Source organism: Neobacillus sp. BF23-41, assembly GCF_041106275.1.
The window spans coordinates 1-57671 of sequence record NZ_JBGBPR010000013.1; the positions used below are offsets into that span (position 1 = coordinate 1).

Below are 57671 nucleotides of genomic sequence, written 5' to 3' on the forward strand. Positions count from 1 at the left end.
TTGCATGTATTAGGCACGCCGCCAGCGTTCGTCCTGAGCCAGGATCAAACTCTCCAAGAAAGTTGATTAGCTCATTTGTTACGTTGGCTTAGTTTCTTAATTGAAACTAAAATTTTTGTTTGTTTGCACGATTTTGTTTGTTTAGTTTTCAAAGAACAAATCTATTATTCTTGTTTGTCATCCAATCAAGTGATTAGCGACTTTTATTATTCTAGCATATCACTTTTTTAATGTCAACTTCATTCGAAATAATTTCTTACATCTCTTAAACTAGTTATTCCGTAGCAGCGACAATGAATATTGTACTACCCCATCACTAATTCGTCAACCATTTCTTTTCGATTTTTTATAAAAAGGCTGTGTTAGACTTGGCTGTTGATTTCCGCTTCAGGCGCTTCGCTTTCCGCGGGCGGTCCGGGGAGCCTCCTCGGCCCCGTCCTCCCGCAGGAGTCTTCGCGCCTTCCGCTCCAATCAACATGTGCCAAAATCAACAATGATCTTTAACATAGCCTATAAATTATATAGCACTTTGTAATGGGAAAATCAGAAAAGATTATTAAATAGGTTTAGATAAGAATTAATAGGAAAAAATACTTTTAGTATTCCGTTCTTATCATAAAGGAGATGACTATAAATTGAGTATAAAAAAAGACGATGAAAGTGGATTGGTTACTCCTGTGGAACAAGAGCAAAATCAATCGGTTTTGGATGAGAAATTGCCTGAATTTGATGTGATTGGAACTGCACTTAACGATGTTTAATTCGAAAACCCTTTGCAAAAAGAGAAATCCTCTTTTAATGCAAAGGGTTTTTTCACCATTTAATCGCCCTTAATATGACGGCTTCCCCGACGAAAGAGATAATTTGATTATCTTTTATGATAATTTTAAATTTCTCTTTTACTTTCGGGGATGCACTCAGAATGAATTGAGTTAATTTATCCTTTTCATCTTCAGGTAAGTTCATGCGATTACACCATGGTTCGTAATGAAAGGTTTTTTCAAAGCGGTGCCATTCAAAAATTTCAAAACCGGAAATTTCAAGCATCCGGAGCCATTCACTCTTCTTCCAGGCCCGGAAATGACTGTAATCCCGCCATTTTTCGATGGTATTATAAAATAGATCATAGTCCTCTTCTTCTGGAACGACATTATCATCAAGTAAAAACTGACCTGATGGCTTGAGAACGCGGTGGACTTCATCCACAAACTTATTTACATTTGGAAAATGATGTGGAGCAATCCGGCAAGTTACAATATCAAATACTCCCTCAGAAAAGGGAAGAACTTCTGCATCCCCTATTATAAACTCGACATTTTGATGTCCATTACCTATGATATATTTTTGAGCTGCGGCTAACATTTCTGGTGTCAAATCTACTGCCGTTACTTTTTTTACACCAGATGCAAAAGCATTGGCAGTATGACCACCGCCTGTGGCAACATCCAATAATTCTTCTTCACCGGTCGTCATCGCCATTTCTAAAAGCTTTTGTAAGTCATTGCCATCTTTGTGGATAGCACTACTAACATAGGAATCTGCACTTTTTCCAAACTGTTGTTGTACATCCTTTTTGATATCCATGTCATTTCTCCCCTCCGTGACTTCTATTTAATAACAATAAAGCAGTTACTTCATAAAGAAAATGACAGGTATTTTATGTTTTACAATAAGAAGAACTAATTGAATTTATCAATCCATTTCAAGAATTACCGGGCAGTGGTCACTCCCCATCACATTGCAATGAATATCCACATTCTTGAGGCGTTCCCGCAATCTTTCGGAAACAATAAAGTAATCAATCCGCCAGCCAATATTTTTTTCCCTGACTTTCGCCATGTAGGACCACCAGGTATAAGCACCTTCCTGCTCCGGATTAAAATGACGGTAGCTGTCAACAAAGCCTTCAGCAAGTAGAGAGGTCATTTTCCCCCGTTCTTCTTCCGTAAACCCGGAATTCCCATTATTGGATTTTGGATTTCGCAGGTCAATTTCCTGATGGGCGACATTCAAATCCCCGCATAAGACGACGGGTTTCAGTTCATCTAATTCTTTCAAGTGCTGAAGAATACGATCCTCCCAGTCCAAACGGTAGTTGATTCTCGCTAAATCTCTTTGTGAATTAGGGGTATAGACATTAACTAAGAAAAAATCGTCAAACTCTAATGTAAGAATTCTTCCTTCCCCTTCAGTCTCATCAGCTCCTACCCCATATCGAACAGAAAGCGGTTTGTTCTTAGTAAACACTGCTGTACCGGAGTAGCCTTTCTTAATTGCATAATTCCAATATTGGTGATACCCAGCCAATTCAAGACTAATTTGCCCTTCTTGCAGCTTTGTTTCCTGCACACAAAAAATGTCTGCATCCACTTCATTAAAATAATCCAAAAAACCTTTTTTAACGCATGCCCTAAGGCCATTGACATTCCAAGATACTAGTTTCATGTGAACGATTCCTTCTCCCTTGCTAACTGGTTATTTATTAGTGTTTGATAGGAGACATTTTATCAGTTAAGGAGGATTTGGGAAAGAAATTTGAAAAACCCCTCATAAGATGGATTATTAGTCCGACTTATGCGAGGTCACTTCACTCAGTTGCCTTTTTTATATGGTATAAAATACTTTTCAGGTAATTTGCCGGAAAACAGCTTGGAAACAGAGACTATTTTTATTTTTCGTTTATTAAATTCGTCCATCGACTGAAAGACACCAATCGAACATACTTTTCCGGTTATACCTACATGCCCAATAGCAATACCTGTACCTTTTATTTCAGTAACCTTCGCTAGTCTAATCATTTGTTTTCGAACATGCGCTGAGGAGGATATGTCGTCTAGAAATACATCTCTTTTAAGGATGGGTACACCAAGCTCTTTGGCTATTTCGGGAAATTTCGTATTTGGACTAGTGGCACTATCGATAATAAATAATCTTCTTTCCTTAGCAACCTCAACAATTGCACGAACTATTTCTTTATTTTCAACCGCAAGTGAGCCCATATGGTTATTGATGCCTACAGCATATGGAACATCTTTTATCGCATCCTCTACAATTTGTCTTACTTCGGCTGGTGAAAGGTCATTCGTAATTGGCCTTGGCCCAAGCCAAGATCTTTTTCCTCTTTTCGGTTCCATGGATAAATGAATCATTACTTCGATGCCATATTTATGGGCCCATTCCGCATGTTCTGTCGAGTTTTCCGTAAACGGCATGACTGCAGCAGTAATCGGAATTTCTCCTTCAAGGAAGTCACGCACTCCACCTGTTCCACCGCCGAAATCATCAATGATAATCGCAGCCTTTAGTTCTTTGGGTTCATTTTTTTCGGCCGATGTCGATTGTTGAAATGAAAATACCATGAATGGAATAAGCATATAAATAAACTTTTTCATAAATGACCCCCAACTTTGATCTTAGAGGTTAATTTGCCCTAAGTGATTATAAATTAGACAAAAAAAAGAGAGCTGCAAGAGCCCTCCTGAGTTATCTATTCTTGATCATATACCTTTACTTCTACCATTTTATCACCATTGCGCATGGATTTTGCAGTTTCAAGCCCAGAAGTCACTTGTCCAAACACGGTATGAACACCGTTTAGATGCGGCTGTGATTCGTGAACGATAAAGAATTGGCTTCCTCCAGTGTTTTTGCCTGCATGTGCCATGGATAATGCACCAGGTACATGTTTGTGAGGATTCCCTTCTGTTTCACATTTAATTGTGTAACCAGGTCCACCAGTTCCACGTCCTTCAGGACAGCCTCCTTGACTTACAAATCCAGGAATAACTCGGTGGAATGTTAATCCATTGTAAAACCCTTTGTTTACTAATGATTCAAAATTCTCAACTGTCCCTGGTGCTGCTTCCGGATATAAATCAAATTCAATTTTTTCTCCGTTTTCCATCAAAAAATGACCTTTTTTCGCCATTGAAAACACTCCTTTATGTAAAAATCATTTTTATCATACACTTTTCAAAAAAGAAATGAAAGTTTGAAACACCAAATTTCTTCCTTTCAGTAATATTTCTCCTATGGTTGTGGTAATATAATAGTACCCCTTCCGAACATTCGCTTGTTGCGGGACACTTAACCACTGTACGGACGGAAGGGGCAAGGTGTAACAATCTGTTACATCACGAAAGCCGAGACGAAAGTCTCGGCTTTTTGTATGTTAGCCTTTTCGTATAGCCATCCAAGTGTAGAAAGAATAAATAATCGTTAAAAATAACAGGTAACCAAAGAACGTGTAGAGATGTGACCAGTTCTCAGTGTGATCAAACCAGCCGAACACTTCCGTTAATTTTTCAAGAATGGGCATCAAAAGACTAATAAAGACGATCAGGCCTAGTTTTCCCCATTTATTCACTTGGTCCATAACCCGAAGAAAGGCGAAAACCAACACCGGGAGCACAACGAGTGTAAATACAATATTAATGGAGAAAATAGTTGGCATCGGCCTCAAGGGGAACCGATATATGTGTTTCCCAACGAAAAAAAGATCTAAATACGTAGCGAGCAAGGAAGCCAAAAATACGGCTGCAAGAGATGGGTTAGTCCAAAATCGATATGGCTTTTTTGGCGATGGCAGCGAGCTCGAGTCGTTCAAGTGTTTTACAGTATTCATTTTTAATCTCCCCGTCAATTTTTTCATTGTCATCCATTAAATAATCCACAACACGTTCATCTTCAAACCAGTCCCCTTCTTCAGCCTCCGTTTGACTTACATTCTTCCAAGCGTATTCAAGGGCTGGACTATAAATTTTCCTTGCTCGCGGCCGGAGCTGACAGGCCTTTAAGCGGGTTTGATAGGCAAAGCCAGGTATTCCCTCGTTGATGCTATTAAAAATATGCGGCCAGTAATCCTTTCTGGAGCCTGAATGAGGATGGGTTTTAGCCCATTCCAAGACTAGTTTTAAACGCTCCTTTTTTTTAAAAAGGACATCATATAATCTTTTTCCAAGTAAAATTCGTTCATTCAATGACTCAAACTGATGAAGTGTTTGCCCAGCAAGGTTTCTTTTTCCATAGGGAAAGAGGATATGGTTAAAAGAAAGCAAGTCCTGGAGAATAAATTCAAATTTATTTAACACTCCTTTTTGAAAAAGTGGATTCTGAACCACTCTTTTTTCCAAATAACTCTGTTCATTTATGATCAACGCAATGGCAAGAATATAGGTTTCTTGATGAAGCCAAAAGTGATTCCAAATCGTTTCCATAAAGGTAGAAATATTTAGATAAGAACTTAAATGAAATAACGGTTTATGTTGCTTTAAGCTTTCCCTATACAACAAAAATTGCGGATAGACGTCTTGGAAAATGAGCCAATTCCCACGCTCTAAAAAAGCAAAAAAAGTTTCTCTTTCTTTTTTCGAGAGTAAACGGGTGAGAAATTCTCCTTTCAGGTCGGTCATATTCCAGCCCCCGTTCCGGGAGACCATATGCCCGAGAAAGGCCCAATGGATTTCAGGGAAGTGAAGGTAAAAGTCAAGGTATGCCTTCGTTCTAGTGACATTATTTAAGTTATGCTCCATTGTCTCAGTCTTTATTTGTTCTAAAAGGCTCGCTTCCCCACTCGTTATTTTTGGCGGCAAACTTGATTGTTTTCCCTTCATTTTTAATTCTTCCCTTATATATTCAAGTGGTGACTTCTCGCGATTTCTCTTAAAAAATATGGCACATTACCTCCTTTGCGTATTCTCCTTCCACCTATGGAATATGTATGAATGAGAATAATTTTCTGGGAGAGGAATGAGTACTTACTTATGAGCAATACAAAAAAAGGCATCGATTGGATTATTAAGAAGCTTCGGAAAGACCAATCTCCCGATGGATCTTGGAATTACCCCTTTGAAACAGGACAGTCAACAGATGCCTATATGATCATTTTATTGCGGACATTGGAATTAAATGATGAAGAATTAATTCAAGGCTTGGTTTCGAGGATCTTTAGTAAACAGGGTGAAAATGGAGTATGGAAGCTTTATTATGATGAAGACGAAGGGAACCTCAGCGCGACCGTGGAAGCTTATTACGCCTTGTTATATTCGGGGTATGTTAAGAAGGATGACAAACGATTGCGGGCTGCGAAAAGATTTATTTTCTCCAAAGGCGGCTTAGAGGAAGTTAGTATCTTTACAAAAGTGATGCTTTCTTTAACCGGTCAATATATATGGCCAGATTTTTCTCCTCTTCGGGTTGAATTCTTACTCTTGCCACACTACTTTCCGATTAATTTCTATTCCTTTTCTGTCTTTGGCAGAGCCAATCTTACTCCGATTATTCTTCTCGCCGACAAAAAGTTTTTTATTAAGACAAAGAAAAGCCCTAATCTTTCAGAACTACATCTACACCGTAATCAGGAAAAACCTTGGTTTCGATCTGCTGAATATCGTTCATTGATGTCATTTATCGAGGAGGGAGTTAAAAGATTAATGGGTCTACCCGAGCAGCTCCATCATCTAGCGATAGAACGGGCCAAAAAATATATGTTGGACCACCTTGAACCAGATGGCACCTTTTACAGTTACTACAGTAGTACCTTTTTAATGATTTTTGCCCTACTCTCCCTAGGATATAAGAAAACGGATCCGGTGATATCAAAGGCCGTGAAAGGTTTGATTGCAATGAAATGCGATATCAACGGGAGCCCCCATATGCAGTACACGACAGCGAATGTCTGGAATACTTCATTGATTGGTTATGCCCTCCAGTCAGCTGGTGTTTTAGCAGACGATCCAATGGTCACGAAGGCCAATCGTTACCTGTTAGACCATCAGCATCATAAATTCGGGGATTGGGTAATTCATAATCCAAAGACAATGCCCGGCGGCTGGGGGTTTTCCGATGTAAATACGATGAATCCGGATGTCGATGATACAACTGCCTCGCTCCGAGCTATTTCAAGAAATGTTCTGCATGAAAGACATGCTTGGGACCGAGGTCTGGATTGGCTTTTATCCATGCAAAATGACGATGGAGGCTGGGCAGCGTTTGAAAAGAACATCGATACAAAATTATTCGAATTCCTCCCACTTGAAAAGGGCGAATTTTTACTAACAGATCCTTCTTGTGCAGACATCACAGGGCGAACCTTAGAATTTTTGGGGAATTACACGAATTTATCAAGAGACCACAATGCGATCAATAAAGGGGTCAACTGGCTTTTGAAAAATCAACTGAAGGATGGTTCTTGGTATGGAAGATGGGGGATTTGTTATTTATACGGAACTTGGGGAGCAATAACTGGTTTATTAGCCGCAGGGGTCCCTACTAGTCATACAGCAATCCAAAAGGCAGTGATTTGGATACAAGGGATTCAAAATGAGGATGGCGGCTGGGGAGAGTCATGCCATAGTGATAGCGAAAAAGCATATGTGCCATTACGAGCAAGTACCTTAACGCACACAGCTTGGGCACTCGATACCCTGCTAACCACTTCAGAAAAACCAACCACACAGATTCGAAAGGGGATTTCCTATTTATTAACGTCACTTGAAAAACAAGATTGGACCACTAATTATCCAAAAGGTCAAGGGATGGCCGGTGGTTTTTACATTCACTATCATAGCTATCGCTACATTTTCCCTCTCATGGCTATGTCACATTATCATAAAAAATTCGAGTCGTAAAAAGAACAAAACATCGACGGCATTAGTTTAATTTCCGTCGATGTTTTATTGTGTTAGGAACGGGACAAGCCCTTTATAGATATCAACAATTTCCTCCATTTTCATTCGAACCAGACCACTTGAAGAAGGAGCAACGAAATCAACCACTCCAGGTACAAATCCGTTGGGCTGCTTCCCCCACTGAATCACTTTTAAACCACTGTATTGCTGGTAAACTCCCTTTCCAACAAAGCAAACTACCTGCGGCATTAACTGTTCGACCTTTTTCTTTAAGATTTCTCTTCCGTCCACGTACTCCTCTTTCGTAATTTCATCCGCTGCCTTTGTCGGCCTTTGAACGATATTTGTAAACCCATATCCTAAATCTAAAAGTTTCGCATCTTCAGTTGCTTCATATTTCCTCGGCGTTATCCCCGCTTCATACAAGATCCTCCAAAAACGATTGTTGGGATTAGCATAATGATGCCCCAGTTCACTTGAGCGAATGCTTGGATTAAAGCCAACAAATAAAACCTTTAAATTTCCCTTGAGATGATCACTGATGGGTTTCATAATAAATCTCCTTATTTACCTATACTTCTTAGATTTACCAATTGTTCCAACATTATGTAATATTTACTTTATTTAGTTCCGCTCAATGGAAATAGTGGTAATCAGACTTGCTAGTAGTCCAACAATCGCTACGATAATCAGCGAATAAAAAAGTTTCACATCCTGAAGGAGAAAGAGGCCGGTAATAATGATAACGGCATCCATCGCAAACATAATGACGCCAACATTCACTTTTGACCATTTGGCAATGATCAGTGCTAGCAGGTCCATACCCCCTGGACTAATATGATTTCTTAGCATTACCCCAACCCCACTCCCAATAATCACTGCTCCTACAATAACACTACTAAGGATGGGTAGATGAAATATTCCATTTAAAGGCATGAATAATTCAATCATAAGACCGGTACAAAGCGCTCCTATTACACCATTGATAAAATAAATGGGGTCAGATTTAAAGGCGAACATATAAACGGGGATATTAAGAAAGATAAACGTGATTCCGGTTTTAAAACCCCAAATATATTTTAACAACAGGCTAATACCTAAAAATCCTCCATTAATTAAATGCAAAGGAAGGATAAACCCGTTAACGCCAATCCCAATCATGGTGCTTCCAAATCCGATTATAGCCAATTTTTTCAGCATGTGATCATCCCTTGTCCAAGTTCTTTACTACCACTAATATGAAAGATAGTGGTACTTCATTCAAAGGGATTCTCTTTTAACCTCAAAAACCGAAAATACGGAGACGCAAAAGACTCCGTTTTTTAAGCAATCGCTGTTCGATTTGGTTTGGATTTTCGGGCTTGTTTTACTAAGGAAACTAATATCGTTAAAATGGGTAAAATCCATAAAAATAGCGCAAATGGCAGATAATCCATGATCGGTATACCAACGATCGTGCTGCACATGATGGCGAGAACACTCCACGGGACCATCCCCGGAAACAGCATCGTCGAATCCCCCATCACTCTAGCTAGCTCTTCTTTTCCATAGTTACTAGACCAATGAGGAAGGAAGGATCTCCCTGTTAGAATAATGGGCAGGGTTTGATTTGCTGCTATTAAAGTGATCAAAAATGTCGCCAAAAGAGTTTTAAGCGTGTCACCAGTCAGAGATCGAGATGATTGTAACCATTTATCTAAATAAGGCTGAATGACATTCATTTCTTCTAAAAGGCCATTATATGCCCCTGCCAAGGCTAAAAATAGGAGCAATTCATACATATGAAGGAATCCTCCCCCAAGCCCATCAATGCCACCCCACAAAGAAAAAAAGAGTTTTGTATATGAAATTCCACCGAATAATGCAATCACCGAAGCTAATAGAATACTAGTTAAGAAAGCATAAATGATACTAAACTGTAAAAGGACAAATACGATTAAGATGATTGGCGGGATTAATTTAATCAATGAAATTTCATGCAAACTTAGTGGTTGGGAATTTGAAGCAGTTGTTTCAGAGATCAGATAGTCAGCCATTCCATAAAAGCAAAAGCATAAAATAATAGCCAAAAGCGTGGTAACAAGCATCGCATTCCATTGTCTTTTCACCGGCAATTCAACCGTATGTGACAAAAGTTGATGTGCACTTGAAAACGGCGAGGTCCGATCGCCTACAAACGCTCCTGAAACCAATGCGCCAGCTACCATTTCAACAGGAAGGTGAAGAACGATTGCCGTCCCAATAATAGGTATACCAATCGCACTCAATGTCCCAACAGTCGTTCCAAGTAGCATCGAAAATACCATTGTGCAAAGAAACGATAAGACAAAAAAATGATTTGGTATGATAAAATGCAAGGCGATTTTCACCATTTGCTGAATGGTACCTGATAAGTACCAAGATGGCAGCAAGAAACTAACCAAGAAAAGAATTAAGATGACAATTCTCGTTTTATTCACACCCAAAATACTAATATGTAGTATTTGTTTTATCGATATATCTTTTTTCTTTGCTAACCAAACAAGAATGAGGTAGCCTGGAAAAAAACCTGCCACAAGTGGGTGATGAAAGATAACTGACCAAACCACCCCTGTCAAAGTAACGATTAGAAGGAGCAACACTTGCTTTAAAGAAAAATTAATATCCATACGAACCCACCCTTTAATTAAGAAACATCTCTTATTATAAGGAAAAATGCCCCTTCCGAAAAGCAATAGCTTGCCACCAAAATAAAAAGAAGCCGCAAATAGACGGCTCCATTGTTACGCAAAGGTATTATAAACACTTTCACACTCTTCTGCAGTCGGTTGATAAAAACAATGCAGTTTAAACCTAGCTACAAAAGGTTGATTATACCAAGTTTGCGGGCAATCTCCCGGTGGCTTAAAATACCAAAGGCTGAATTTTGCCGGCCAATACCTTTCACCGTTAATGACTTTTTGTGCCAAACGTCTTTCTGAAGTCCTAGCTCGTTGATAAAAATATCCTTTTGTCGTCGCTTCAAATGCATGTGGTTGATAAACCATTTGTGGTATTGTTCGAATACCTTTAAAATCAGAACAGTTTGCACGAAGTCTGTTTATTCCTACGTTTCCAACAAGGAGCATTCCTTGAGTGCCTTCCCCTTCAGCTTCGGCTCTAAGTAATCGCGCCAAAAGATTAATATCCGATGAACTTGCCTTCACAACTGCCATCACGTCACCCCCAATTTTGTTGCTTTATATCATATTCCTAAAAGTGGGTTGGTGATTTAGATTATACGAATAACAAGAATTAGCGGAAACCGCAGGGTTGTTTTATTACTTGGTCAAACAACCTGACAATCATTCCGCCAACTTGTACTTTATCTCGCCAACCCGCTTAATGAAGGTACTTTTTACGTGAACCGAGCCTTTTTCGGTAGACAAACTTTCTAAAATCATCCTCCTTTAGATTTCCATCATAGATTAAAAAAAGTAACGATTGATATTCTGAATATCGCTCCATGACGAAAAGGGCAAACTCCTTCCGTTCGCCCTTTTGTTTCAATTTAAACTCTTCCTGGTTAATAATATCTTCAATCTTCTTTTGGTAATATGCTTTCGTATCTTCCCACTTTTCCTTGCGATTCTCCAACACATCTCTGGCATATTCAGGTAATTTCTCAATCACAAGATCAATATAGCCTTCAGACCACATAATCATTTTATCCTTTTCAGGGAGTTCAAAGACCATATTCATCAACTCAAGATCATCCACTGTATCGTTTGCTGCATATTTCCCGACCCGATTCATCTTGCTATTCACCTCTTGATCGTAGGGTTAAACTTCTTCTAATGTATTTTCAATATCATAGCTCTTCTTCTTGTTCTCTAGCCAGGTTGTGTACTCAGAATCGATTTTCTGATCCACTAAAGTTTCTTTAATTTCTTCCTTACTGTCATTATAATTTGCTTCTTTTGCCTTCTTTTTAGCCTCCACTTTAATAATATGATACCCATATTCAGTCTTTACTGGCTTACTTACTTGGTCCACTGCCAGTCCAAAAGCCACATCTTCAAATTCAGTGACCATTGTCCCTTTGGCAAAATATCCAAGGTCACCGCCTGAATCCTTCGTGCTATCATCAGTGGAATAATTTTTGGCTAACTCCGCAAAATCCCCGCCATCGTTGAGCTTTTGTTTGACCTCATTAGCCTTTTTTTCATCGGCAACCAGAATATGACTTGCTTTAATTTGCTCTGCTTCGGCAAACGAATCCTTATTTTCATCAAAAAAGGTTTTCATTTCCTCTTCGGTAATTTCTATTTGAGGCTCCAGTAATTGTTTGATGGTCAAATAATTTTTTAGATCTTGTTTAAGAAAAGCCAAAGTAGTATTGTTGCTTTCAAGCGCCTGTTTAAATGCTTCCTCGCCGCCATAAGAGGCTTTCAGTTTTTCAACCTCTTTATTCAGGATACTGTTAGTAATATTTACTTTTTGTTTTTTAGCCTCAGCAGAAACAATTTTATCGCCAATTATTTTATCAACTGTAGCAGCACCATACTGTTCGACCATTTCACTATAAAGATCGTCTTTGCTAATTGCTTCACCATTAAACTTTGCGACCGTCTCATCCTTCTTTAGGGCGAAACTTAGCGAGATACCCATCGTAATTAATATCACTAGTATGATCAGAACGGTCTTTTTATTTTGCATTAATAAGGACATTTTTCTAGCTACTCCCTCCCCTTATTCCGACAGTTTTACAATTATCGTCATTTGTTTTCCGTCGCGGTAAACACCAAATTTTATTTCAGCGCCTTTGCTAACTTTTGTATATAAATATTTTCTTAAATCTGAAGAACTGGTAATCTCCGTTCCATTCATAGATACAATAATATCCTTTACTTGAAGCCCAGCTTTTGCAGCTGCTGAATTAGGCTCAATGTTTGTCAGCATAACACCTTTTGTTGTGTTATTCGGCATGTTTTGCCAGTACATTTGTGGCACTTGATCAAGATCTGCAAGTCCTACCCCAAGATATGGACGGTCAATTTTACCGCTTTTAATTAATTGATTCACAATTGGAATGAGGTCATTACTAGGAATCGCAAAGCCTAATCCTTCGACACCACTCTCAGAAATTTTCAAACTATTGATCCCAATCACTTGCCCTTGTGGGTTAATTAACGCACCACCACTGTTCCCTGGATTGATCGCTGCATCTGTTTGAATGACATTGGTGTCCCAATTTCCTGCTGATGTTGTGATAGCAATGCTTCTGTTCGTTGCACTGACTATACCTTGCGTGACTGTCCTTGAGAGATCGAGTCCGAGCGGGTTTCCAATCGCATAAACCTGGTCGCCAGGGCGGAGTGTGGATGAATTACCAAAATCAGCAGTTGCCGTCACGTATTTAGCGTCAATTTTCAAGACCGCAAGATCCGTTAAGGCATCTGTGCCAACAACTTCTGCGGTCGCCTTTTCACCGTCAAACAAAGATACTTCAAGTTTCGAGGCCCCTTCTACTACGTGGTTATTGGTGACAATAAACGCCGTGTCATTATTTTTTTGAAAAATAACTCCCGAGCCAGATCCGCTTTCCACACTTTGTGATGAGTTAGGGTTTCCATATAAATTATTCTCTTGTTGTTGATAATTAACGATCCCTACTATGGCTTTTGATACATTTTCAACCGTATCCGCAATCGAATTAGAAGATGCGGCTGTTGGCTGAGCCACCACTGCTTTGACAGATGTTCCTTGTTGTGAACTTATTGCCCCTTGATTCTCCACCTTCGGAAAATGATTTTTTATGTAGTCTGTATGTGGCAGAATCGCTAATGTCAATACAGACCCAATTACCCCAGCGGCAAGTGTGGAGGCAAATCCTCCTACATTCCGTTTTTTCTTATACTTTTGATCCACTTGGCTAGTCGTACGCGTTTGATCCATTTCTAGAGGTAACGTCGCTTCTGTGGTAGGCTCGAATTCGGTTGGTTCTTCTTGTTCCCCATGATTGACAAAATCCTTCGTCTCCACTGTTACAGTCGCATCGACAGCATGCGAATTTTCTTCGGTATGGCTGAAATTGATTGTATCCGCTGCTTGTTCCTCAGCTTTATTTTCAGTCATCTCAGATGAATTAGGTTGATTTTTTTCGAATTCATTTTCATTTTTTAATTCCATCTCACTCAATCTCCTTTAAGGATTTTCTAACTTGTCTTTACTTTAACTGACAAATCTTAAGAAATTATTAACAAACTATAACGGCTTTTGGAAATATCCAAGAAATATAATCGCAACTGCGCAAAAAAGCTCCAGGCATAGGCCCGCAGCTTCTTAATACTCCCTCTTATTTTTGAAGTCGAATCACAAATTTTGTTCCTTGTCCTTCTTCACTGAAAACATTAATTTCTCCATTATGCAGTAGAACCAATTGCTTTACGATTGAAAGACCTAACCCAAATTCACCATAGGGGTTACTGGTTCTGGAAATATCAGCTTTATAGAAACGACGCCAGATGTTTTCGATATCATTCGGTTCAATACCAATTCCCGTGTCTTCCACTTCGATAATGGTTGAGTTCTCCTCTGTTCTTCCACGCAGCCAAATGGTCCCGTTCGTGGTAAATTGAATGCTATTTTTGGTAATATTAATTAATATTTGGATCAGACGGTCATAATCTGCATTAACCATGACTTCCGGTGCCGCGTCAATAACTATCCGATTATTTTTATCCTCTGCTTGAGGCAATAATTGTTCCTGAATAATTTCTAGTAACTCTACGAGCTGAATGTCTTCCCTAAATAACTGAATCTGGTTGGAGCGAATTTTGTCATAATCCAAGTTTTCATTGACCAGGCGAATGAGTCTTTTCGCTTCTTGGCTAACTAAGTTGATTCCACGCTCTTTATCTTCTTCCGGAATCATGTCATTTTTCAAACCTTCGATTACACCACTAATTGTCGTAAGAGGCGTCCGCATTTCATGGGAAACATCTGACAAAAATTGCCTTCGTCTATTTTCCAGACTTTCAATTTCCTCCATCGATGTATTAATTTTATCGACCATATGATTAAAATCGTTTGCTAATTCACCAATTTCATCAAAATTGGACGAAGAAACGTGTACTTGATAATTCCCAGCAGAGACAAGGGAGGTTGCTTCACGTAGACGCTTAATCCGGTTAACATGAATCCTCGATAAAAACCAACTCATTAGAAAGGACACTATAAGAGCAATAAGAATGGTATACAAAATAAACTGATTGACACGTTGAATCATCGCACTTGAGCCGCTAATTGGAGAGGTTAATAAAATGCCGCCAATAAAGTTCCCGTTATCAAGATATGGTAATACAACAAAGGTAACACCTTCTTGACCGAACCTTTTAAAATCGCTATTAACCACAAGGGTACGCCCTTTAGAAATCTTATCCCAATCCTTGTCAGATAACCCTCCAATAGCTGGACCCTGTTTTCCAACGGCGTATAATTTTCCATATTGATCGAACATACTAAAGCTCATTTTTCTGGTCGCTAATACGGAGCTATATCGATTAATGATGGACTCCGTCGCTTGTGGCCTTTGTTCAATCTCTGACATGATAGACTTTCCGTAAGAAATGAGCTCGTTTGCTTTATTCTCATAAACCAGATTTTCAACATAATGGGCAAATAAAAGACTTAACACCAAAAAAGCAACAATAATGATACTGATATGACTAAAAAACTGTTGGTAAATATATCTAAACTTCATCCGCTTTGATTGACTCATCAAACTTATACCCTACCCCCCATACCGTATGGAAGAATGGCTGCAAGCTTGTTTCGACTTTTTTCCTCAGCCGTTTAATATGGACATCAACTGTACGTTCATCACCGTAGTACTGATAGCCCCAAACCCGTTCAAGTAACTGCTCTCTTGAAAACACTTGACGGGGGTGTTCAACCATATAGTAAAGTAAATCAAACTCCTTCGGTGTTAAGTTTGTCACCGGTGTTCCGTCCACAATCACTTCTCTCGTATTTTTACTTACCTTAAAGTGTTCAGTTTGTAGGAAATCGTCACTTTCTTTTGGCACCTGTGTTTGGAAGCGGCGTGTAACTGCCTTAATTCTCGCCATCAATGTCAGCGGACTGAATGGCTTGGTTACATAATCATCAGCTCCCATCTCAAGTCCGAGCACTTGGTCTGACTCACTATCCTTTGCTGTTAACATAATGATTGGAACAGTAAAATTTTCTTGCCGGATTTTACGGCAGATCGTTACTCCATCCATTCCCGGAAGCATCCAATCAATAATGAGAGCATCCCATGTCCCTTCCTTAATGCGGTTATATCCCTCAAGGCCATCATTGACAAACTCTCCATCAATGCCTTCTTTGGCAAAAAACATTTCGATCATTGAGCAAACACTTTTATTATCTTCAATCACTAATATTCTCAAAATTAGATCAGCTCCTCATGCAACCTATATTGTTCTATTTATTTAGTTTATCTCAAATTTTAAGCATATCAACCATAAAAACAATTGTTCTCTACTAATTAATAGTTTGTTCATATTTTATTAATATCTCCACAGAAAAAGAGGCTTGAATCACTTCAAGACCTCTTTCATACATTTATTTAACATTAAGGCACTAAAATTAATTTCCCTTGTGTTTTTCGCGATTGCAGCAGAGTATGGACCTTTGCTGCATCCTCTAATGGGAATACCCCGCCAATGGTCAGCTTTAATTTTCCTGCACCGAGGTATGTAAGTAACTCTACTAAGCTTGGCTGCAGTAATTCTGGTTTCCTCATAATCTGCGGTAAGAAAAAGCCGATAACTGATTGATTTCTAGCCATCAGTGATGACGGATAGAGGCGGCTTTGCTCACCGCTTGCAGCGCCAAACACAACAAGGCGGCCAAATGTGGCGAGACATTTGACGGTTTTATTAAAAACATCCCCGCCCACCATTTCAAGCGCAACATTTACCCCTTTGCCGCCAGTGGCTTCAAGAACCTGCTGTTCCCAGTCTGGCTCTGTATAGTTAATTAGTACGTCTGCGCCCATTTCTTGTGCTAACGCCAATTTTTCAGCTGAACTTGCTGTAGCAATGACCTTTCCTGCCCCAAACAATTTCGCTAGCTGAACTGCAATTGTTCCTACCCCGCCTGCAGCTGCATGCACAAGGACGCTTTCTCCCTTTTCTAAACGACCCATTGTTTTTAAAATATGATAAGCACTTAAGCCTTGCAATGGAAGGGCAACGGCATTTTGGAAATCTAATTGTTCAGGAATCGGAATCAGTGAACGCTCATCTGCTAGCGCATATTCAGCGTAGCCCCCTGATTCGATTAGGGTGACAATTCTTGTACCAGGCTTAACTTTTGTGACTTGATCTCCAACTGCAGCGACCACTCCCGCAATTTCAGCACCAGGAATGAAAGGCAGCGGCGTTTTTACGACATATTGTCCTTCCCTCCGTGCAGTATCCGCGTAGTTAACACCAATCGCTTTTATTTCAATTAGAACTTCATGACCGGTTGGAACCGGTTTTTCAATATCCACTAGATTCAATACTTCTGGTCCACCATATTCTGTTAATCGAACTGCTTTCATCACTTTCATCTCCTATTTCCCTTTAAATGCTGGTTTTCTTTTTTCCTTAAAAGCGGTAATTCCTTCTTTGTGGTCAGCTGTTTGCACCATTAACGTCTGTAACAACCGCTCCTGCTCGAGGATTTCCTCAAGTGTGGATGTAAACGATTGATCAATTAATTTCTTTTGTTTTCCAAACGCTTTGCCAGGACCATGCGCCAATTCTAAGGCAAATTTCGTAGTTTCTTCTTGAAGCTTTTCTAATGGAACTAAATAATTAATCACCCCTAGTTGATAAAGACGCTCTGCAGGGATTGGTTCTGCTGTGAAGAAGAATTGTTTCGCTAAATGCGGACCAATTAATCTCGGAAGTAAATAGGAGCCGCCCCCGTCAGATATTAAACCCACCTGTGAAAAGCTTAGGGCAAATTTACTGTCCTCCGCTGCTACTATAAGATCACAGGCCAGAGCCAAATTAAACCCTGCCCCAGCGGCAAAACCGTGGACAGTGGCGATAATCGGCTTTTCTGTTTCTTTCATCAATAAAATAAGCTCATTGAGCTTGCCGATATGCTCGTACACTTGATTAGAGTCTGCCTGCCCCATTGTTTTGACGTCGCCGCCTGCACTAAAGGAACGACCGGCTCCAGATATAACAATCACCTGTATATCTTCATCCATTTGGGCGTTAGTAAGCGCATCCTTTAGTCCGAAAATCATCTCGGGGCTAAACGCATTTAGGCTTTCTGGACGGTTTAATGTCAAAGACAACACCGGACCTAGTTTTTCAATTAATAAATGTCCTTGGCTCATATTCATCTTCCTTTCAGTTTAGGTTCGTAATCTATTGAAAACCAAAAAGCTTTCGCCCTGCAAATTCCGCTTCCTGCCCCGTTATTAATGCACTTGTTTGTGAAAACCTCATCGATCTCTGAATCCCTTTATATAGAGTAGATTGTTTCGACTACGACTTTTCCATCTTTTAATATAGGTACAATCGATGTTATCCCTTTTGATGAAGCCACCCTTAAGTCAGAATGTTGATTATATTTATCTAGAAGTTTTCCAACATAAGAATCTAGCAGAATCTCGTAGTCGTCCTTTTGACCCCGGTAGAAATATAAGGCCGTTTTCGCTGCATCTGTTAATTCATATTCACTATTTTTCAATAAACAATCTATTAAGTGGCCGGCACCATAAAAATCTTCTAAACTCATTTCCCCGGAATTTCCGGAACAAATAATTAGAATGGTTTGATCCTCACTTACTTTCTGAAGAGAACTAGCAACAGCAGGATTATTGAGCATAGATGCAATGTATACTTTATTCGCCGAAGATGATTTTCTTAACGCCACAGTGCCATTTGTGGTGGATAAAATTAACGTTTTTCCATTAATGGATTCCCTGATTAACGTTGGACTAGGATAAACAAACCCGTCAAGCGGTTTGGCATCTAGTTCTCCAGCCAGAATACATTCATCCTGTTGGTACTGATTTGCAAGTTCGATTGCTTCCTTGCTATGCAAAACTGGAATGACTTCCTTTGCGCCATCCTTTAAGGCTGAAACAATTGTGGTTGTTGCCAGTAGTATATCTAAGACGACCGCGATTTTATTTCCATCTGCAATTTTCTCTTCTCGAATGTCTTCTTTCTTCATCAGAAGATGAATCTTAGTCATTGGCACCCAGCTCCCTTTTAAACCCTTTCATCCGCAACATTCGCTGCATGGAGAATTAAATTTTTTACAAAATAATTAAAATTGGCAAATCGTGTATCAGTGGTTTGCCCTTTTTTATAGCGGTAGTAAATTTGTTGACCAATGACAGCAAGTTTAAAATAAGCAAACGTTAAATAAAAGTTAAAGTTAGAAACATCCCGGCCGCTTTTTTTCGAATAAAGATCGATACATTCATTCCTTGTTAAAAATCCATCATGGACAGCCGTGATCGGCGCCTTACCTAACCCCTTAATCAAAAGTTCAGAGTCATCGCGTTGATTCCAATAACCCATGGCCACCCCAAGATCTGCCAGCGGGTCACCTAATGTGGTCATCTCCCAATCAAACAGGCCAACCATATCGGTTAGATCCTCAGTAAACATGGCATTATTGAATTTATAATCATAATGTATGATCGTCGCTTCGTGTTTTTTGGGTGTCTGTTCTACCAGCCATCGTTTTAATTGTTCAACGACAGCTATTTCCTCCGTTTTCGCCCGTTCATATCGTCCAATCCAGCCATGTACCTGCCTTTCCATAAACCCGTCCGGCTTGCTGATTTCAGCAAGACCCGTCTGTCTGTAGTCGATTGCATGCAATTCTACAAGTTTATTGACCATTACCTCCGAAAGGTGCCGACAGTGATCTTCAGTTACTGTAACTCCATCAGGGAAAAACGTGTCAATTACAAGACCATTCTTTCTTTCCATTAGGAAAAAGGGACTGCCAACGATCGACTCATTATTAGAAAAAAGGATTGGCTTTGGAGCAACTGAAAATAATGGATGCAACTCTGAAAGAATTTTAAATTCCCTTTCCATATCGTGAGCCTTCGGTGCTACAGGTCCTAGAGGTGGGCGTCTTAATACAGCTTCCCAACTGCCCTTTTTTATTTGATAGGTTAAATTAGAATGCCCTGCAGAAAATTGTAAGATTTCAAGCGGACCACCTGGCAATTTTTCGATGTTTTCTTGTAAAAACTTTTCAAGGACAGGAAGGTTCAATTCCTCCCCTTTTCGGACAGGGATTGTATCTTTACTCATTTGGTGTGGCATCAGATTCCACCTTTCAATTCAGAAAATTCAAACAATACTGACCAGTTGGTATTCACTTTGAAAAAAGAGAGGGTAATTTCATAAAAACCCTCTTCCCAATTCTTTCTTCAATTGACTTGGATTCCCTTTAAAATCATTTCGACAAAAATCTCTGCAACTTCCCTGTCAGAGACCCTTCCGTTTGGGTTAAACCATTGGTAGCTCCAATTGGTTATGCCAAGAATTCCCATGGTAATAATCTGCACATCTAACTCAGGCCGGAACTCACCTTTTTCTACTCCTGTCCGAATCAGGACTTCTATATTGAGACGGAATTGATCTCTTTTTTGAACAATTAATTCAATATGCTCTGAACTTAAATTATTAATTTCTCTAAAGAAAATTTTTGCAGCCGCTCCTTGGCTGGAAATATTTGTGATAAGCATATTAACAATCTCAAATAATTTTTCCTTACAAGACTTCGAAGCATCTTTTAATATCTGCTCCTGGTAAAAAAGTAATCCATCTATATATCCGAGGTGGATATCCATCAGCAATTCTTCCTTACTCGAAAAGTAATAGTAGAATGTACCCTTTGTCACACCAAGAGAATCCACAACGTCTTGAATTGACGTCTCGGTGAATCCTTTTTTTTCAAAAAGCCGGATGCTTTGAGCTGTAATTTTTTCCTTCACATTATGTCCTCGCATTCTGTAAAAATGTCTATTGAGAATTATATCATAATCTATAAGACCCCTATAAGCACAAACGAGGATTTCTACTATCTATACTATTTTCGGAAACATCTTCAACTATCTATAAGCTTTTATTTATTTTTCACTTCGTACCTTAAGGCACGACGGAGAATTTTTCCAACATTTGTTTTTGGAAGTTGATCGCGGAATTCGACATTGCGCGGTACTTTATAGGCTGCCAAGTTTTGCTTACAATATTGGATTATTTCTTCTTCTGTTACGGTTTTGCCAGCCTTTTGTACAATGACGGCTTTCACATCTTCTCCTCGATACGGATCGGGAACTCCAATACAGACCGCCTCTTGTACAGCTGGATGTTCGTAAAGGACTTCTTCAATATCACGCGGATAGACATTGAATCCACTGGCAATGATTAAATCTTTTTTGCGATCAATGATGTATAGATAACCATCCTCGTCTACCTTGGCAATATCACCCGTGTATAACCAGCCGTCACGGAGGGTATTTGCTGTTTCTTCCGGCATATTCCAATACCCCTTCATAATCTGTGGTCCCTTAATGATGACTTCCCCTAGTTCACCAACAGGCACTGCTTCAGTCCCTGTTGCTAAATCCACTATTTTGTATTCAGTGGATGGGACGCCAATCCCAACGCTTCCAGGTTTGCGTACTGAAAATGGCGGGTTGCAATGGGTGGTCGGTGAGGCTTCTGATAACCCATAACCTTCTAAGATTTTAGAACTTGTTTTCTTTTCAAAGCTGCGGAGCAGTTCAAGCGGCATTGGCGCGCTTCCGCTGTTACACGTTTTAATACTGTTAATCCCGTATTCTTCGGCACGAGGATGACTTGTAATCGCTACATACATGGTTGGGACACCTGGAAAAACAGTAGGCTGTTCATTTTTGATCGTGTTTAATACTTCCTCTAATTCAAACCGAGGAAGCATGATCGATTCAGAAGCTGTAAAAATCGAAAAATTCATACAAGAACTCATCCCGAAAACATGGAAGAGTGGAATGACCGTTAGAAAACGCTCGTTTCCGATTTCCATTTCTTCTTTAAAGAACTCGTAACACTGAATCACGTTTGCAAGAACATTTCGGTGCGTCAGCATCGCACCTTTCGATCTTCCTGTTGTGCCACCAGTATATTGTAGGACGGCTACATCATGCAGAGGGTCCATTTCAATCGGGAGGACGCTTCCGTTACTTTCCGATAAGAAGCTTTCAAAGCTTCTGTCCGGGGCAAATTCATGTCCTGAAGGCTGGATGCTGACAACAATGATATTCTTTAGGTTGGTAAGTTCTTGAACACTTTTCAGCCTTGGGTAGAGGGCATCGAGGACTACAATGGTTTCCGCTCCGGAGTCCTTCAGTATATACTCAAGCTCTCGTTCGACTGACATTGGATTCACTTGGGTAACAATCGCCCCAGCCGTAAGAATTCCGTAGTAGGAAATAACATATTGAGGACAGTTCGGGAGCATAATCGCAACTCGGTCGCCTTTTTGAACCTGATTTTGCTGCAAAGCAGATGTAAAGTTATGAACTAGCGAGTTTAATTGCTGATAAGAAAATTTCCTTCCATAAAAGGATAGAGCATTATTATTAGGATATTTTTCCGTGGTCTCCTGAAGAATTTGTCCTAAAGTCTTATTTGGAATCGTCACATTTGTTTCGATACTTTCAGGATAATGGGCTAACCAGGCTTTCTTACCACTCATCGATTTTCCTCCCAAAATGCGTTATAAACTCACTAATGATTTTTTACCATTTACTATAGAGCATCTAAAATGCTAAGCCGCCCCCGTCAACAGACAGGGTTGTACCTGTAATAAAAGACGCTTCATCTGAAGCTAAAAATAACACCGCATTTGCAACCTCATCTGGAGTCCCAATTCTTCTTAGTGCATTTGCTAGTGAAATAATTGGCCATTTTCGCTCATCCTGTTTCCAATGATCAATAATTGGCGTGTCAATTACACCTGGTGCAATCGCATTGACCCTGATATTGTATTTCCCATATTCAAGGGATGCATTTTGTGTCAACATGACAACCCCAGCTTTAGATGCATTGTATGCAGACACATATTTCTGTCCTTTTAAGCCGAGCAAACTAGATGTGTTAATAATTGCTCCGCCTCCCGCTTTAATAAATTCAGGTACTGCGTATTTTATTCCAAGGAAAACACCTTTTAAATTAATGTCAATTACCCGATCCCATTCTTCTTCAGATAAATCAACACTACGTACTTCGGAATTACCGACACCAGCATTGTTGAACAAGATATGTAAAGCGCCAAATGTGCTGGTGGTGGTGTTAATTAATGCCTTTATTTGTTTAGAATCGGTTACATCTGTTTTGACAAATATTGCTTCACCGCCCTCTTCTTTTATTAAACGAACTGTTTCTTCCCCAATTGCGGAATCGATATCTGCTACGGCAACCCTTGCTCCTTCTTTTGCAAAGCGGAGCGCGGTGGAGCGGCCAATACCGCCCCCTCCGCCCGTAATTATTGCTGTTTTCCCTAGTAATCTCATAGTTCTCAGCCTCTTCAAGTTTAAATTCTATTGATATTTTCTCAATTCTAGCTTGGCAACCTGTGCACGATGGACTTCATCAGGTCCATCTGCTAATCTTAATGTTCTTGCGTTTGCCCATTGGGCAGCAAGTGTAAAATCGTTTGAAACTCCTGCAGCACCCAGTGCTTGAATGGCGCGGTCAAGCACACGTAATGCCATTGATGGTGCGACCACTTTAATCATTGCAATCTCTGCTTTTGCTTCTTTATTGCCAACCGTATCCATCATAAATGCAGCTTTTAAGGTAAGCAGTCTTGCCTGTTCAATTTCGATCCTAGAATCTGCAATCCATTCACCAATTACCCCTTGCTGTGCTAATAGTTTTCCAAAAGCAGTCCTTTCCTGAACACGCTTACATAATTCCTCAAGCGCTCGTTCAGCTGCGCCAATTAATCTCATACAATGATGTATTCTTCCAGGCCCTAATCTCCCTTGCGCAATTGCGAACCCTTTCCCTTCTCCCCAAAGGATATTTTCGACCGGTACGCGCACATTTTCATAGGTAATTTCTCCGTGTCCATGCGGGGCATGATCATAGCCGAATACAGGGAGCATCCGTTCAATTTTCACACCTGGGGAATCAAGTGGAACGAGAATCATCGACTGTTGTTCATGACGGTTGGCCGACGGATCTGTTTTCCCCATAACAATCGCAATCTTGCAACGAGGATCACCTGCACCAGATGACCACCATTTCCGACCATTAATAACGTACTCATCGCCATCTCTTTCGATCCTGGCTTCGATGTTAGTCGCATCTGATGAAGCAACCGCAGGTTCTGTCATCGAAAAACACGAACGAATTTCACCTGCTAACAACGGCCTTAACCATTGTTCTTTATGCTTCTCTGTCCCATAGCGTACGATAACTTCCATGTTTCCCGTGTCAGGCGCACTACAGTTAAATACCTCTGGACCTATAAGAGACCTTCCCATAATTTCACATAAAGGAGCATATTCCTGATTAGTTAATCCGGCACCCATTTCACTTTCTGGTAAAAATAAGTTCCAGAGCCCTTCCGCCTTTGCTTTTTCCTTCAGTTCCTCCATAATCGGCGGCACCGCACCCCAACGGCTTTCTTGTTCATTTAGTTGCTGCTCGTAAATACGCTCATTGGGATAAACATTTGCTTCCATAAAGGCTGTTAATTTTTCCTGCAACTCTTTCACTCTTTGAGAATATGAAAAATCCAATATTTCCACTCCCTTCCCCATACTAACCAGTTGGTATGTTGTACCTTTAATTATACCTGTAAATATTAAATATTCAAATTAATTTCTAAATATTCTATAACATTTAGTATAGTGGGGAGTCTAATAGAACAAATTTTAAAAAATTATCTGATCCTGTTAAGAAAAAGAGTGGGTCAAGAAAAGTCAAACCAATACCGTCATCCTGCAACAGACATTTCCTGACCTTGGTTTATTAAAACCTTTTAGTAAATGATCTTTTCTGTTTATTCATTACTTCATGCGATTTTTCGATAATATCTGTTAGTACATCTCCTTTATAAATTCTACCCAGCTTCAATCCTTGCTGATAATACTCAACAATTTCGTCCAACAGCAAGGAAGTTTCCTTCGTAATTCTTACGTTTAATTGAATTCTTTCGTTTTCAGCCAAGATAAACACTCCTATTTGTCCACTAACAATCTGCTAGCACTTTTCTATTCTATTGTTATCATCTATAAATATACTATATTTCTACATTCTTTTCAGTAAAAATAAAAAATTTGGATAACTGTTTCTTTGTTGTTACATGATTTTGCATAGTTCGACTAATATTATTATAAGGGGGGTTGCTGGTTATGTTTAAGACTTTGATATTGGGACTTTTCCTGATGGTCCAACAGGGAAATTCACCCGATAGTTTACCTATTACTAAGGATGGTCAAACCGTGGCCACTATGAATCGAGATGATTTTGCTCTAACTCAAACTGGTTTGCCATTATTAAATTCTCAAAAATTCAATCAGTTTTTAGACCAACTGGATAAACAATTTTCTGTTGCACCTGAAAACGCCAGCCTAGATCAGTTTGGGGTTATTATACCCGAACGACCAGGTACTCGAATCCATCGCCAGGCCTTTACTGAACAATTCTATGCCTATTTTTTTGGTTCTAGAAAGAAAAATTTGGAATTACCTATTCTTACGGTTTATCCAAAGGTGGATAGTGAATTACTTGGTGAAATTCGCAGCATGCGAATTGGGCGCTATGTCACTTCTTTTAATTCTCGCAACAAAAAAAGGTCTAACAATATTCAGTTAGCAACAAAGGCCATAAATAATCATGTTGTTTTTCCTGGTGAAAGGTTTTCTTTTAATAAAGTGGTAGGTAAACGGACAGCTGCCAAAGGTTACCAGCGGGCTCCTGTTATTGTGAAGGGAGAGTTCTCAGAAGACATTGGCGGAGGTATATGCCAGGTCTCCTCCACTCTCTATAATGCGATTGACAATGCTGGGATCAAGATTCTGGAGCGTTTTTCTCATACCAGAAAAGTTCCCTATATTCCTCCAGGACGAGACGCAACAGTAAGTTGGTATGGTCCCGATTTTGAATTTAAGAATAACTATAACCAACCAATATTAATCAGAGCACGGACACTAGGAAATTTGTTAATCATAACAGTTTATTCTTCCGAGAATATTAGCTACTCACCAAGGAAAATTCCTAATCCCCCATATTAAAAAAAGTCCGCAATATGCGGACTTTTTTTAACGTTTATTATCTTTATTTAATGCACTCATCAATAGTTCTTCCGAAAATTCAGTTATCGCATGATTATCCATTAAATTAAGATTTGTTTTTGGCGTAAAGTTTTTTACCATATTTTGAAAAGGAAGTGCAAGGTCCTTACGTTTTCCCTTTGTCACTCCAAAAACAGCAGCACTTATACCAATGCCTAATAGAGATGCCCACATAGCTCCTCTACTTTTTCGTTTTCTTCCAAACATATTGAAAAACGGCTGAACTTTTATATTTTTCATCCATAGCACTCCTTCATGTTGAAATGGAAAGGAATCTCCCCCTTCCATTTCATTAATTTGCGCGTAATCGCTTAAAATATTAGAAGGAAACTAAACATAATTTGTTATTTGCTGGTAAGTTTTTGAGTGATAAATGTTTTAATGGTCAATTATTTGTTTACATAATATTTCTATTGTTACTTGTTTTTTCGGATCACTATTTAGAAAGAACCACTCTCCAATAGTTATCATAAAATGCTAAAAGATCATTGAGGTGGTGTCTTTATTTATGGGAGGTTTAACCTATATTGACTTCTTGGCCAAATTTGGCGTGGGTGGGGCCCATCCAGGTGGTATCCCATTAACAAAAAACATACTGTCTGGTGAAAACATTACAAACAAATCCCGCATTTTAGATGCAGGCTGCGGCACTGGACAAACAGCAGCATATTTATATCAGCAATATAAGGCAATGGTAGTAGGACTTGAAATCAATCCAATTATGATAGATAAGGCAAGAAGGCGCTTTCAATCATTAAATTTACCCATTCAGTTAATCCCAGGGTCTGTTGAGAAACTTCCCTTTAAAGACAATAGCTTTGACTTTATTTTATCTGAATCCGTTTTAGCTTTTGTTAATAAACCGACCGCACTAAGAGAATTTTATCGAGTCTTAAAAAAAGGGGGACGTTTTATTGCAAACGAAATGACGATAAACACAAAGCTAAGTCAGGATGAAGAAGCTGAAATCATGAAATTTTATGCTTTAGATTCATTATTAATGGAGGATGATTGGAGAAAGTTATTAGAGAAAACAGGATTCCAAGATATTGTTCTAAAAATCGAAAACACCGCTATCAGTCTTGGGAACAATACAGCAGAGTTCAATTTCTCCAAAAATTTTGAACCTGAACTTTTCCAAATATTAAATGAACATGGAAATATTGTCTTAAAATACCAGGATATTTTAAGCTATCGAATCATCACATGTTCGAAATCTTAATTGTTTATTACAAGCCTCACTCTTAAGTGTGTTTATCAGAGGCTTTTTTACTGGCCTCCTATTTCCTAACTTTCGCATGTATATTAAAGAAATCTCGTTGAAAAATATGTGATGAAAGGATAGGTGAAAACCTTGGATAAAACTTTGGGCTACTTAAGAGAAACTTTGTCAAATTACACTGATGACCATTCCGAAGGCAGGCATATTTACCGCAAACTATCGGAAGGTCATTATGCCTCCGAAGGATCCTTTGTTCGAGATTTGAACCAAAAAGAAATTGCATTTTTAAATAGAATGCTGCCGAAAGAAATTAACTATGCAAAAGAAGAGCAAGATGAAAAAAGGGCTCACGAGCTAAATGAAGTGTTTGAGCTTTTATTCTGAGAGATTTACTTTATAAAAAAAATGGCAGGAAAGGTAAAGCTCCTGCCATTTTTTTTGGAAATAATTCATTTTTTGCAAAATTATTTCCGAGGTAAGCGCAAGGTACGACAAAAGTACCATTCGTCAACTCAGGAATTTCAGCATTAACCGACATGAAAATACAAGAAACACACCAAACTAATCGTGATTTTCCCCCGTTTTAGCCCCATAACGACAAATTGCCAATTTACGTCCAATTTCTACTATAAAGACAAAGTTCCGCAAAAAAGAAGCCGAGGTTTCCCAGCTTCTAATGGATGTCTTTTTTCTTAAATCTGCCTCCACGTACCTCAGCGATATCCGCAACAGCTAGAAAGGCACTGTCATCATTTTCAGTAACAATTTCCTTCAATTTTGCTTCTTCAAGACGATTGATAACGCAAAAGATGACTTTTTTATCATCACCTGAATATGCGCCCTCACCATTGATATATGTGACACCTCGACCCAGACGATTCATGATAGCATCACCAATTTGCTTAGCATTGTCACTAATGATCCAAACAGATTTAGATTCATCAAGGCCAGTAATGGTAATATCAATCGTTTTGTAAGCAACAAAATAGGCAATAAGCGAATACATTGCACGGTCCCAGGTAAACACAAAACCGGCACACCCGAGGATAAAAAGATTAAAGAACATAATAATTTCTCCGACGGAAAAAGGAAGCTTATTATTAAAAAGAATCGCTAAAATTTCGGTACCGTCCAATGACCCACCGTAGCGAATCACTATGCCTACCCCTATACCTAGCACAATTCCTCCAAAAACTGTCGCAAGGAGAATATCCTGTGTAAAAGCTGGGACTGGATGGAGTAGAGTAGTTCCAATAGAAAGGATGAGAATCCCATAAAGGGTTGATAATGCGAAGGTTTTCCCTATTTGTTTATACCCAATAAAGAAAAAAGGTATATTAAGAATAAAGAGGAATATCCCTAATTTCCAACCTGTAACATACGAAAGCATAATGGAAATCCCAGTGATTCCACCGTCAATTACATTGTTGGGGACGAGGAATATTTCTAAGCCCACAGCCATCAGTGTGGCACCTAGCGTGATTAATAAAATGCGTTGCAGGATCTTTCTCTTTGTTAATCTCCGATGTTGAATTTTCGCCATAATCGCTTCCTGCTGTTGAATTAAATTTAATTCCTGTGTTCCCGACATTATCTTGCCCCTTTCAAAAATAATTTACTACCTTTATTATAACGAATGATCAGTACTATTTATAATAAAATGCTTCTTTATTTCTATACTCCCAGAATGAAAAAGAAGCTACTTCAACTAATGAAGTAACTCCTTAATTTTATTAACACCTTAGGGGACCCAACCATGACATCAGCTGATAGATAATTAAATGAATTCCCTTTTAGCGATCTTATCAATCTAAATGGAAACCTTTACCTATCCCCGATGAGTGTTTGTTCCGTTGAAGGAATTAATTCACATGGAATTAATGGAATTCAAATTCCTAAAAGAAACAAATTCTCGGTTTGACACAGACTGAGACTCATTATTCCATCATTTGGGTTTCTAGGCTTCTTGGCAATTCATCCTTTTTGGAAAAGATTCAATATTATTTCATATCGATAAATCTTTAACTTTTTCCTTTGATAAGGTTGCAATGGAATACATAGATACCTATTATGAAAGGATTTAGTTTTAGGATTTAGCCTTTCCATAGAGGTGTGACAATCGCTCCACCTTCCAAATGCTTGTAAAGGAATAACCTTATACCTTACTACTCGTTCACGAACGGAACGAACACGTATGGTTGAGCCTCCTAAGATGTTAACTTTTATTCTATCCCTTACAACTAAATTATAACACGGAATTTTTTGAATTTACGGACTACTTGTGTCAAAAATGTGAATTATTGGGTATTTAGGTCAATGAGATACAGGGGATATTATAGAAAATTGAGTCCTAATGGAAAGGAATGCTCTAACCTATGATTAAAGCTATTAATACCTACGCAAAACCTTTTGAAACAATTGATGATCTTGACCCATTAATAGCCGCTATTGGTGATAAAAGTTTCGTCCTACTGGGTGAATCTTCTCACGGCACATCAGAGTTTTATACACTTCGAGCAGAGTTAACAAAAAGACTAATCAAGGAAAAAGGGTTTTCTTTTATTGCCGTTGAAGGCGATTGGCCTTCCTGCCAAAGCATCAATCGATACATTAAAGGATTTAACCAATCATCACAAGACATTAGAGAGGTGCTCGAGGATTTTAATAGATGGCCAACCTGGATGTGGGCTAACCAAGAAATCATTGGGCTCATTGAATGGTTAAAAGACTATAATCACCATAATAAAAGAGCCCAAAAAGTCGGTTTTTATGGTTTGGATGTGTATAGTCTTTGGGAAAGTATGGATGAAATTGTTCATTATTTAGAAAGGACCAATTCACCCAGCCTTAAGGAGGCCAAAAAAGCATTTTCTTGCTTTGAGCCCTTTAATCGCAATCATGAATCGTATGCTGTTTCAGCCGGATACCTCTCTGAGAATTGTACGAAGGAAGCACTTGAACTTCTCGCATCCATCCGGAAAAACAAATGGAAATTCGATGACGATCAGGAAAACAGCTTGAATATGGAGGTAAATGCCATCGTTACTGCAAATGCAGAGGAATATTATCGGACAATGGTCATTAGTGATTCTAAGTCATGGAATGTTCGAGACAGGCATATGGTTGAAGCACTCAACTCAGTACGAAGATTTTATGGTGATGACGCAAAGGTAATCATATGGGAGCATAATACACATGTAGGTGATGCCCGGGCAACTGACATGAAGGATGAAGGAATGGTGAATGTCGGACAACTAATAAGAGAAGAAAACGGTGCCAAAAATGTTTTTATTGTAGGGTTTGGTACATATAGCGGTACGGTAATTGCCTCCACCGAATGGGGAGTTGACTTTCAAAAAACGGAGGTACCTCCCGCCCAACTCGGAAGCTGGGAATCACTTATGCATAAGACAGGGGCTGTAAATAAATATTTGATATTTACTGATCAGAACCGTAATGAATTTACAACAACGATTGGGCATAGAGCAATTGGTGTGGTTTACCGGCCGGAATACGAACAATATGGTAATTACGTCCCATCGAAAATGGGGCTGCGATATGATGGATTTATTTTTATTGATAAAACAAACGCGTTGCATCCGCTAGTTCTAGAAAATATTCTTGTCTAATGTGATTTTCCAGATAAAGTTTCAGGGAAATTTAGAATTAAGTAAAAAAAACATTAAATACATATCCACCCGAATAATCCACATACTATTTTTGTAATTTCATTTTATATCAGGAAAGAAGGATTATGTAATGACAGTTGGAACTCAGGTAAAACAAGCATTAGCTGGACTAAAAAGTGCACAGGCAAGTTTTGAAGGATTCGCATTAGCAACTGATAACCAAAATGCAAAGCAGCTTTATCAACAAGCAGCCCAACAAACTCAGTCGGTTCTTGATAGCTTAGAACCACGTCTTCAAGAAATCTTGAACGAAGAACCACAATACAATCAATAAAAGCAGTTTTAGGTTGGCGATTCTGCCAACCCCTTTTTGATTTTCTTATGAAAGGAAGTTAAATTTGTGACAATCGCTTCTAATGTCAAGCAATGTCTCTCTACTATTAAGGGAATCGAAGCACAATTGTCTTCCTTCGCCTTAAATTCACTCGATAAAGACGCTCAAGCTATTTTCCATGAAGCTACACTAACGATTGAAGAGGTAAAGAAGGATCTACAATACCGTGTTTTGGAACTTGAACGACATGAACCCCAATATATGGGTTCATAAAATTTTGAGGTGAGAAACTAATGCCAGATTGGATTTTTATCATAACTCGTTCATTAATTTTTTTGGGACTTTTATTTATTACAACAAAAATACTTGGAAAGAAACAAATCTCTGAGCTCTCTTTCTTTGAATATGTTGCAGGAATTACCATTGGAAGTATTGCCGGTGAAGTAGTTACTGGACTAGAAGCAAATGTATGGCATGGAATGTTAGCCGTCCTCATTTTCTTCTTGGTAACTTTCCTCGTTGACTTTGTCTCTCTAAAGAGTAAAGGTTTTCGTGATTTTGCTGAAGGTAAAGGAACCGTCGTCATTAAAGATGGTAAGGTCCTAGAAAATAATCTGAAAAAAGAAAAATATTCGATAGACGAACTTTCTGCGTTACTTCGACAAAAGGATATTTTTAGGATTGCAGACGTAGAATTTGCTGTGTTGGAACCGCGTGGAAATTTAAGCACACTTTTAAAAACAGAAAATCGTCCTTTGACACCTAAAGATTTACAAATGAAAATGGCGAAAGAAAAAGAACCACAAACAGTCATTATGGACGGGAATATCATTGATGAATCATTAAGATGTTCCGGAAAAGGCAGAGGCTGGCTTTATACAGAGTTAGAAAAACTAGATGTGACTCTTGATAATGTCTTCATAGGGCAAGTCGATTCCTATGGAGAGCTAACGGTCGATCTATATGATGATAAAATTGAAGTGCCAGCACCCGCTCAACGTCCATTACTCCTGGCTACACTAAAAAAAGTTCAGGCTGATTTAGAGATCTTTTCTCTTGAGACAGATTGTGATAAATCAAAAGCAATGTACAAGAGAAATTCAGTAAAGGTACAAGAAACAATTGACAAGCTTAGTCCCTATTTAAACGGTTAAAAAAGGTCAGGAACTACGAAAAAAATCCTTATCAATCTAAATTGATAAGGATCAAACATTTCTAGGCACAGTTTTTTCAGGACTTTCACTGCGATGATTTTTTGGATTACTTTTATGCGAAAAAAAGCTGTGCAGGATCATTCCGACCATAACCAATACCATACCAAACCAGGATAATTCAGTTGGGAAAACAGTATTCAAAATTAACAATTCTCCTATTACTGCAAATAAGACCTCTATTGATTGCGTGGCCTCTACGGCAGCAAGCTTTTGCATATTTCCTCTAACAAGATCCGTTGCTTTAAAAAATAGAATGGTTGCAATCACTCCTGAGGTTACCGCAACAAGGCCTGATTGGACTATTTGTCCTTTGCTTGGTGGACCAACAGTAAATAAACCATAAACAGATAAAACAACCCACAATGGCAGACTCGCTAATGTCATCCCTAATACCCGTTGAAAGACATCAAGACGCCCTCCGCAAATATCCATCATTTTTCTGTTTCCAAGCGGATAGGCAAATGAAGCGATTAGCACCGGAAGGACGCCTAAGGCTATTGCAGCATTCGATATGTGATTTGCCTGTTCCAATTGCATCAGAATAATTCCTAGGAGGATGATCAATGACATCCCTAAACCTTTAAAAGGAATTCTCCCCTTTTTCTGGATTGGTCCTTTATCAGTCATAACCATTTCGTAAAAAAGTGGGGCCAGCAAGGAACCTGAGATGATTGTGACCTGCCATGTGGCTGCAATGAGCCAGCCTGGGGCATAGGCAGCCGAAAAACAAATCGGACCATAAAATAAGCCGAAGCCCACCGTGCTCCATATAAACCAGCCGACAGGTCGATTTTTCATTTCCACAAATAATGGTCTAAGATTTTTTCTTCCCATCACAATTGTGAAAAGAAATGGAACCATAAAGAAATACCTTAATGATGCACTCCAAATCCAACTACCCCCAGCCTGATCCATCGATCGGTTGAGGATAAATGTAAATGCAAAAAAGAAAGCCGCAAGGATGCCTAAAATTATGGGCCGCATTATTCCTCTATCCTTTCTGTATCTATTTTTAATATGTACATAGTGTATTTTCCATGAAAAGAGGGAAACCATCAAGTAGTTTCCCTCTTTTCATTACTTGTTGTTAATTTGTTTTTAGTAATCAGGTGCATACTACCATTTTTTAAAGCATAAAGTTTTTGGGATAAGGATGAAACTTTATTGTCCCCCATTCGTAAAAATGGATGGAATGATTTTTAAAAAGTGAGGTTGATACCAATGTTTGGAAAAGTAGCCGCGGATATTTTGGGATTAAGTGATGTTGGTTCTGTCATTAAGCCGGAAAATTACGATAAGGTGGACGCAGATGATTATGTCATGCATGAAGACAATGAGAAAATTTATTTTCTCATCAAATCAAAGTCTGATGAATACTGTTTTACAAACAACGCCCTTATCCATTTAGATGGAACAAGTGCAACCAGCAAAAAGCGAATGCTCCACCGCTATAGTTATGCAACAAATAGAATCTCAGAGGTAAAACTCGAAACGGCCGGAACCGTTGACCTTGATGTAGAAATAAAATTTAAAATTGGCTCAGTTCCTTTCTCCATCGACGTTCATAAGAAACATATTGAAGAAGTTAAGGATTTATATAAAGCCTTAATCAAAATTTCAGAAATCTCACATGAAAATGAAATTTCTCTTCAGTTTGCTAAACAAAGCCTTGATGTCGCCTCCACTACTCTCGGTCGTGTGACAAGTGCAGACAGCAACTTGGTTGTTCAATTCAAAATGCTTAATCAAGCAGCCTTTCAGTGGTTAGAAGATAGCAAAAAACAATATATAGTAAAAGATTTCGGCTATGTGTTTGAAAAGTATATTAATAACTAAAAAATTAAGTAGGCGCATGAAAAATTATCATGCGCCTACTTTTTTATCTATAATCTATTAATACATCCTCCAATGGTAAACGTGTTGTATTGAAAGCAGCTGCTGCCGCCTTCCCTAGTGAAATCAACACAATTGGGAAAAGTCGATCGGAGACATTGAACATTTTCACGAATTTATCTTTATCAAAGCCACCCATTGAAACGGTGTCATACCCTCTGTCTTTTGCAATTAGCATCAACTGCATCGATACTAAACCAGCATCAAATGAGGCAATATTTTTCAAGACTTCTTCTGGAGCAAGTGGGTATGTTTTATTTGTACCTTCTATTAATCGATTCATATTAGCTTCGTCCATCAAACCAGCCTCGTATGCACTTCGATAGACTTTTTCCACACTTTTATACATTTCCTTATCGCCTAATACTGCAATAACTGCAGACGCTGTTTCTACTTGCTCTTGATTATTGGCGATTGCTCTTAGTTCCTTTTTCGCCTCCGGATCTTGAATAACATTAAAACGCCATGGTTGAAGATTACTGGAGGATGGTGCTAGTGTCGCTTCTTTTAGCATATCTTTAATTTCTTCTTGTGAAATATTGTATGTTGAATCATATTTTCTGACAGAGTGACGTTCTTTTATCACTTCAGATAAACTTTTTATTAATGTGGTTTGCATGAGAGATTTCCCCCTGTGAATTTTTAACCCAGGAATTTCTAATCGTCTCTTAACCGAACGCTTACGTGATTTAGAAAATGAGGGATTGATTGTCAAAAACGTCATTACTACCTCTCCAAAAAAAGTGGAATATGAACTGACTCCAACTGGTAAAGAACTTGATGAGGTTATTCATGTGCTAATGAAATGGGTAAAAAAACGCAGGAAATCCCTATGATGCTGGGTAACTATCTCACACAAAAAAGGCTTGCTCTATTGTATAGAAGCAAACCTTTTTTGTTTTTATGGACTTGGCCGATGAAACAGCCCCATGACTTCAATTGTTTCGGTAATATTGACAAATGCTGATGGATCAACTTCTGTAATTAAGTTTTTAACTTCATTAAGTTCGTATCTGGAAATTACCGTTATCATCACGTTCCGTTGGTGATTTGAGTAGCCGCCAACCCCATCCATAATTGTCAAGCCACGATACAAATTTGTCAGTAAATGAGCTCTCATTTCTTCGCCCTTATCTGTAATGATCATTAAAGTTAATTTAGCATGATCTGTATAAATTGCATCCACCACTTTACCTGTAACAAAAATGGAAACCAAGGTATAAAGAGCAGAATCCCAATCAAATAAAAATCCACTGATCAAGATGACGACTGCATTCATGCCTGAAAGTAAAACACCAATCGGAAAATCTCTTTTTCTCGCCACAATCATGCCAATAATATCAAATCCCCCGGTCGATCCAGAACAGCGAAAAACTATTCCGACACCTAACCCGGTTAAAGCACCACCGAAAATTGAGGAGAGAATTCTATCATCGGCAATGGCATGAACGGGAATTAAATAAAGGCCAATTGATATAATTATTACAGCAAAGATGGAATTCACGATAAATCTTTTCCCTAACATTTTATAACCAATAATCAATAACGGAAAATTCAGCAGGAAATTTGCCACCCCTGTATTAACAGGCGAGATCATTCCTAAAATCATAGAAATTCCGCTCAATCCACTGCTTAACACTTCATGAGGGATTAAGAAAAGGTTAAAGGCAACCACAACAATTAGAGATCCCGAAATCATTCCAACAATCTGCATGGTAAAAATCCTCCTATGAAAAACAGGCAATTAATTCTATTTAAAAATAATACCGATTCTCTCTGATAAAGTAAATTAAATAATTTATTAAAAAGAAACTCAATTATCTGTTTATTCTAATTGATTGAATAAAGACTTCTCATTTTTGGAATAATATATTATTGACAATTCTATAATAATATTTATACTTTAGTAATATATTAACTTTATATGATAAATCCTCATCAAAACCGATGAGGTAGAGGTCGCGGTTTTTATCAGTAAAGCGGACGAGATGAGAGAGACATCCTTGACTCCGTTTGAAAGGAAAAGCTGCCGAAGTGTGCTTTCATCTCTGAAAAAGCATGCTGGGGCTGTCTCCAAATAGGAACAGAACTGTCACGCTTAAACCTACCAGCTAAGCGTGTTGAGCTATCTTTCGGAAGGTATGATGCGGGGTATTTACAATGCCATCGATACTTCTTCGATGGCATTTTTTTATTCCAAACTCCTTCTCGAAAAAATTAGAAAAAGAGGAGTCAAGACAATGCAAACAGCAAGAGTATCAAAAGAGAGTGAATATACTAGTGACTTAACACTACAACAGGATCCAACCGAATTAAAACGAAGTTTAAAATCACGTCACCTCACAATGATTTCCCTTGGCGGGACGATTGGCACTGGACTTTTTCTAGCTAGCGGTGGCGCTATCCATAGTGCGGGACCCGGCGGGGCAATCATTTCCTACCTTGTTATTGGTATTATGGTTTACTTTTTGATGCAGGGCTTAGCAGAAATGGGTGCCTATATGCCAGTTGCCGGAAGCTTTAGTACGTATGCAACCAAATTTGTCGATCCTTCCCTTGGTTTTGCCCTAGGCTGGAACTATTGGTATAACTGGGCAATTACGATTGCTGCCGAATTAGCTGCTGTAACAATGATTATGAAATTCTGGTTTCCACATACGCCTTCATTCATTTGGAGCGGTATCTTTTTAGTAATTATGTTTCTATTAAACTATCTTTCTGTTAAAGGATTCGGAGAAGCAGAATATTGGTTTTCCTTAATTAAAGTTGTTACAGTTATTATTTTTATCGTTACTGGTACTTTAATGATCTTCGGCATCATGGGTAATGAAGCAATCGGCTTCAAAAACTTCACTGTTGGTGATGCTCCATTCCACGGTGGCTTTATGTCCATGATGGGAATCTTTATGGCTGCAGGCTTCTCCTTCCAAGGAACAGAGCTTTTAGGTGTTGCTGCTGGTGAAACGGAGGATCCAAAGAAAGCTATTCCTCGTGCAGTGAAACAAGTATTCTGGCGTATTTTATTATTCTATGTATTGGCTATACTAGTAATCGGACTGCTTATTCCATATACAAACGGGAATTTAGCAAATGGGGATATAACCGTTAGTCCATTTACGCTGGTTTTTCAAAAGGCAGGCATCGCTTTCGCCGCTTCAATCATGAATGCTGTTATTCTTACAGCTGTATTATCGGCAGGAAATTCAGGAATGTATGCATCCACTCGGATGCTTTGGGATTTAGCCCGTCAAGGCAAAGCACCGAAATTCCTTGGTAAATTAAACAAAAAAGGTGTTCCAGTCAATGCCTTAATTGCAACAACCTTAGTGGGAACACTCGCATTTCTTGCTTCCTTCTTTGGGGATGGAACGGTTTATGTATGGTTGTTAAACGCTTCTGGTATGTCCGGCTTTATCGCATGGCTCGGTATTGCAGTATGTCATTATCGATTCCGTAAAGCATTTGTCGCCCAAGGTAAGGACCTTAGCTTGTTACCATATAAATCAAAATTCTTCCCTTTTGGTCCGCTCTTCGCGTTTGCCGTTTGCGGGTTTGTTGTTTTAGGACAAAATTATTCCGCATTCACGGGTGACCAAATCGATTGGAATGGTGTTTTAGTTTCATATATCGGACTGCCATTATTCCTTATTGTATGGCTAGGGTATAAATTTACAAAGAAAACTAAGTTTATCCCTTTAGAAAAGTGTGATTTAAGAAATTAGTTTGTTTAAAAATAGCACGCGAAAATTTTCGCGTGCTATTTTCTTAATCCAATAAAAAAACAGACTCAATTGAAGAGCCTGTTTTTAATTATTACGCTTTCTTTTCCTCAGATGACCAAATGTATAAGTCTTCAATAGAGCAATTTAATTCTCTTGAAATTGTCATCGCAGTATTTAAGTTCATCACTTTTTTGGACAAGTAGTCGTTGAGCTGAGTTTGAGGAATACTTGTATTCCGTTCCAAGCTTTCCAGGTCCATGCCGTTTTTTGATAATAAATCTTTGAGGTTACTTTTTTTTGCTTTATAATTTGTCAAAATGACACCTCACTTTTTTAAAAGCATAACACATTAAGTTCTTAATTGAAAGGAAGAAGGGTTTCCCCCCTTTCCATCTTGGCTTATGATATACTTAATTAGGAATAGGTAAAGGAGTGTGAAACATGAAAAGCTCAAACAATCTGTACAAAAATGGACAGTCAGTTAACATTAAAGAAACTGGCGAGGTCGTCACAATTTTAAAATCACAATATGTTAAAAACATGAAAAGATATTCTTATATCGTTAAGGAACATCCCGAAACATTCTTTTTTGAAGAGGAATTAAAGGTTCTTTAATAAATAAAAAGGAGAAGGCCGATTCTGTGAATCAGCTTTCTCCTTTTTAAATTTGTTTTAAAACTCGGCATTTCCTGTTGTTCTCGGGAATGGAATGACATCTCTAATATTAGTCATTCCAGTTAAGTACATAATTAAACGCTCAAAACCAATACCATAACCAGAATGTTTCGTACCACCATATTTTCTTAATTCAAGGTACCACCAATAATCTTCTTCATTCATACCAAGCTCATTAATTTTACCAGCCAAAATTTCTTCGCGTTCTTCACGCTGGCTGCCTCCAATCAATTCACCAATTCCTGGCACAAGTAAATCAGTTGCCGCTACTGTTTTGTTGTCTTCATTTAATCTCATATAGAAAGCTTTAATTTCTTTTGGATAGTCTGTTACAAATACTGGGCGTTTGAATACTGTTTCACTTAAATAACGTTCATGCTCGGTTTGAAGGTCAAGCCCCCACTCTACCGGATAGGCAAAAGTTTCTCCGGACTCCCTTAATATATCAATGGCTTCGGTATATGTCACACGGCCAAAGTCTGCTGTGTAGGCATTATTTAGACGATCCAATAAACCCTTTTCGATAAAGCTGTTAAAGAAATTCATTTCTTCAGGGGCTTGTTCAAGTACATAGCCTATCACAAATTTTACCATTTCTTCAGCCAAGTCCATGATATCTGGAAGCTCAGCAAAGGCAAGTTCCGGTTCTACCATCCAAAATTCCGCTGCATGTCGTGCAGTGTTAGAGTTCTCTGCTCTAAAAGTTGGGCCGAAGGTATAGACATTCCGGAAAGCCAAGGCAAACGCCTCAGCCGAAAGCTGTCCGCTAACAGTCAAATTAGTTTCCTTGTTAAAGAAATCCTTGGTTAAATCTGTTTTGCCTTCTTCATTTTTTGGAGGATTGTCCATATCTAGTGTTGTCACTCGGAACATTTCTCCTGCACCTTCTGTATCACTGCCGGTAATAATTGGTGAGTGAACATAGACAAAACCTTTATCTTGGAAGAATTTATGCAATGCAAAGGAAGCAAGTGATCTCACACGAAAAACAGCTGAAAACGTATTGGTTCTTGGTCTTAAATGGGAAATAGTTCTTAAATATTCAAACGAATGCTTTTTCTTTTGTAAGGGATAATCTACATTTGACGAACCTTCAATCACGATATTAGTTGCTTTAATTTCAAAGGGCTGCTTCGCTTGAGGAGTATAAATAAAGTCTCCTTCAATCCTAATGGATGAACTAATTGGTAACTTTGCAATATCCTTAAAGTTCTCTAATTGCTCATCAAATACAATCTGTACTCCTTTAAAAAAGCTGCCATCATTTAATTCAATGAACCCAAAAGTTTTAGAGTCGCGAATCGTACGAATCCATCCAGTTAACTGGACTTTTTGTTCAATATAACTTTCCGTATTTCTGTACAAATCCTTGATTAAGGCCTGTTTCATTGGTTTTCCTCCTAAATCTTATGTAAAAAAGTAAAAAACCTTCCATCCCTTTTGGGACGAAAGGTAAAATTCCACCGTACTATCATCGTATTTCTTTTATCCCTTCAATATTATATAAAATACCATATCAAATAAGCAATTTTCAACAAAATTTCCGGTATGAAAGAGATTTATTTTAGTTTTTTGTAGATTCTTTTGAAAACGTGTCATTTTGAGAACAAAAATGGGCAGAGAGCCATTCTTGGCGGTCAAGTAAGGCTTCTTTGCAATTCGTAAATAGATGATCGGTATCATACCAGTTGATTCTTTTGGGAGAACTTGCAGCAGAATAAAAAGTCGCAGCATGGCCTCGTTCAATAAATTCGTCATTTTTGGCGAATTGGAAGAGTATTGATGCCGGCGCAGCATTTTTTACATAGTGGATGGCATCTAATTTTCTAAGACTTGAAATAAAATATTCAAATCTTTCAGGCGGTAAAAAGCTGCGAATGATGGCTGCAATTGGATGTTCACTAGTCAGTTGCCACTCTGAAGCCTCCCCATACCCTGATATTAAGACAAAAGTTTTAATGAGCGAATCAATTCCTGAAATTACCCCGCCCCAGGACGCTCCAAAACCATGGCCAACAAAAGCCATCCGAGTTTCATCTACAATCGTTAGCTTACTAAGCAGTGTAACTCCCATTCTAATATCCATAACAGTATGAATGTATTTTTGAATATCCGCTAAGGCTTCAATTGTTTTTGTGAATTTTTTCCTATCAGGGCCATCTGTTTGACCATACCCTCCGAAAATCGGCGCTTCAATTAAGAGTGAAATATAACCTTTTGTGGCAAGCAATTGCGCTTCATGAAAAAAAGTTTTTCTGTTTCCTTGACTAGGGTGCATAAAAATGACTGCAGGAAATGATCCTCCTTTGTCAGGAATAAATAGAAAGGCAGGCACCTGCCCGTTGAAAGGGCTTTCATAATTAATATCATAAATAGAATAACCTTTTTTTGAAATAGATGAAATCACCTCAAATCCTGCTTGTGTTTCTTCTACGTAATCAAACATTCTTTACCGCCCCCGCCAAGATTCTTTTTAATAATTTATTTGAATTTTCAGATTAATAGAACGAATAAATCCATAAATCTCTTATCCGTACAATTTTCCTTAAGTTTTTTAAAATTTTCAGAATAATAGCAGGAAAAACGTTGCTTATCGTCGAAATAGTAAAAAAATGTTTATACTTGATTTAAGAGGAGTGTTTGATGTGGACAAGATCACATGTATTGCCTACCTTTTATACAAGTCATCTACGAATCAAGGCATTAGAGAAAAAGCTATCCAATTATTGAATGGAGATGTGTCCATTCGTGATTTAAAAAGAAATATATCTATTCAAGCCAATCTGGTCATCGCTGAATCGTTATTGAAAAAAAATAAGATCGATAAAGATCAAGTTCAACTTTTTGCTGAGCAATTTATGTATCAAGAAATATAATGAACTCTAGCTTGGGGTTTTTATCCAATTTGTTTTTCATAACATAAAATACCAGTTCCATTTTGTGAGGTTGCTGTATTATAATAGATAAATCCTATCGATTCCCAAAAGCGTTGTGCCTTTGTATTTTCTTTTAACACACCAATTCTAACACATTTCATACCTCGTTTAAGCATCTCATTTTCGTACACTGCAAATGCCTGTGCACCGAAACCATATCCTTGATAATCAACATGCAGTAAAAGGAGACCAAGCCATGGGTACTGGTCCTTCGGATTTTCTATTAAGTAATCAATTACGCCTATATAGGTGTCATCAAGCTTTATAAATGCACTGTTACTATTAGGATTTAAGAATTCTTCTTCCATGTCAGCAAGTGTTCTTGCCTCTTTGCCATTTTCAAAAATATTATATTCTGGATTCGAGTTTATCATTTCGAGTGCAATAAATAATGTTTCTTTTGTTACCTCTTCAAAATGCATTGAATTTATTTACCTCCCTATTGTTTTTATAAAACAATTATATCAAAACTGAAATTTTTAGTAACATTTGTCGAAAAAATATCGTCATAATTATTTAAATAACTTAATACACTGAATCGTTGTGTAATTTATGACTACACTTTTTACTAATAATTTAAACATAGAAATGGAGATTCAATTATGGTACAAGTAGAAGTAACAGTAACTTTCGAAGGAAAAAGCTATTTAACGAATGTCATTGCTAATCGGGAAACATCCGATGATGAAATATTCCAACTTGCTTTAGAACAAGTTCAAAAACAATGGAAAAAATAATATAGCAAAGACCAGCAGCTGGAATGGATTCGGCTGTTTTTTAATTTTTTCTAGTTAAGTTATGAATTTGGCGCAAATGCATAGTACTTTTAACATAGCCTAAACTTAAAGAAGCTGTGTGCTCAGGTCATCGAGACATACAGCTTCTTTTTCATTAGCATTTACTTGGTTTTACAAGTGTGTAGGTATCTTTAGGAGCAACTTCCATTAGCGGACTAATCCCAGATGTTGCGATCATGTGAAGTTCATGCATGGCCCTTGTGCAGACGGTATAAAATAATTTGCGTTCACTTTCTTTTTTATATTGAGAACAATCGTACAAAATAACGGCATCAAATTCAATTCCTTTCGCAAGATAGGAAGGAATAACGAGAATTCCTTTCTCATACGAAACCGTTCCTTTTTCAATTAGATGGAGCGATACCTCGTTCTTGAGCGCTTCAAAGGCCCTTTTGCTCTCATCGGCTGTCCTGCAGATTACAGCAATGGTTCGATGGCCATCATCTTGAAAATCTTTAATTGTTTTGATTATTGATCGCGTAATTTCATCGGGTTCTATTTCAGTAACTAACGGTTTCCTGCCCGTGCGGTTAAAGGGTTCAATATTTTTTCCACCCTCAATCAACGCACTGGTAAAGTTAACAATCTCTTTTGTCGATCGATAGGTTTTTGTAAGGACAAACGATTCGATTGTCTCTCCCGAGATATTTAGGTCAGATAAAACCGTTTCCGCACCAGTGGCACCAGAAAATATCGCTTGATTAAAATCACCGAGTAAAGTCATTTTGCTAAAAGGAAATAGCTTTTGTATAAAAGCAAACTGGAAGGGTGAGTAATCCTGAGCTTCATCAATAAAAATATGACGAATAGTAGATTTGGACTTACGACCTTCAATTAAATCCTGGAGATAAACATATGGTGTGGCATCTTCATAAGGAATTTCCATATCTTTTAATTTCTTCACTGTCTTCCTGCAAATTTGGTCCCAATCAACAGGTAAGCGTTCATCCATATTTTCAGCTTGCTTAAAAAGCTGGTGATAAATCTTAGGTGAATCAATAAACCGCAAACTTTTTACTCTAGCAAATAATGGCCTGAACTTTTCTTTTATGACCATTTCAGCAAGGAGTTTTTGCTCCTGCTCAAAATCATCAAATGTATTTTCCGAAAATTGATTTTTTTCCTGAAGTTTTTTGAAGGCCTCCATAAAGGCTTCTTTATCGAGAAATTGTACTTCTTCCTCCACCCAGCTTCTCGAACGCTCTTGTCTAACCTTCCGCTTTAAATCTCTTAAAAGCCATTCCTTTACAAGCTGCATGCGGTTGGGTATGCTAAGGCTTTCTTCTAGTGAATAAAAATAATCATGGATCTCCTTTTTAGAAATCAATACATCTCCTCTAAATATTAAATCCCTAAAAATTAGACCCCTTTTCGTTAATCCATGCGCATATCGATCAATTATATTTTTATATTCAAGACTTGCTTTAAAACGAATTCCTTCAACTCTAAGTTTATATTCCTTTTCATCATCATTCTCACTTAACAAATATTCCATTTGCGTAAAGGCGTCTTCCACATTAAATTCTTTACCTAATCGAGAATGTAAATATTCCTGAAAGGTGGATTGCTGCATATTTTCTTCACCTAACTCTGGTAAAACCGTTGCTACATAGCTATTAAACAAAGGGTTAGGTGAAAAAAGCATAATATTTTCTGAATTCAATGTCCCTCGATAACGGTAGAGCAAGTAAGCAACCCGTTGCAGGGCAGCAGAAGTTTTTCCACTTCCTGCTACACCTTGGACGATCATAATTTTCGCCCGCTCATTGCGAATAATTTCATTTTGCTCTCGTTGAATAGTAGCAACAATGCTTTTCATTTGCGTACTCGCGTTGTTTCCAAGAACCTCCTGAAGCATTTCATCTCCGATGGTTACCCCTGTATCAAACATCCCTTTAATTTCTGAAGCCCTAATAATAAATTGACGTTTTAAGTTCATTTCCCCTTCAATCATTCCTTCAGGGGTTCTATATCTGGCAGGACCAGGTGAATAGTCATAATAAAGGCTAGATATAGGGGCACGCCAGTCATAAATCAAAAAATTTTCATCCTGTTCATCCATTAACGATGCAATTCCTAGGTATACCCGATCCTCTGCTTCTTCCCCGTTTTCTAAAAAATCAATCCGTCCAAAGTATGGGGAATACTTTAATCTTGATAGTGTATTGAGATGTTTATCCAAATGTCTATGGGTCCGCTCACGTTCTGAGAGCAGTTCGGCCTGTTGTTTGATACTCGCTGCTGTTTCTATCATATCATCAGGTTCATCCATATTGACGGTTACATCTTCCCAAAATTCTTTACGGATCTCGAGAACATCAGAACTTACCTTTCCAGCATTTAGCTTTAATTTATTTATCTTTTTATCGATTTCATTTATAACCGTGGTCACTCTTCTTTGTTCCATTTTCAAACCTTTGCTCTGTAAATCGCTCATCAAACCACTCCCCAGATAAATGTATTGGTCATTTGTTGACAATCGAATAAAATTGTGTTAATGTTATAATAGGTAGTTTTTAAGTAACTACATCATTAAATATTTATGCCAAATATCATCTTATCATGTCCCTCCTACATTTTCAAGGAGATTTTTCTATGCCATTAACAAACGCCTTCAGGGGCGTTTTTTTTTATTGTCCTATCTTATTTTATGTAATCCTCAATTTTCTTCCTATCCATCTTCCAGTGATCCGCAAACTTAAATACATTCTCTTTGAATTATTTAATTCGTCCAATCCTAAATACTTATATAGATAGTATTGGAAAAAATTCAAAAAAAATTTATAAAATCTAATTGACAATATGTTTGCTCACAACATATAATTTATCTTGAATTAAGTTATTTTGATTTCGAGATAAATAAATTAAACAAACATAATGGAGGAGAAATAAAATGACAAAAACTAAATGGGCTCTTGATGCATCACACAGCAGTGTAGATTTTTCTGTTCGTCACATGATGATCGCAAACGTGAAAGGAACTTTCAACAAGTTTGACGCAACGATTGATGCAGATCCAACCGATTTAACAACTGCAAGCATTGAATTTTCAGTTGATACTGCAAGTGTAGACACTCGAAATCAAGACCGTGATGGACACTTGGTTTCTGCAGATTTCTTTGATGTAGCTAATCACCCAACAATGACGTTCCGCTCTACTAAAATTGAAAAAACAGATGACGGCGAATACAATGTTACTGGTGATTTAACACTACGTGGTGTATCAAAACCTGAAACATTTGCAGTTACTTTCGAAGGTCAAGGAAAAGATCCATGGGGAAATGAAAAGGTTGGATTTAGTGCAGAAGGTACAATCAATCGTTCTGAGTATGGCCTAGTTTGGAATGCGGCACTTGAAACTGGCGGCGTCCTTGTTGCTGACAAAGTAAAAATCAACCTACAAATTCAAGCAGCTAAAGCTGAGTAATTAAGATAAATCAAACAAATTAAGTTATTTTAGGCGTGAATTCACATCGAATTCACGCCTTATTTTTTTAATAGAATACACCCATTGTAAATTAAAAGATTAGTCTAGTCGGCTATTTTCATATATGATATAAACTTTTTCAAAAAAATTAAAATCGCTGTCGAAAAAATAATTCAAAAGAACTATAACTTATCTGAATTAACAGAAAATTAAGGAAATAATCCTATTGTTTTATTTCAATTTTCGAAATATTATTTACTAGCAAGCCAAAAAAATTAGGGGGAGTTTTATGAAGAAACTATTAAAAACAGGTCTATCCACCGCAATAATGGCTGGTACATTGTTTGCCGGTTTTCCGGGCAACTATGCTAGTACATCGGGTGGAGTTCTAGCAAAAAGTCCAACAACAGTTTCAAATTCTTATGGGTCACTAGACCTATCGGTTGTAAATGAAGATAAATTACTAGATGCACTTATTAAACGTGGTGTTATCTCAAAAGGAGCATCTACTGCTGAAAAGCAAAAAGCATTACATAAGTACTTAGAATTGAAGGGTAAAGAGGATAAAGTAAAGACATCTGACCCTTTAGCTGCAAAAGTAAAAGCTGGGGATGCAGAAAAACAAAGGAAATTTAAAGACTTCAATAACGGTCTTTTAAAAGGAAATGGTAACAAAAATGGACAGTTAAAAGGAAATCTAGATCCAGTTAAAGAAGGAACTTCACCTGGAATTAAGAAGCAAGGCAAATTACTAACCTTAACAGTAGAGTACTCTGACATTGCACATAACAATTTAAGTAAGGATGAGACTGATAACTATTACTCTGACTATACTCTTCAACACTATGAAGATATGATCTTCGGTGAAAACGGAGTTAAAGGCCCTAATGGTGAAACATTTGTATCCCAAAAGCAATATTATGAACAGCAATCTGGTGGAACTTATACCATTAATGGTAAAGCTTATGGATGGTTAAAGGTTCCAGGAACTGCTGCATTTTATGGGGCTGATAGTGCCAGTGGACATGACAATGTAACCCCAGGTGGATCAAAACAATTAGTTGTCGATACTTATAAAGCAGCATTAGCTGCAGGAATCCCTCTGGAAGATTATGACCTAGAAGATCCACATGATTTTGATGGTGACGGTAATTTCTGGGAGCCGGATGGATTAGTTGACCATCTTCAAATTATTCATGCTGGTATGGGTCAAGAAGCCGGTGGTGGTTCACTAGGAGATTATGCAATTTGGTCACATCGTTCTGCAAAGTTTGTTGATTTAGACGGATATGATCTTTCAATCCAGCATCCAATTGGAAAACCAGGGTTCTATGATTACACAATGATGCCTGAAGACGGAGCTACTGGTGTATTTGCCCACGAATATGGACATGATTTAGGTCTTCCAGATGAATATGATACCATTTATTCTGGCCAAGGTGAGGCGGTCGAATATTGGTCGATTATGTCAGCTGGATCATGGGCAGGAAAAATCCCAGGTTCAGAACCAACAGGCTTCTCTCCTTGGGCAAAGCAATACTTCCAATCTACACTAGGTGGAAAATGGACTGCCCCTACTGCTGTAAACTGGGGCGAAGTCTCCACAAAAGGTACACAGTTCTTACTTGACCAAGCAAATTCACCACTTGGGCAAAATAATCAGGCGATTCGAGTAAACCTACCGAAAAAGAAAACCCCTGTTAACACTCCTGCTTCTGGAAGCTTTGAATTCTGGGGCGGGCAAAAAGATGAGATGGATACAAATATGGTAACAGATGTAGATTTAACTGGGAAAAATTCTGCTACATTAACATTTGATGCCTGGTATGATATTGAAGAGCAATGGGATTTTGCTTTTGTTCAGGTTTCTAATGACGATGGTGTTACTTGGAAATCCTTAGGAAATTCTAATACTCGTTCGGATGTAGTAGCTGAAGGTTACCCTACTATCTTGAATTCAATGCCTGGTTTCTCAGGTAATTCTAATGGGTGGAAGGCACAATCTTTTGATCTATCAGATTACAAAGGTCAAAAGATTAAACTTCGCCTTCGCTATGCAACTGACTGGGGTACATCAAATATTGGTTTCTTCGCAGATAATTTAAAGGTTGTTGCTGATGGAGTAACAGTAGTAGAAGATGGTGCTGAAAGCCCGACCTCTAAATTTTCATTAAATGGATTCACGAAAATGGATGGAAATAAACTCACTGATCATTACTACCTTCTGGAATGGCGTAACCATCAAGGTGTTGACTCAGGCCTTGCCAATATTAAACGTGGTAACTCATTAATGAGCTATGATGGCGGTTTAGTTGTTTGGTATGTGGATGACAGCTATACAGAAAACTGGACTGGTATTCATCCAGGGGATGGTTTCTTAGGTGTTGTAGATGCGCACGTTGGGAAGAGTATGAAATTAAGCACTGGTGTTGAAGCGATTTCCCGTTTCCAAGTCGCAGATGCTGCATTCGGGCTAAATCCTACTTCTGGATTAGATATTGCTTACCCTACTTACACGATAAACTTCCCAAGCCAACCAGCTGTATCACTATTTGATGACAATAACTCGTTCTTAAATACTTTTATGCCAGATGCTGGTCGTAATATCGGAAACTTTGGACTTAAGGTTCGTGTAAACGGACAAGCCAAAGATAAATCAGTAGGATCAATCGTAATCTATAAATAATTAAATGAGTCCCACCTTCTTACTCCTGAAGGTGGGACTCTTTATTTCTTATCGATACTTCGAATGAGCTTCCTATGGAGAAATATAAACTAATTACTACTTTATAGAATATAAAAGGTTGGTATTAAAATTAAGCATTAAACACATTAGGACAGGTTTTACATTTTCACACTGATTTCTGTCTTCATGAATGTCACATCAAGATAGATTTTTGTATTTTCCCCGTACTCCACATTAGAAAAAGGCTGATTCGAAAATCGGCCTTTTTTGCCCCTAAGGTCGAATAGTAACACGAGTTCCATTCGGAACCATTTCGGCTAGCTGAAGCACATCCCGATTATACATTCTTACACAACCATGGGAGACCGCTTTTCCTATAGAACTTGGGTCGTTTGTGCCGTGAATCCCGTACCCTAGTTTGGAAAGTGAAAGCCACAACACTCCAAATGGTCCCCCTGGATTATACTGCCGATTTACAATCACAAAATCACCTGTTGGAGTATTCGTCAACATCTTCCCTACCGCGATTGGAAAAATTTTTACTAGCCTTCCATTGTTATATAATGTAAGTCTTCGTTTTCCGACAGAGATTTGAATGGAAAATGGTATAGTAGTGGGTTCTGGCAGACCTGGAATTTGGATTTTTTGGCCTACATGTAATTGCCCGACCCCAGGATTTGCTGCGTGAAGTCTACGGAGACTTACGCGATAATTAGCAGAGATAATCCCCAGCGTTTCTCCAGGCTTAACTGTATGAATCATACGATCCCACCTTTCTTCTGATAGCATATGCCCATACAAGTTTGTGGTTGCCTTATTTAGAATAGGTACTGATTTCTTACCTTCTAGCTGGATCAGCATTATTCAAACCGAAATAGTGGAGCCATATCCTCTCTTACGTGGTTCACAAAAAAGTAATCATTGCTTGACTTATCATATCGATAATCATTTTTCCATTCGTTTATGTTAAAAGTAATTTCTCTAATGGCATTTACGAACAATAGAATTTCTTCGTTAGTCATAATCGGATGTAATGAGAACCGCACCCACCCTGGTTTCTCCGACAGATCTCCCTGATTAATCTGTTCAGAAATATGCTTAGAGGATTGTTTATCAATGTGAAGAAGATAATGCCCGTAGGTCCCAGCACAGGAGCATCCACCTCTTACTTGAATCCCAAACCGGTCATTAAGCAGGCGGACGATTAAATTATAGTGGATATTCTCAATATAAAACGAAACAATACCCAGACGATCTTTTTTATGACCATCTAATAAATGAAGGCCAGGAATCTCTACTAATCTAGGTAATAAAATATTTAACTGTTCCTTCTCTCTTGTTAATATATTGTCCACACCCATTTGATTCTTCAAATTCAAACATAGGGCGGTCCGAATGGCTTGTAATATTCCTGGTGTCCCACCATCTTCACGCAGCTCGATACTGGTATGATATTGGTGCTCGCCCCATGGATTCGTCCAGGTCACAGTCCCGCCCCCGGGATGGTCTGGAACATGATTAGCATATAATCTAGTATTAAAGACCAAAACACCACTAGTTCCCGGTCCCCCTAAAAACTTATGAGGAGAGAATAAGACGGCATCAAGTTTTTCCAAAGGGTCCTTTGGATGCATATTAATGGTCACATACGGAGCCGCAGCCGCAAAATCCACTATACAAATGCCACCATGTTGATGCATAATTTTTGCTAATTGATGGTATGGGGTTTGAACCCCTGTGACATTGGAGCATGCTGTAAACGAACCAATCTTCATTTTCCTATTCCTATATTGATGCAGCAGGTGAACAAGTCGTTTTTTGTCCACGCCTCCAACCTCGTCTGGACTTAATACAACCACATCCCCCAGTGTCTCCAGCCAGGATGTCTGGTTTGAGTGATGTTCCATATGCGTAATAAAAATTACTGGTCGCTCATTTTCGGAAATCTGCAGCCGCCCTTTCCACTGTTCATGAACTCTAATTCCTAATAATCTCTGAAACTTATTCATCACAGAGGTCATTCCAAATCCATCCAGGATTAGGGCATCATGCTCGTCGGCGTTAACATGTTCCTTAATAATTTTTCTGGATTGATTATATATCCCTGTCATCATTAAACTAGTTATATTCGATTCTGTATGTGTATTTGCCATAAAGGGTCCGAATACCTCAGAAATTTTCTGTTCGATGGGTCGATAAAGTCGTCCGCTTGCAGTCCAGTCCGCATAGATGATTTTCTTTTTCCCATAGGGGGAATCAAACACTTGGTTCGTCCCAATCACTTGTGAGCGAAACGGTTGAAAATATTCTTCAAGGTTATCCGGGATCCGATAGGTTTTACTTCCAATATTAGCGGTGATCATTTGTTTCACACCTCACAATATAAATCTGTTATTAATATATGCAGGAATCTATAGCACGGTTTCTTTATCGAAATCTAAAAAGAGCAGCCTCCTATAAGGGCTGCTCTTTTGGTATTTCTCCAACATAATTAAATTGTTTAATGTTTACATCATCAGACATAAATCTTACATAATTCTTACGAATATGCTTTTTTTCAAATAAAAAAGCATCCTCATCAATTGATAAGGCTGCTTTTGAGTTATAGGGGGATGAAATTACTTACTAATATGTAGTAATTTTCGCAGATTCTTTCCTTGTTACTTCTTCAATTTTTTGAATAAACATTTGAAAAACTCGTCTTTTTTCCTCTAGGTCTTTTATGTATTCTTTCAGTTGGTTATAGCTTTCTTCAAATGGTTTATGGTACATGTCACGAATTTTATCAATAATTTCCTCATTTACTGTCGATTGAATTACTTGCTTGGTAATCCCATATTTGTAAGAATAAACCTTTAATTCCTGTGCCACTTCATCATATTCATTTGCAATTTCAGTTAAGACTAGTGAAATATCATCTTTCCATTCATCTAGTGATTTTTGTAAGTAGGATTTTACCATTGTCTCTTCCATATAAACACCCGCCCTAATACAGTCTCGATTATGTTTACACTATTATAACGTTGTTTGATTACATAGAGATTTCGCCCAGTTTACATTGTCTTTTCAATAGCTATTTTTTTGAGTCTTTCTCCTCAATCACCCGAGTAATTTGGTCCACACACTAATTGTTGTTGTCATCTATTAGTCCCCCCTACATAGAGAATATTCATATCGAACAACTATATGTGTAACATTATGGTTAATACTTCTTTGCACTACTTAATTTTAGTCATAAAAAAACGATTACCTCAGTAAGTAATCGTTTTTTATATTAATCTACCTTCACTGCTTTTTCGAAATCATCGAGTGTAGTTGAATATTTTATATACATTCGAGGTAAATAGTAAAGCTCGTTTTTAAAGCCTGTCATTGAAAATGGGCCTGGCGTTGTAGTCAGTCCATACCGATAATACTTTTTCGCTTCCGCCACCACATGTTCATTCGTATTCCCATAGGGGTACGCTAGAGCAATAACAGCTTTACCTGTTATCTGCTGAATTTTTTCTTTCGATTCTTTTAGTTCATATTTTAAGTTTTCCTCTTTGATTAAATCTGGATGTGTAGCTGTATGTGACTGAATAGATATTAATCCTGAATCTGCTAACATTTTTAAATCTGCTTTAGATAAGCGGTTTGCCCTTCCTACGAAATCAGAAATCACAAAAAAGGTACCGGCTGGATGAAAACTTTTTGTTGTGAGTTTTTGAAAAATCGAATAGGCATTAAGATTATTTTTGTAACCATCATCAAAGGTGATAAAGATTGGCCTTTGAACAGTTTTAATATCCTTCCAACGCTCGAAAGTTAATAAGGTATAACCATGGTCTCTTAAATATGCCATTTGTTTCTCAAAATTTTCTGGAGTTACATATAACTCCTTGGATCCAATACCGTTAAATTGATCAATGGAATGATAAATTAATATAGGAATCTTTTGCTTAGCATAGACGCTTTTGGGAAGACCTAAAATGAGAAGAGATAAGAATAGTAATAAAATCTTTTTCATAAAATCCCTCACTTTTTGCGTTTTATATTCATCTCCCCTATTATTCCTCCAAAATAATATTTCATTAAAAAAGCTGCGGACGGCACCGTTTTCCGTTTCTTGAAAATCCAATCGAATTTCAATAACGCCATGAAACTAATTATCCCCTAAAGGAATTACTGTCGCTATTAATTGATTAAACGATTCTATTTAATGTGACTTCCTTTAACTAAAAGTGGTAGACTAAAAACAACATTCTACAAAGAAGGAGCTACATTCATGACCAATTATAAAGTTTTATTTTTGGATATCGATGGAACATTACTGAGACCAGATGGTACGATTGAAGATTCAACAAAAAAGGCCATTTCAAAGGTTCAGGCTCAGGGCTTGGAAGTTTTCTTAGCTACAGGAAGGCCACTACATGAATTAGATGAACTCGCAAAAGAGTTAAATATTCACTCATTCATTGGTTATAACGGTGCATATGCCATTTATAAAGGTGAAGATATATTCCAAGAGCCTATGAAGAGCTCTACAGTTATGAATTTCTTAGAGATTGCTAAGGATAACCAGCATGAAGTGGTCCTGTATACGAATAATAAGAACGTTTTTACCAATGTGGATTCTGGGATCACAACGGAGTTTATGCACAAATTCCACTTACATAAAAATGAACCTTATTCTCCTTCAGTCAATAGTTCGATCTTAGGGATGACACTAGTCAATCTAAAAAAAGATGACCCTGTCCTTTACAATAATGAAGAGGGAATCCATTTATCCCAAGTCAATGTCGAGGGAATGCGTCATTGCTATGATGTAATCAGGGACAGAGTGAACAAAGGCTATGGAGTTCAAGCAGTTTTGAAGCGGCTAGGCATCAATAAGGAAAGTTCGATTGCATTTGGAGATGGAATGAATGATAAGGAAATGCTTCAAAACGTGGGCGAAAGCTTTGCCATGGGTAACGGCTATCCAGACCTTTTTAAATACGCAAAGCATAGAACCACCAAGGTTACTGATTCTGGAATTTATAATGGGGTGAAAATGCTTGGGTTGGTGAATTGAGATAGGTGATAAATCATGGTGCCAAATAAAAAGTGCAGAGCATTTCAATTTAACTTGAAACACTCTGCACTTTTTTGCGCTTTATATCTTTGTGAAAATTATCCCAAGTAGAGCAGTGCATACACCGATCACTTGATATCTTTTTAATTTTTCTTTAAATAGTAAAAACCCAGCTAGAACCACTACTAGACAATTTAAACTTACAATTGGAAACACGATACTTGCCATTCCAGAATTAAGGGCATAGAAATAACTGCTATATCCTAAAATGCTAATTAGTCCAACAATGGATCCCACATTGGCTTCTGACCTCTGCCACTTTTCTTTTTTCAAGATACTGCAAATAGCTAAATAGACACTCCCTCCGCCATACATGGCAATGAGGATATCTAATGAATTTATTTGCAGATAGGATGTAGTTTTCATTAAAACCCCTAGTAAACCAAAAGAAAATATCGCAAGTCCAACGCGAATCATCCAAGGGAAATAATTTATTTCTCTATTATTACCAGATGAATACTGTATGGCCATGGCTGAGCCAAGCATAATTATGATTCCTACCCATTGAATCACTGTGATATGTTCATGAAAAAGAACGCCAGCACATACGATTGGAAATATTGTATTTGTTCCTACTAATGGCGATGTCAAACTAGCAGGGCCCTTTTCAAAGGCCTTTGACATTTGGATATTACCGTTTGCATTTAATATTCCAATAAAAGCTCCAAGTAAAATGGTGATAAGATTCAAGTGGACTCTCCCGTTTACAAAAGCAAATCCCAAAGTTAATAGGAATGCTACAAAATAGAAGAAGAACTGAATATGTACTTTCGACACTTTCTTCTCCGTGCTCCACTTGAAAATAGTATTATTAGTCCCAAAACAAACCATAGTAACAAAGGCCGCTGCAATCCACATGTTGAGATCCTTCTTTCTACATCAATTCCACTCCATATATTAAACCTCATTTCTACTCTGCTCAATCATTTTTTTGTAATAGATGCTCAATTTGCAAAATATTGTTGTTATTTCATTCTTTCCGTCTTGTTTTGATAGCTTTTGTCATCTAGCAGGAAAATGTGCTACCGAATGGTGAATTACTAACACAAAGATGAATTATTTCCGAGATAAATAGAAAGGAATGATTTTTATATGAAGACCTATACCTTAAAAGAAGTAGCCAAAAAAATAAATACAACACCAGGCACCATACGTCATTGGGAAAAGGATTTAGTTGATTTACTAGAAATTCCTCGTTCAAAGCAAGGGGCAAGAATATGTACAGATAGGGAGATTGACCAGCTAATTGAAATTAAAAAACTATATGAAAAAAAGTTAAGTAAGGAAACAATCAGGGAATGGATGCAAAAAAAACTTCACCCTGAAAGTGTAGATGTACCCCAATCCTCCGAAGTTTCACAAGCGTTCATTGAAAATCAGGATGTCTCAGAATCATTCGCAGTTTCACAAGCGTTCATTGAAAATCAGAATGTCTCAGAATCTTTCGCAGTTTCACAAGAGGTCATTGAAAATCAGGATGTCTCAGAATCACTCGCTGTTTCACTCAAGGCCATTGAAAATCTGGATATGAAAGAATCACCTATGGTCTCATTAGAGGTCATTTCTGACACAGCCAAACCGATAACCATACAAGACGCTATAGATGCACATCAGTTTTTCGAGGCAATGGATACGTACAAGCAAAATTTCTTAAGTGACGTAAAAGATGAAATCCGGACGGTTGTTCGAAGAGAAGTACTAGATGAAGTAAAAAAGGAAATAAGGAATGGAACCTATACCACAGTTAAATCATTATCTAACTCGATATATAAATCATCTGCTAACACAAGAGCTGAGATTCAGGAGTTATCAGAGACTCTTGAAAAAGCCTCTGAATTATCAGCTGACTCATTACAGTACCTCTCCAACAACATTGCTAACGTTTCTATAGAGACTTCTCAAGAAATTTATACACTTTCCAAGCAGTTGTCGGAAACTTCCGAAGAACTATCCCACTATGTGGATGTTACTAATAACGAAATCTCAAGTCTAACAGAGGCAATGTCAAAAGAACGTGAATTTTTCCTTGAAGAGCGTAATCAGTACCGACATGAAATTTCGCAAAGAGAATTAGCCTTTCAACAAATGCTTAACAGTTATAGACATGTGGCAGCAACAAAAGAAAAGAAATGGTGGAAATTCTGGACTTAATACGAAAGTTTTCTTCGATTAGAACGACTCCCTTTTAAAGACAAAAAAAAATAATTTCGTCACTCGTGGATTGCGGTTTATTTTATCAATGGAGGGATTCGAAATGAATACAAGTGAAGTAGCAAAATTATTAGGAGTATCTACAAGTACTATTCAGCGCTGGGTAAAACAGCTTGAACTTCCGATGGAAAGAAATGAGCGTGGTCATTACCATTTTAGCAGCGAGGATATAGAACTATTAAAAAAAATACACGAACAGCTCCAAAACGGGACACTAATCCAAGAAATAGTCCCATTAAAAGAGAAAAAAAATCCTCGAAAAGGTGCTGTTAAAGCGGTAAATGACAATCAAGCACTAGAAAAGTTATATTCAAAAGTCAGTGAATTGGAAAGTAATATAAATTCAAAAGCAGATTCGGTTGCTTCCTATCAACTCCTTCAGCATCGCCGTGAACTAGAGGATTTGCAACATCTTGTAAAAGATTTATCGCAGCAGGTAGAACAACTTCAAAAACAAATGAACGAACTAAAAATAACCTCGCAAATGGAAGAACCACTTGTATTTGATCACAGTAAAGTAAAAAGAAAAAAGAAAAATATTGTCAGCTCATTATTTGGGTTTTAGGTCAATACAATTTTTTCTAATTTAAATACACAAAAAAAAGCCGAACTGGTCCATACTAGTTCGGCTTTCATTAACCACTCCCTGTATTCATTTAAACTTTAAATTCGACAAGCGGTTGAGTATATTTTTTAATTAAATAACTTCCTAGAACGATACAGATCATAAAGGAAAGAACGCAAAGTAAAAGATAATTTCCTGAAATGGAGATGATACTTTTATTTGGAAGAATCTCCTGGAGCGATTTAATAATAAATCCATGAAGCAAATAGACATATAAAGTTCTTTCACCAATTTTCGTTACTTTAAATTGATTGGAAGGTATTAATGCTAAAAACCCAAATACAACTATTAATGTCAGCCCATATTGAAGTCCTCGCAACAGCCCATCGGCCAACTCTTTTTCCCCCATATTTGCATATGATGTATCGCCCAGAAGCCATGGCACAGCATCTTGAGGGAAACTGAACCCAAAGAAAATATAAGTCCCGATAATAATTATTATTCCAACTGGAAGTGAATATCTGGCCCGAATTACTTTCTTTAACTGATCACCATTTAGTAAAAACCCCAAGAGGAAATAGGGGAAAAATACAAATGTTCTTGATAGGCTTAAAAAACTACCCGCGTGATCAACAAAACCAATCGCAATTCCCAAGACAATGGCAATAAAAAAGCCACTCCATCTTAACCTTGCAAAGAGATATAGAAGTAAATTCCAAAAAAACAAACTCATCAAAAACCAAAGCGACCAATGAGGATGTAAAAAATCAAATTCTATATTTTTTTCCTGCCCATTTAAATAATAATAAATGGAATAGATCATCTGAAAAATAAAATAAGGAAGTAATATCTTCTTAATAGACTTTATAAAGTAGCCTTTCTTTTTATAACCTTTCGCGAAGTATCCAGAGATTAGGATAAAAGCGGGCATATGGAATAGAAAAATAACTGTATATAAAGTGAAAAGGATCCCATCATGTTCCTTTAATGGACTTATCAGATGCCCAAAAACGACGAGAAAAATCAAAATAAATTTTGCATTATCAAAATATTTACTCCTTTTTGAAGTTGAAGCCATCATATCACCCCATAGGTTAATTCAATCAAAAAGGTATATTAATATTTATTCAAACCCTTACCATGTAATTCCCACGACCAATTCTCTTTGTCGTTAAACAATCATAACAAAAGAACATTACAGGAATATATAAATAAATTGACTTTTTGTTGCATGGTTATTACGATTTTGAAATAATAATCT

General features: G+C 37.9%; 60 protein-coding genes, 1 rRNA gene and 1 riboswitch. Of the genes, 20 read left to right on the plus strand and 41 right to left on the minus strand.

Annotated elements, in window-relative coordinates:
* A 16S ribosomal RNA gene (locus AB7942_RS18820) occupies positions 1 to 60 on the minus strand; the annotation flags it as partial.
* A 575-nt stretch (positions 61 to 635) separates the two neighbouring features.
* Between AB7942_RS18820 and AB7942_RS18825 the strand changes: the two genes are divergently transcribed.
* On the plus strand, positions 636 to 761 hold the full coding sequence (locus AB7942_RS18825) for a hypothetical protein (RefSeq protein WP_369448065.1): 126 nt from the start codon (positions 636 to 638) through the stop codon (positions 759 to 761).
* 52 nt (positions 762 to 813) lie between these two features.
* Here the strand turns inward: AB7942_RS18825 and AB7942_RS18830 are convergent, their stop codons facing one another.
* The 6 genes from AB7942_RS18830 to AB7942_RS18855 form a co-directional block, all read right to left on the minus strand.
* Complete coding sequence (locus AB7942_RS18830; RefSeq protein WP_369448066.1) at positions 814 to 1584, minus strand: class I SAM-dependent methyltransferase; 771 nt, start codon at positions 1582 to 1584, stop codon at positions 814 to 816.
* 108 nt (positions 1585 to 1692) lie between these two features.
* On the minus strand, positions 1693 to 2445 hold the full coding sequence (locus tag AB7942_RS18835) for an exodeoxyribonuclease III (protein WP_369448067.1): 753 nt from the start codon (positions 2443 to 2445) through the stop codon (positions 1693 to 1695).
* Between the two features lie 146 nt (positions 2446 to 2591).
* A complete protein-coding gene (locus AB7942_RS18840) occupies positions 2592 to 3392 on the minus strand; it encodes a divergent polysaccharide deacetylase family protein (protein WP_369448068.1) in 801 nt (266 codons plus the stop codon).
* A 95-nt stretch (positions 3393 to 3487) separates the two neighbouring features.
* A complete protein-coding gene (locus tag AB7942_RS18845; protein ID WP_088088526.1) occupies positions 3488 to 3928 on the minus strand; it encodes a peptidylprolyl isomerase in 441 nt (146 codons plus the stop codon).
* 243 nt (positions 3929 to 4171) lie between these two features.
* Complete coding sequence (locus AB7942_RS18850) at positions 4172 to 4624, minus strand: CBO0543 family protein (protein WP_369448069.1); 453 nt, start codon at positions 4622 to 4624, stop codon at positions 4172 to 4174.
* Positions 4551 to 5612: a DUF2515 domain-containing protein gene (locus AB7942_RS18855; protein WP_369448070.1), complete on the minus strand. Its 1062-nt coding sequence runs from the start codon at positions 5610 to 5612 to the stop codon at positions 4551 to 4553. Before AB7942_RS18855 ends, AB7942_RS18850 begins: the two co-directional genes overlap by 74 nt.
* A gap of 150 nt (positions 5613 to 5762) precedes the next feature.
* Here AB7942_RS18855 and AB7942_RS18860 point away from each other — a divergent pair, with 150 nt between their 5' ends.
* Positions 5763 to 7628, plus strand: a complete 1866-nt coding sequence (locus AB7942_RS18860) for a terpene cyclase/mutase family protein (RefSeq protein ID WP_369448071.1) — start codon at positions 5763 to 5765, stop codon at positions 7626 to 7628.
* Positions 7629 to 7673: 45 nt separating this feature from the next.
* Here the strand turns inward: AB7942_RS18860 and AB7942_RS18865 are convergent, their stop codons facing one another.
* The 18 genes from AB7942_RS18865 to AB7942_RS18950 all read right to left on the minus strand — a co-directional run bounded on the left by AB7942_RS18865 (position 7674) and on the right by AB7942_RS18950 (position 24856).
* Positions 7674 to 8180 carry a mismatch-specific DNA-glycosylase gene (locus AB7942_RS18865; RefSeq protein ID WP_369448072.1) on the minus strand — a complete coding sequence of 169 codons (507 nt, stop codon included), beginning with the start codon at positions 8178 to 8180 and terminating at the stop codon, positions 7674 to 7676.
* Between the two features lie 72 nt (positions 8181 to 8252).
* Entirely contained in the window at positions 8253 to 8828 is a 576-nt protein-coding gene (locus AB7942_RS18870; RefSeq protein WP_369448073.1) for a YitT family protein, read from the minus strand.
* A 122-nt stretch (positions 8829 to 8950) separates the two neighbouring features.
* Positions 8951 to 10276, minus strand: a complete 1326-nt coding sequence (locus AB7942_RS18875) for a Na+/H+ antiporter NhaC family protein (protein WP_369448074.1) — start codon at positions 10274 to 10276, stop codon at positions 8951 to 8953.
* Between the two features lie 114 nt (positions 10277 to 10390).
* Positions 10391 to 10822 carry a cell wall hydrolase gene (locus AB7942_RS18880; RefSeq protein ID WP_369448075.1) on the minus strand — a complete coding sequence of 144 codons (432 nt, stop codon included), beginning with the start codon at positions 10820 to 10822 and terminating at the stop codon, positions 10391 to 10393.
* 166 nt (positions 10823 to 10988) lie between these two features.
* Complete coding sequence (locus AB7942_RS18885; RefSeq protein ID WP_369448076.1) at positions 10989 to 11402, minus strand: hypothetical protein; 414 nt, start codon at positions 11400 to 11402, stop codon at positions 10989 to 10991.
* A 27-nt stretch (positions 11403 to 11429) separates the two neighbouring features.
* Entirely contained in the window at positions 11430 to 12317 is an 888-nt protein-coding gene (locus AB7942_RS18890) for a peptidylprolyl isomerase (protein ID WP_369448077.1), read from the minus strand.
* Positions 12318 to 12338: 21 nt separating this feature from the next.
* A complete protein-coding gene (locus AB7942_RS18895) occupies positions 12339 to 13778 on the minus strand; it encodes a S1C family serine protease (protein ID WP_369448078.1) in 1440 nt (479 codons plus the stop codon).
* A 166-nt stretch (positions 13779 to 13944) separates the two neighbouring features.
* Entirely contained in the window at positions 13945 to 15351 is a 1407-nt protein-coding gene (locus AB7942_RS18900) for an ATP-binding protein (RefSeq protein WP_369448180.1), read from the minus strand.
* The gene (locus tag AB7942_RS18905) at positions 15341 to 16042 is read right to left on the minus strand and encodes a winged helix-turn-helix domain-containing protein (protein ID WP_335401565.1); all 702 of its coding nucleotides are present in this window, start codon (positions 16040 to 16042) and stop codon (positions 15341 to 15343) included. The genes AB7942_RS18900 and AB7942_RS18905 overlap by 11 nt, the downstream gene beginning before the upstream one ends.
* A 185-nt stretch (positions 16043 to 16227) precedes the next feature.
* Positions 16228 to 17202 (minus strand): quinone oxidoreductase family protein, encoded by a 975-nt coding sequence (locus tag AB7942_RS18910; RefSeq protein ID WP_369448079.1) that lies wholly within the window; start codon positions 17200 to 17202, stop codon positions 16228 to 16230.
* A gap of 12 nt (positions 17203 to 17214) precedes the next feature.
* Positions 17215 to 17994, minus strand: coding sequence for an enoyl-CoA hydratase/isomerase family protein (locus AB7942_RS18915; RefSeq protein ID WP_369448080.1), 780 nt, complete (start codon positions 17992 to 17994; stop codon positions 17215 to 17217).
* Between the two features lie 128 nt (positions 17995 to 18122).
* A complete protein-coding gene (locus AB7942_RS18920; protein ID WP_335713414.1) occupies positions 18123 to 18860 on the minus strand; it encodes a 2-phosphosulfolactate phosphatase in 738 nt (245 codons plus the stop codon).
* Positions 18861 to 18877: 17 nt separating this feature from the next.
* Complete coding sequence (locus tag AB7942_RS18925; RefSeq protein ID WP_369448081.1) at positions 18878 to 19954, minus strand: phosphotransferase family protein; 1077 nt, start codon at positions 19952 to 19954, stop codon at positions 18878 to 18880.
* Positions 19955 to 20061: 107 nt separating this feature from the next.
* Positions 20062 to 20628 (minus strand): TetR/AcrR family transcriptional regulator, encoded by a 567-nt coding sequence (locus tag AB7942_RS18930; protein ID WP_369448082.1) that lies wholly within the window; start codon positions 20626 to 20628, stop codon positions 20062 to 20064.
* A gap of 131 nt (positions 20629 to 20759) precedes the next feature.
* Positions 20760 to 22373, minus strand: a complete 1614-nt coding sequence (locus AB7942_RS18935) for a long-chain-fatty-acid--CoA ligase (protein WP_369448083.1) — start codon at positions 22371 to 22373, stop codon at positions 20760 to 20762.
* Between the two features lie 64 nt (positions 22374 to 22437).
* Positions 22438 to 23190 (minus strand): SDR family NAD(P)-dependent oxidoreductase, encoded by a 753-nt coding sequence (locus AB7942_RS18940; protein WP_369448084.1) that lies wholly within the window; start codon positions 23188 to 23190, stop codon positions 22438 to 22440.
* Positions 23191 to 23217: 27 nt separating this feature from the next.
* Positions 23218 to 24426, minus strand: coding sequence for an acyl-CoA dehydrogenase family protein (locus AB7942_RS18945; RefSeq protein WP_369448085.1), 1209 nt, complete (start codon positions 24424 to 24426; stop codon positions 23218 to 23220).
* A 232-nt stretch (positions 24427 to 24658) separates the two neighbouring features.
* Positions 24659 to 24856 (minus strand): hypothetical protein, encoded by a 198-nt coding sequence (locus tag AB7942_RS18950; protein ID WP_066256390.1) that lies wholly within the window; start codon positions 24854 to 24856, stop codon positions 24659 to 24661.
* 185 nt (positions 24857 to 25041) lie between these two features.
* On the opposite strand from AB7942_RS18950, the gene AB7942_RS18955 reads away from it, so the two are divergent.
* Complete coding sequence (locus tag AB7942_RS18955; protein ID WP_369448086.1) at positions 25042 to 25923, plus strand: VanW family protein; 882 nt, start codon at positions 25042 to 25044, stop codon at positions 25921 to 25923.
* Positions 25924 to 25950: 27 nt separating this feature from the next.
* Here AB7942_RS18955 and AB7942_RS18960 read toward each other — a convergent pair whose 3' ends face one another.
* The gene (locus tag AB7942_RS18960) at positions 25951 to 26223 is read right to left on the minus strand and encodes a hypothetical protein (RefSeq protein ID WP_335718908.1); all 273 of its coding nucleotides are present in this window, start codon (positions 26221 to 26223) and stop codon (positions 25951 to 25953) included.
* A 268-nt stretch (positions 26224 to 26491) separates the two neighbouring features.
* Here AB7942_RS18960 and AB7942_RS18965 point away from each other — a divergent pair, with 268 nt between their 5' ends.
* The gene (locus AB7942_RS18965) at positions 26492 to 27205 is read left to right on the plus strand and encodes a class I SAM-dependent methyltransferase (RefSeq protein ID WP_088088546.1); all 714 of its coding nucleotides are present in this window, start codon (positions 26492 to 26494) and stop codon (positions 27203 to 27205) included.
* A gap of 132 nt (positions 27206 to 27337) precedes the next feature.
* Positions 27338 to 27589 (plus strand): sigma-G-dependent sporulation-specific acid-soluble spore protein CsgA, encoded by a 252-nt coding sequence (locus AB7942_RS18970; RefSeq protein WP_088090507.1) that lies wholly within the window; start codon positions 27338 to 27340, stop codon positions 27587 to 27589.
* A gap of 289 nt (positions 27590 to 27878) precedes the next feature.
* On the opposite strand, the gene AB7942_RS18975 is transcribed toward AB7942_RS18970, so the two are convergent.
* The gene (locus AB7942_RS18975) at positions 27879 to 28748 is read right to left on the minus strand and encodes a YitT family protein (RefSeq protein WP_483310888.1); all 870 of its coding nucleotides are present in this window, start codon (positions 28746 to 28748) and stop codon (positions 27879 to 27881) included.
* A gap of 832 nt (positions 28749 to 29580) precedes the next feature.
* Here AB7942_RS18975 and AB7942_RS18980 point away from each other — a divergent pair.
* The 4 genes from AB7942_RS18980 to AB7942_RS18995 all read left to right on the plus strand — a co-directional run bounded on the left by AB7942_RS18980 (position 29581) and on the right by AB7942_RS18995 (position 32322).
* Positions 29581 to 30834: an erythromycin esterase family protein gene (locus AB7942_RS18980; protein WP_369448088.1), complete on the plus strand. Its 1254-nt coding sequence runs from the start codon at positions 29581 to 29583 to the stop codon at positions 30832 to 30834.
* A 130-nt stretch (positions 30835 to 30964) separates the two neighbouring features.
* Complete coding sequence (locus tag AB7942_RS18985; RefSeq protein ID WP_088088548.1) at positions 30965 to 31168, plus strand: DUF1657 domain-containing protein; 204 nt, start codon at positions 30965 to 30967, stop codon at positions 31166 to 31168.
* Positions 31169 to 31234: 66 nt separating this feature from the next.
* Positions 31235 to 31441, plus strand: a complete 207-nt coding sequence (locus AB7942_RS18990; RefSeq protein ID WP_088088549.1) for a DUF1657 domain-containing protein — start codon at positions 31235 to 31237, stop codon at positions 31439 to 31441.
* Positions 31442 to 31461: 20 nt separating this feature from the next.
* The gene (locus AB7942_RS18995; protein WP_369448089.1) at positions 31462 to 32322 is read left to right on the plus strand and encodes a DUF421 domain-containing protein; all 861 of its coding nucleotides are present in this window, start codon (positions 31462 to 31464) and stop codon (positions 32320 to 32322) included.
* 51 nt (positions 32323 to 32373) lie between these two features.
* Here AB7942_RS18995 and AB7942_RS19000 read toward each other — a convergent pair whose 3' ends face one another.
* Positions 32374 to 33366 (minus strand): DMT family transporter, encoded by a 993-nt coding sequence (locus AB7942_RS19000; RefSeq protein WP_369448090.1) that lies wholly within the window; start codon positions 33364 to 33366, stop codon positions 32374 to 32376.
* A gap of 237 nt (positions 33367 to 33603) precedes the next feature.
* Between AB7942_RS19000 and AB7942_RS19005 the strand changes: the two genes are divergently transcribed.
* Positions 33604 to 34218 (plus strand): PH domain-containing protein, encoded by a 615-nt coding sequence (locus AB7942_RS19005; protein ID WP_088090510.1) that lies wholly within the window; start codon positions 33604 to 33606, stop codon positions 34216 to 34218.
* Between the two features lie 43 nt (positions 34219 to 34261).
* Here AB7942_RS19005 and AB7942_RS19010 read toward each other — a convergent pair whose 3' ends face one another.
* Entirely contained in the window at positions 34262 to 34894 is a 633-nt protein-coding gene (locus tag AB7942_RS19010) for a nitroreductase family protein (protein ID WP_369448091.1), read from the minus strand.
* 34 nt (positions 34895 to 34928) lie between these two features.
* Between AB7942_RS19010 and AB7942_RS19015 the strand changes: the two genes are divergently transcribed.
* Positions 34929 to 35111, plus strand: coding sequence for a winged helix-turn-helix transcriptional regulator (locus AB7942_RS19015; RefSeq protein ID WP_369448181.1), 183 nt, complete (start codon positions 34929 to 34931; stop codon positions 35109 to 35111).
* Between the two features lie 65 nt (positions 35112 to 35176).
* Here the strand turns inward: AB7942_RS19015 and AB7942_RS19020 are convergent, their stop codons facing one another.
* Positions 35177 to 35989, minus strand: coding sequence for a YitT family protein (locus tag AB7942_RS19020; RefSeq protein ID WP_088088552.1), 813 nt, complete (start codon positions 35987 to 35989; stop codon positions 35177 to 35179).
* A gap of 231 nt (positions 35990 to 36220) precedes the next feature.
* Positions 36221 to 36411: riboswitch (Lysine riboswitch) on the plus strand.
* Positions 36412 to 36515: 104 nt separating this feature from the next.
* Between AB7942_RS19020 and AB7942_RS19025 the strand changes: the two genes are divergently transcribed.
* Positions 36516 to 37997: an amino acid permease gene (locus AB7942_RS19025; protein ID WP_369448092.1), complete on the plus strand. Its 1482-nt coding sequence runs from the start codon at positions 36516 to 36518 to the stop codon at positions 37995 to 37997.
* A 91-nt stretch (positions 37998 to 38088) separates the two neighbouring features.
* Here the strand turns inward: AB7942_RS19025 and AB7942_RS19030 are convergent, their stop codons facing one another.
* The gene (locus tag AB7942_RS19030; protein ID WP_088088554.1) at positions 38089 to 38313 is read right to left on the minus strand and encodes a helix-turn-helix domain-containing protein; all 225 of its coding nucleotides are present in this window, start codon (positions 38311 to 38313) and stop codon (positions 38089 to 38091) included.
* Positions 38314 to 38438: 125 nt separating this feature from the next.
* Here AB7942_RS19030 and AB7942_RS19035 point away from each other — a divergent pair, with 125 nt between their 5' ends.
* On the plus strand, positions 38439 to 38612 hold the full coding sequence (locus AB7942_RS19035; RefSeq protein ID WP_168244701.1) for a hypothetical protein: 174 nt from the start codon (positions 38439 to 38441) through the stop codon (positions 38610 to 38612).
* Between the two features lie 57 nt (positions 38613 to 38669).
* Here the strand turns inward: AB7942_RS19035 and asnS are convergent, their stop codons facing one another.
* Both asnS and AB7942_RS19045 read right to left on the minus strand, forming a co-directional pair.
* Entirely contained in the window at positions 38670 to 40061 is a 1392-nt protein-coding gene (gene asnS / locus AB7942_RS19040) for an asparagine--tRNA ligase (RefSeq protein WP_369448093.1), read from the minus strand.
* 175 nt (positions 40062 to 40236) lie between these two features.
* Entirely contained in the window at positions 40237 to 41118 is an 882-nt protein-coding gene (locus AB7942_RS19045; RefSeq protein ID WP_369448094.1) for an alpha/beta hydrolase, read from the minus strand.
* Positions 41119 to 41317: 199 nt separating this feature from the next.
* On the opposite strand from AB7942_RS19045, the gene AB7942_RS19050 reads away from it, so the two are divergent.
* Positions 41318 to 41548 (plus strand): hypothetical protein, encoded by a 231-nt coding sequence (locus AB7942_RS19050; RefSeq protein WP_088088557.1) that lies wholly within the window; start codon positions 41318 to 41320, stop codon positions 41546 to 41548.
* 20 nt (positions 41549 to 41568) lie between these two features.
* Here the strand turns inward: AB7942_RS19050 and AB7942_RS19055 are convergent, their stop codons facing one another.
* Positions 41569 to 42030 carry a GNAT family N-acetyltransferase gene (locus AB7942_RS19055; protein ID WP_369448095.1) on the minus strand — a complete coding sequence of 154 codons (462 nt, stop codon included), beginning with the start codon at positions 42028 to 42030 and terminating at the stop codon, positions 41569 to 41571.
* Between the two features lie 180 nt (positions 42031 to 42210).
* On the opposite strand from AB7942_RS19055, the gene AB7942_RS19060 reads away from it, so the two are divergent.
* Complete coding sequence (locus AB7942_RS19060) at positions 42211 to 42345, plus strand: BA3454 family stress response protein (protein WP_168244706.1); 135 nt, start codon at positions 42211 to 42213, stop codon at positions 42343 to 42345.
* 154 nt (positions 42346 to 42499) lie between these two features.
* Here AB7942_RS19060 and helD read toward each other — a convergent pair whose 3' ends face one another.
* Positions 42500 to 44842, minus strand: a complete 2343-nt coding sequence (gene helD, locus AB7942_RS19065; protein WP_369448096.1) for an RNA polymerase recycling motor HelD — start codon at positions 44840 to 44842, stop codon at positions 42500 to 42502.
* Between the two features lie 456 nt (positions 44843 to 45298).
* Here helD and AB7942_RS19070 point away from each other — a divergent pair, with 456 nt between their 5' ends.
* Both AB7942_RS19070 and AB7942_RS19075 read left to right on the plus strand, forming a co-directional pair.
* Complete coding sequence (locus AB7942_RS19070) at positions 45299 to 45832, plus strand: YceI family protein (RefSeq protein ID WP_369448097.1); 534 nt, start codon at positions 45299 to 45301, stop codon at positions 45830 to 45832.
* A gap of 289 nt (positions 45833 to 46121) precedes the next feature.
* Positions 46122 to 48518 carry an immune inhibitor A domain-containing protein gene (locus AB7942_RS19075; RefSeq protein ID WP_369448098.1) on the plus strand — a complete coding sequence of 799 codons (2397 nt, stop codon included), beginning with the start codon at positions 46122 to 46124 and terminating at the stop codon, positions 48516 to 48518.
* A 273-nt stretch (positions 48519 to 48791) separates the two neighbouring features.
* Here the strand turns inward: AB7942_RS19075 and AB7942_RS19080 are convergent, their stop codons facing one another.
* The 4 genes from AB7942_RS19080 to AB7942_RS19095 form a co-directional block, all read right to left on the minus strand.
* The gene (locus AB7942_RS19080; protein ID WP_369448099.1) at positions 48792 to 49280 is read right to left on the minus strand and encodes a L,D-transpeptidase family protein; all 489 of its coding nucleotides are present in this window, start codon (positions 49278 to 49280) and stop codon (positions 48792 to 48794) included.
* 98 nt (positions 49281 to 49378) lie between these two features.
* Entirely contained in the window at positions 49379 to 50881 is a 1503-nt protein-coding gene (locus AB7942_RS19085; RefSeq protein ID WP_369448100.1) for an aminotransferase class V-fold PLP-dependent enzyme, read from the minus strand.
* A 262-nt stretch (positions 50882 to 51143) separates the two neighbouring features.
* A complete protein-coding gene (locus AB7942_RS19090; RefSeq protein WP_088088565.1) occupies positions 51144 to 51491 on the minus strand; it encodes a hypothetical protein in 348 nt (115 codons plus the stop codon).
* 301 nt (positions 51492 to 51792) lie between these two features.
* Positions 51793 to 52527, minus strand: a complete 735-nt coding sequence (locus AB7942_RS19095) for a polysaccharide deacetylase family protein (protein ID WP_369448101.1) — start codon at positions 52525 to 52527, stop codon at positions 51793 to 51795.
* A gap of 258 nt (positions 52528 to 52785) precedes the next feature.
* Between AB7942_RS19095 and AB7942_RS19100 the strand changes: the two genes are divergently transcribed.
* Complete coding sequence (locus AB7942_RS19100; RefSeq protein WP_369448102.1) at positions 52786 to 53574, plus strand: HAD family hydrolase; 789 nt, start codon at positions 52786 to 52788, stop codon at positions 53572 to 53574.
* Positions 53575 to 53655: 81 nt separating this feature from the next.
* Here AB7942_RS19100 and AB7942_RS19105 read toward each other — a convergent pair whose 3' ends face one another.
* Positions 53656 to 54492, minus strand: a complete 837-nt coding sequence (locus AB7942_RS19105; protein ID WP_369448103.1) for a DMT family transporter — start codon at positions 54490 to 54492, stop codon at positions 53656 to 53658.
* Positions 54493 to 54726: 234 nt separating this feature from the next.
* Here AB7942_RS19105 and AB7942_RS19110 point away from each other — a divergent pair, with 234 nt between their 5' ends.
* Together AB7942_RS19110 and AB7942_RS19115 are read left to right on the plus strand one after the other, a co-directional pair.
* Positions 54727 to 55785 (plus strand): MerR family transcriptional regulator, encoded by a 1059-nt coding sequence (locus AB7942_RS19110; RefSeq protein ID WP_369448104.1) that lies wholly within the window; start codon positions 54727 to 54729, stop codon positions 55783 to 55785.
* A 103-nt stretch (positions 55786 to 55888) separates the two neighbouring features.
* On the plus strand, positions 55889 to 56410 hold the full coding sequence (locus AB7942_RS19115; RefSeq protein ID WP_369448105.1) for a MerR family transcriptional regulator: 522 nt from the start codon (positions 55889 to 55891) through the stop codon (positions 56408 to 56410).
* A gap of 91 nt (positions 56411 to 56501) precedes the next feature.
* Here AB7942_RS19115 and AB7942_RS19120 read toward each other — a convergent pair whose 3' ends face one another.
* Positions 56502 to 57491: an acyltransferase family protein gene (locus AB7942_RS19120; protein ID WP_256942445.1), complete on the minus strand. Its 990-nt coding sequence runs from the start codon at positions 57489 to 57491 to the stop codon at positions 56502 to 56504.
* Between the last annotated feature and the right edge of the window lie 180 nt (positions 57492 to 57671).

Excerpts from the sequence above, each read along its gene's own strand:
- AB7942_RS19075 (WP_369448098.1), top strand. The coding sequence starts at position 46,122 with ATGAAGAAACTATTAAAAACAGGTCTATCCACCGCAATAATGGCTGGT.
- AB7942_RS19100 (WP_369448102.1), top strand. The coding sequence starts at position 52,786 with ATGACCAATTATAAAGTTTTATTTTTGGATATCGATGGAACATTACTG.
- AB7942_RS18895 (WP_369448078.1), bottom strand. The coding sequence starts at position 13,778 with ATGGAATTAAAAAATGAAAATGAATTCGAAAAAAATCAACCTAATTCA.
- AB7942_RS18980 (WP_369448088.1), top strand. The coding sequence starts at position 29,581 with ATGATTAAAGCTATTAATACCTACGCAAAACCTTTTGAAACAATTGAT.
- AB7942_RS19120 (WP_256942445.1), bottom strand. The coding sequence starts at position 57,491 with ATGATGGCTTCAACTTCAAAAAGGAGTAAATATTTTGATAATGCAAAA.
- AB7942_RS18975 (WP_483310888.1), bottom strand. The coding sequence starts at position 28,748 with ATGGCGAAAATTCAACATCGGAGATTAACAAAGAGAAAGATCCTGCAA.
- AB7942_RS18900 (WP_369448180.1), bottom strand. The coding sequence starts at position 15,351 with ATGAAGTTTAGATATATTTACCAACAGTTTTTTAGTCATATCAGTATC.
- AB7942_RS18835 (WP_369448067.1), bottom strand. The coding sequence starts at position 2,445 with ATGAAACTAGTATCTTGGAATGTCAATGGCCTTAGGGCATGCGTTAAA.
- AB7942_RS18855 (WP_369448070.1), bottom strand. The coding sequence starts at position 5,612 with ATGAAGGGAAAACAATCAAGTTTGCCGCCAAAAATAACGAGTGGGGAA.
- AB7942_RS18915 (WP_369448080.1), bottom strand. The coding sequence starts at position 17,994 with ATGAGCCAAGGACATTTATTAATTGAAAAACTAGGTCCGGTGTTGTCT.
- AB7942_RS18935 (WP_369448083.1), bottom strand. The coding sequence starts at position 22,373 with ATGAGTGGTAAGAAAGCCTGGTTAGCCCATTATCCTGAAAGTATCGAA.
- AB7942_RS19110 (WP_369448104.1), top strand. The coding sequence starts at position 54,727 with ATGAAGACCTATACCTTAAAAGAAGTAGCCAAAAAAATAAATACAACA.
- AB7942_RS18880 (WP_369448075.1), bottom strand. The coding sequence starts at position 10,822 with ATGGCAGTTGTGAAGGCAAGTTCATCGGATATTAATCTTTTGGCGCGA.
- AB7942_RS18875 (WP_369448074.1), bottom strand. The coding sequence starts at position 10,276 with ATGGATATTAATTTTTCTTTAAAGCAAGTGTTGCTCCTTCTAATCGTT.
- AB7942_RS18940 (WP_369448084.1), bottom strand. The coding sequence starts at position 23,190 with ATGAGATTACTAGGGAAAACAGCAATAATTACGGGCGGAGGGGGCGGT.
- AB7942_RS19005 (WP_088090510.1), top strand. The coding sequence starts at position 33,604 with ATGTTTGGAAAAGTAGCCGCGGATATTTTGGGATTAAGTGATGTTGGT.
- AB7942_RS19055 (WP_369448095.1), bottom strand. The coding sequence starts at position 42,030 with ATGCATTTTGAAGAGGTAACAAAAGAAACATTATTTATTGCACTCGAA.
- AB7942_RS18845 (WP_088088526.1), bottom strand. The coding sequence starts at position 3,928 with ATGGCGAAAAAAGGTCATTTTTTGATGGAAAACGGAGAAAAAATTGAA.
- AB7942_RS19000 (WP_369448090.1), bottom strand. The coding sequence starts at position 33,366 with ATGCGGCCCATAATTTTAGGCATCCTTGCGGCTTTCTTTTTTGCATTT.
- AB7942_RS19020 (WP_088088552.1), bottom strand. The coding sequence starts at position 35,989 with ATGCAGATTGTTGGAATGATTTCGGGATCTCTAATTGTTGTGGTTGCC.
- AB7942_RS18850 (WP_369448069.1), bottom strand. The coding sequence starts at position 4,624 with ATGAATACTGTAAAACACTTGAACGACTCGAGCTCGCTGCCATCGCCA.
- AB7942_RS18890 (WP_369448077.1), bottom strand. The coding sequence starts at position 12,317 with ATGTCCTTATTAATGCAAAATAAAAAGACCGTTCTGATCATACTAGTG.
- AB7942_RS18885 (WP_369448076.1), bottom strand. The coding sequence starts at position 11,402 with ATGAATCGGGTCGGGAAATATGCAGCAAACGATACAGTGGATGATCTT.
- AB7942_RS18870 (WP_369448073.1), bottom strand. The coding sequence starts at position 8,828 with ATGCTGAAAAAATTGGCTATAATCGGATTTGGAAGCACCATGATTGGG.
- AB7942_RS18955 (WP_369448086.1), top strand. The coding sequence starts at position 25,042 with ATGTTTAAGACTTTGATATTGGGACTTTTCCTGATGGTCCAACAGGGA.
- AB7942_RS19025 (WP_369448092.1), top strand. The coding sequence starts at position 36,516 with ATGCAAACAGCAAGAGTATCAAAAGAGAGTGAATATACTAGTGACTTA.
- AB7942_RS18920 (WP_335713414.1), bottom strand. The coding sequence starts at position 18,860 with ATGACTAAGATTCATCTTCTGATGAAGAAAGAAGACATTCGAGAAGAG.
- AB7942_RS19085 (WP_369448100.1), bottom strand. The coding sequence starts at position 50,881 with ATGATCACCGCTAATATTGGAAGTAAAACCTATCGGATCCCGGATAAC.
- AB7942_RS18985 (WP_088088548.1), top strand. The coding sequence starts at position 30,965 with ATGACAGTTGGAACTCAGGTAAAACAAGCATTAGCTGGACTAAAAAGT.
- AB7942_RS18840 (WP_369448068.1), bottom strand. The coding sequence starts at position 3,392 with ATGAAAAAGTTTATTTATATGCTTATTCCATTCATGGTATTTTCATTT.
- helD (WP_369448096.1), bottom strand. The coding sequence starts at position 44,842 with ATGAGCGATTTACAGAGCAAAGGTTTGAAAATGGAACAAAGAAGAGTG.
- AB7942_RS19115 (WP_369448105.1), top strand. The coding sequence starts at position 55,889 with ATGAATACAAGTGAAGTAGCAAAATTATTAGGAGTATCTACAAGTACT.
- AB7942_RS18925 (WP_369448081.1), bottom strand. The coding sequence starts at position 19,954 with ATGCCACACCAAATGAGTAAAGATACAATCCCTGTCCGAAAAGGGGAG.
- AB7942_RS18830 (WP_369448066.1), bottom strand. The coding sequence starts at position 1,584 with ATGGATATCAAAAAGGATGTACAACAACAGTTTGGAAAAAGTGCAGAT.
- AB7942_RS19070 (WP_369448097.1), top strand. The coding sequence starts at position 45,299 with ATGACAAAAACTAAATGGGCTCTTGATGCATCACACAGCAGTGTAGAT.
- AB7942_RS18865 (WP_369448072.1), bottom strand. The coding sequence starts at position 8,180 with ATGAAACCCATCAGTGATCATCTCAAGGGAAATTTAAAGGTTTTATTT.
- AB7942_RS18995 (WP_369448089.1), top strand. The coding sequence starts at position 31,462 with ATGCCAGATTGGATTTTTATCATAACTCGTTCATTAATTTTTTTGGGA.
- AB7942_RS19035 (WP_168244701.1), top strand. The coding sequence starts at position 38,439 with ATGAAAAGCTCAAACAATCTGTACAAAAATGGACAGTCAGTTAACATT.
- AB7942_RS18910 (WP_369448079.1), bottom strand. The coding sequence starts at position 17,202 with ATGAAAGCAGTTCGATTAACAGAATATGGTGGACCAGAAGTATTGAAT.
- AB7942_RS19090 (WP_088088565.1), bottom strand. The coding sequence starts at position 51,491 with ATGGAAGAGACAATGGTAAAATCCTACTTACAAAAATCACTAGATGAA.
- AB7942_RS18860 (WP_369448071.1), top strand. The coding sequence starts at position 5,763 with ATGAGCAATACAAAAAAAGGCATCGATTGGATTATTAAGAAGCTTCGG.
- AB7942_RS19105 (WP_369448103.1), bottom strand. The coding sequence starts at position 54,492 with ATGTGGATTGCAGCGGCCTTTGTTACTATGGTTTGTTTTGGGACTAAT.
- AB7942_RS19010 (WP_369448091.1), bottom strand. The coding sequence starts at position 34,894 with ATGCAAACCACATTAATAAAAAGTTTATCTGAAGTGATAAAAGAACGT.
- AB7942_RS18960 (WP_335718908.1), bottom strand. The coding sequence starts at position 26,223 with ATGAAAAATATAAAAGTTCAGCCGTTTTTCAATATGTTTGGAAGAAAA.
- AB7942_RS18965 (WP_088088546.1), top strand. The coding sequence starts at position 26,492 with ATGGGAGGTTTAACCTATATTGACTTCTTGGCCAAATTTGGCGTGGGT.
- AB7942_RS19080 (WP_369448099.1), bottom strand. The coding sequence starts at position 49,280 with ATGATTCATACAGTTAAGCCTGGAGAAACGCTGGGGATTATCTCTGCT.
- AB7942_RS19045 (WP_369448094.1), bottom strand. The coding sequence starts at position 41,118 with ATGTTTGATTACGTAGAAGAAACACAAGCAGGATTTGAGGTGATTTCA.
- AB7942_RS19060 (WP_168244706.1), top strand. The coding sequence starts at position 42,211 with ATGGTACAAGTAGAAGTAACAGTAACTTTCGAAGGAAAAAGCTATTTA.
- AB7942_RS19095 (WP_369448101.1), bottom strand. The coding sequence starts at position 52,527 with ATGAAAAAGATTTTATTACTATTCTTATCTCTTCTCATTTTAGGTCTT.
- asnS (WP_369448093.1), bottom strand. The coding sequence starts at position 40,061 with ATGAAACAGGCCTTAATCAAGGATTTGTACAGAAATACGGAAAGTTAT.